The organism is Pseudomonas sp. S2_B07 (assembly GCF_054668435.1).
This window is the reverse complement of record NZ_CP162769.1, coordinates 3,527,307-3,583,296: the sequence shown is the minus strand read 5'-3', so window position 1 is coordinate 3,583,296 and position 55,990 is coordinate 3,527,307. Positions and strand designations below refer to the sequence as shown.

54 protein-coding genes and 1 pseudogene (2 of these 55 only partly in view) are annotated in these 55,990 nt (G+C 59.5%); 26 read left to right on the top strand and 29 right to left on the bottom strand.

Annotated elements, in window-relative coordinates:
* The 4 genes from AB4N43_RS16485 to glyQ form a co-directional block, all read right to left on the bottom strand.
* Positions 1 to 279: the 5' portion of a lysophospholipid acyltransferase family protein gene (locus AB4N43_RS16485; protein WP_194940518.1), read on the bottom strand. 501 nt of this gene lie to the left of the window's left edge; only the first 279 of its 780 coding nucleotides appear in the window; it begins with the start codon at positions 277 to 279; the stop codon falls past the left edge of the window.
* A gap of 78 nt (positions 280 to 357) precedes the next feature.
* On the bottom strand, positions 358 to 897 hold the full coding sequence (gmhB, locus tag AB4N43_RS16480; protein ID WP_172825962.1) for a D-glycero-beta-D-manno-heptose 1,7-bisphosphate 7-phosphatase: 540 nt from the start codon (positions 895 to 897) through the stop codon (positions 358 to 360).
* 4 nt (positions 898 to 901) lie between these two features.
* Complete coding sequence (glyS, locus tag AB4N43_RS16475; RefSeq protein ID WP_027926198.1) at positions 902 to 2,956, bottom strand: glycine--tRNA ligase subunit beta; 2,055 nt, start codon at positions 2,954 to 2,956, stop codon at positions 902 to 904.
* Positions 2,953 to 3,906 carry a glycine--tRNA ligase subunit alpha gene (glyQ, locus tag AB4N43_RS16470; protein ID WP_003213601.1) on the bottom strand — a complete coding sequence of 318 codons (954 nt, stop codon included), beginning with the start codon at positions 3,904 to 3,906 and terminating at the stop codon, positions 2,953 to 2,955. The genes glyS and glyQ overlap by 4 nt, the downstream gene beginning before the upstream one ends.
* 81 nt (positions 3,907 to 3,987) lie before the next feature.
* Here glyQ and tag point away from each other — a divergent pair, with 81 nt between their 5' ends.
* The 3 genes from tag (at position 3,988) to AB4N43_RS16455 (ending at position 5,785) form a co-directional block, all read left to right on the top strand.
* Positions 3,988 to 4,545, top strand: a complete 558-nt coding sequence (gene tag / locus AB4N43_RS16465) for a DNA-3-methyladenine glycosylase I (protein WP_460151724.1) — start codon at positions 3,988 to 3,990, stop codon at positions 4,543 to 4,545.
* A gap of 40 nt (positions 4,546 to 4,585) precedes the next feature.
* Entirely contained in the window at positions 4,586 to 5,473 is an 888-nt protein-coding gene (locus tag AB4N43_RS16460; protein ID WP_027926196.1) for a lysophospholipid acyltransferase, read from the top strand.
* A gap of 72 nt (positions 5,474 to 5,545) precedes the next feature.
* Positions 5,546 to 5,785: a pilus assembly protein PilZ gene (locus AB4N43_RS16455; RefSeq protein ID WP_027926195.1), complete on the top strand. Its 240-nt coding sequence runs from the start codon at positions 5,546 to 5,548 to the stop codon at positions 5,783 to 5,785.
* Here the strand turns inward: AB4N43_RS16455 and AB4N43_RS16450 are convergent, their stop codons facing one another.
* The 5 genes from AB4N43_RS16450 to def form a co-directional block, all read right to left on the bottom strand.
* The gene (locus AB4N43_RS16450; protein ID WP_172825961.1) at positions 5,786 to 6,103 is read right to left on the bottom strand and encodes a tetratricopeptide repeat protein; all 318 of its coding nucleotides are present in this window, start codon (positions 6,101 to 6,103) and stop codon (positions 5,786 to 5,788) included.
* Positions 6,104 to 6,154: 51 nt separating this feature from the next.
* Positions 6,155 to 7,528 carry a Trk system potassium transporter TrkA gene (trkA, locus tag AB4N43_RS16445; RefSeq protein ID WP_027926193.1) on the bottom strand — a complete coding sequence of 458 codons (1,374 nt, stop codon included), beginning with the start codon at positions 7,526 to 7,528 and terminating at the stop codon, positions 6,155 to 6,157.
* A 22-nt stretch (positions 7,529 to 7,550) separates the two neighbouring features.
* Entirely contained in the window at positions 7,551 to 8,861 is a 1,311-nt protein-coding gene (rsmB, locus tag AB4N43_RS16440) for a 16S rRNA (cytosine(967)-C(5))-methyltransferase RsmB (RefSeq protein ID WP_460151723.1), read from the bottom strand.
* Positions 8,858 to 9,817, bottom strand: a complete 960-nt coding sequence (gene fmt / locus AB4N43_RS16435; protein WP_027926191.1) for a methionyl-tRNA formyltransferase — start codon at positions 9,815 to 9,817, stop codon at positions 8,858 to 8,860. Before fmt ends, rsmB begins: the two co-directional genes overlap by 4 nt.
* Before the next feature lie 71 nt (positions 9,818 to 9,888).
* Positions 9,889 to 10,395 (bottom strand): peptide deformylase, encoded by a 507-nt coding sequence (def, locus tag AB4N43_RS16430; RefSeq protein WP_027926190.1) that lies wholly within the window; start codon positions 10,393 to 10,395, stop codon positions 9,889 to 9,891.
* 168 nt (positions 10,396 to 10,563) lie between these two features.
* Here def and AB4N43_RS16425 point away from each other — a divergent pair, with 168 nt between their 5' ends.
* From AB4N43_RS16425 to AB4N43_RS16415, 3 genes are all read left to right on the top strand, one after another.
* Entirely contained in the window at positions 10,564 to 11,589 is a 1,026-nt protein-coding gene (locus tag AB4N43_RS16425) for a LysM peptidoglycan-binding domain-containing protein (protein ID WP_027926189.1), read from the top strand.
* Between the two features lie 80 nt (positions 11,590 to 11,669).
* Positions 11,670 to 12,770 (top strand): DNA-processing protein DprA, encoded by a 1,101-nt coding sequence (dprA, locus tag AB4N43_RS16420; protein WP_027926188.1) that lies wholly within the window; start codon positions 11,670 to 11,672, stop codon positions 12,768 to 12,770.
* Between the two features lie 54 nt (positions 12,771 to 12,824).
* On the top strand, positions 12,825 to 13,382 hold the full coding sequence (locus tag AB4N43_RS16415) for an L-threonylcarbamoyladenylate synthase type 1 TsaC (RefSeq protein ID WP_027926187.1): 558 nt from the start codon (positions 12,825 to 12,827) through the stop codon (positions 13,380 to 13,382).
* A gap of 88 nt (positions 13,383 to 13,470) precedes the next feature.
* On the opposite strand, the gene AB4N43_RS16410 is transcribed toward AB4N43_RS16415, so the two are convergent.
* Positions 13,471 to 14,448 (bottom strand): NADPH:quinone reductase, encoded by a 978-nt coding sequence (locus AB4N43_RS16410; protein ID WP_460151722.1) that lies wholly within the window; start codon positions 14,446 to 14,448, stop codon positions 13,471 to 13,473.
* 156 nt (positions 14,449 to 14,604) lie between these two features.
* Between AB4N43_RS16410 and hemF the strand changes: the two genes are divergently transcribed.
* Together hemF and aroE are read left to right on the top strand one after the other, a co-directional pair.
* Positions 14,605 to 15,519: an oxygen-dependent coproporphyrinogen oxidase gene (gene hemF, locus AB4N43_RS16405; RefSeq protein WP_027926185.1), complete on the top strand. Its 915-nt coding sequence runs from the start codon at positions 14,605 to 14,607 to the stop codon at positions 15,517 to 15,519.
* A gap of 13 nt (positions 15,520 to 15,532) precedes the next feature.
* Positions 15,533 to 16,354 carry a shikimate dehydrogenase gene (gene aroE / locus AB4N43_RS16400; RefSeq protein ID WP_460151721.1) on the top strand — a complete coding sequence of 274 codons (822 nt, stop codon included), beginning with the start codon at positions 15,533 to 15,535 and terminating at the stop codon, positions 16,352 to 16,354.
* A 114-nt stretch (positions 16,355 to 16,468) separates the two neighbouring features.
* On the opposite strand, the gene AB4N43_RS16395 is transcribed toward aroE, so the two are convergent.
* The 3 genes from AB4N43_RS16395 to betC form a co-directional block, all read right to left on the bottom strand.
* Positions 16,469 to 18,037 carry a SulP family inorganic anion transporter gene (locus AB4N43_RS16395; protein WP_460151720.1) on the bottom strand — a complete coding sequence of 523 codons (1,569 nt, stop codon included), beginning with the start codon at positions 18,035 to 18,037 and terminating at the stop codon, positions 16,469 to 16,471.
* Between the two features lie 155 nt (positions 18,038 to 18,192).
* On the bottom strand, positions 18,193 to 19,113 hold the full coding sequence (choX, locus tag AB4N43_RS16390; RefSeq protein WP_027926182.1) for a choline ABC transporter substrate-binding protein: 921 nt from the start codon (positions 19,111 to 19,113) through the stop codon (positions 18,193 to 18,195).
* 16 nt (positions 19,114 to 19,129) lie between these two features.
* Positions 19,130 to 20,644 carry a choline-sulfatase gene (gene betC, locus AB4N43_RS16385; protein WP_027926181.1) on the bottom strand — a complete coding sequence of 505 codons (1,515 nt, stop codon included), beginning with the start codon at positions 20,642 to 20,644 and terminating at the stop codon, positions 19,130 to 19,132.
* Positions 20,645 to 20,758: 114 nt separating this feature from the next.
* Here betC and AB4N43_RS16380 point away from each other — a divergent pair, with 114 nt between their 5' ends.
* Positions 20,759 to 21,709: a choline sulfate utilization transcriptional regulator gene (locus tag AB4N43_RS16380; protein ID WP_027926180.1), complete on the top strand. Its 951-nt coding sequence runs from the start codon at positions 20,759 to 20,761 to the stop codon at positions 21,707 to 21,709.
* Here AB4N43_RS16380 and AB4N43_RS16375 read toward each other — a convergent pair.
* The gene (locus AB4N43_RS16375; RefSeq protein ID WP_460151719.1) at positions 21,696 to 22,367 is read right to left on the bottom strand and encodes an NAD(P)-dependent oxidoreductase; all 672 of its coding nucleotides are present in this window, start codon (positions 22,365 to 22,367) and stop codon (positions 21,696 to 21,698) included. The genes AB4N43_RS16380 and AB4N43_RS16375 overlap by 14 nt on opposite strands.
* Before the next feature lie 84 nt (positions 22,368 to 22,451).
* Between AB4N43_RS16375 and AB4N43_RS16370 the strand changes: the two genes are divergently transcribed.
* Positions 22,452 to 22,778: a DOPA 4,5-dioxygenase family protein gene (locus AB4N43_RS16370; protein WP_027926178.1), complete on the top strand. Its 327-nt coding sequence runs from the start codon at positions 22,452 to 22,454 to the stop codon at positions 22,776 to 22,778.
* Here AB4N43_RS16370 and AB4N43_RS16365 read toward each other — a convergent pair whose 3' ends face one another.
* The gene (locus tag AB4N43_RS16365; protein ID WP_027926177.1) at positions 22,779 to 23,180 is read right to left on the bottom strand and encodes a GFA family protein; all 402 of its coding nucleotides are present in this window, start codon (positions 23,178 to 23,180) and stop codon (positions 22,779 to 22,781) included.
* Between the two features lie 418 nt (positions 23,181 to 23,598).
* On the opposite strand from AB4N43_RS16365, the gene AB4N43_RS16360 reads away from it, so the two are divergent.
* Both AB4N43_RS16360 and AB4N43_RS16355 read left to right on the top strand, forming a co-directional pair.
* Positions 23,599 to 24,906 carry a CitMHS family transporter gene (locus AB4N43_RS16360; RefSeq protein WP_027926176.1) on the top strand — a complete coding sequence of 436 codons (1,308 nt, stop codon included), beginning with the start codon at positions 23,599 to 23,601 and terminating at the stop codon, positions 24,904 to 24,906.
* Positions 24,907 to 24,990: 84 nt separating this feature from the next.
* Entirely contained in the window at positions 24,991 to 25,758 is a 768-nt protein-coding gene (locus AB4N43_RS16355) for a TerC family protein (protein ID WP_027926175.1), read from the top strand.
* Between the two features lie 136 nt (positions 25,759 to 25,894).
* Here the strand turns inward: AB4N43_RS16355 and AB4N43_RS16350 are convergent, their stop codons facing one another.
* Positions 25,895 to 26,182 carry a DUF6124 family protein gene (locus AB4N43_RS16350; RefSeq protein WP_027926174.1) on the bottom strand — a complete coding sequence of 96 codons (288 nt, stop codon included), beginning with the start codon at positions 26,180 to 26,182 and terminating at the stop codon, positions 25,895 to 25,897.
* Positions 26,183 to 26,660: 478 nt separating this feature from the next.
* Between AB4N43_RS16350 and AB4N43_RS16345 the strand changes: the two are divergent.
* From AB4N43_RS16345 to AB4N43_RS16295, 11 genes and pseudogenes are all read left to right on the top strand, one after another.
* Positions 26,661 to 27,157, top strand: a pseudogene (locus AB4N43_RS16345) (PAAR domain-containing protein).
* A gap of 18 nt (positions 27,158 to 27,175) precedes the next feature.
* Positions 27,176 to 28,336 carry a DUF2515 family protein gene (locus AB4N43_RS16340; protein WP_027926173.1) on the top strand — a complete coding sequence of 387 codons (1,161 nt, stop codon included), beginning with the start codon at positions 27,176 to 27,178 and terminating at the stop codon, positions 28,334 to 28,336.
* A complete protein-coding gene (locus AB4N43_RS16335) occupies positions 28,333 to 28,986 on the top strand; it encodes a hypothetical protein (protein WP_324188018.1) in 654 nt (217 codons plus the stop codon). Before AB4N43_RS16340 ends, AB4N43_RS16335 begins: the two co-directional genes overlap by 4 nt.
* A 50-nt stretch (positions 28,987 to 29,036) precedes the next feature.
* The gene (locus AB4N43_RS16330; RefSeq protein WP_194940526.1) at positions 29,037 to 29,492 is read left to right on the top strand and encodes a hypothetical protein; all 456 of its coding nucleotides are present in this window, start codon (positions 29,037 to 29,039) and stop codon (positions 29,490 to 29,492) included.
* Between the two features lie 366 nt (positions 29,493 to 29,858).
* A complete protein-coding gene (locus AB4N43_RS16325) occupies positions 29,859 to 31,517 on the top strand; it encodes a Na/Pi cotransporter family protein (RefSeq protein WP_027926171.1) in 1,659 nt (552 codons plus the stop codon).
* A gap of 164 nt (positions 31,518 to 31,681) precedes the next feature.
* A complete protein-coding gene (locus AB4N43_RS16320; RefSeq protein ID WP_027926170.1) occupies positions 31,682 to 33,070 on the top strand; it encodes a M16 family metallopeptidase in 1,389 nt (462 codons plus the stop codon).
* 124 nt (positions 33,071 to 33,194) lie between these two features.
* On the top strand, positions 33,195 to 34,223 hold the full coding sequence (locus AB4N43_RS16315) for a DUF5924 family protein (protein WP_027926169.1): 1,029 nt from the start codon (positions 33,195 to 33,197) through the stop codon (positions 34,221 to 34,223).
* A 55-nt stretch (positions 34,224 to 34,278) separates the two neighbouring features.
* Positions 34,279 to 35,427 carry an ABC transporter permease gene (locus AB4N43_RS16310; RefSeq protein WP_027926168.1) on the top strand — a complete coding sequence of 383 codons (1,149 nt, stop codon included), beginning with the start codon at positions 34,279 to 34,281 and terminating at the stop codon, positions 35,425 to 35,427.
* A complete protein-coding gene (locus tag AB4N43_RS16305; protein ID WP_027926167.1) occupies positions 35,424 to 36,227 on the top strand; it encodes an ABC transporter ATP-binding protein in 804 nt (267 codons plus the stop codon). Before AB4N43_RS16310 ends, AB4N43_RS16305 begins: the two co-directional genes overlap by 4 nt.
* A 1-nt stretch (position 36,228) precedes the next feature.
* Positions 36,229 to 37,167, top strand: coding sequence for an MlaD family protein (locus AB4N43_RS16300; protein ID WP_027926166.1), 939 nt, complete (start codon positions 36,229 to 36,231; stop codon positions 37,165 to 37,167).
* Positions 37,164 to 37,790 carry an ABC-type transport auxiliary lipoprotein family protein gene (locus tag AB4N43_RS16295; protein WP_027926165.1) on the top strand — a complete coding sequence of 209 codons (627 nt, stop codon included), beginning with the start codon at positions 37,164 to 37,166 and terminating at the stop codon, positions 37,788 to 37,790. Before AB4N43_RS16300 ends, AB4N43_RS16295 begins: the two co-directional genes overlap by 4 nt.
* A gap of 119 nt (positions 37,791 to 37,909) precedes the next feature.
* Here the strand turns inward: AB4N43_RS16295 and AB4N43_RS16290 are convergent, their stop codons facing one another.
* From AB4N43_RS16290 to AB4N43_RS16270, 5 genes are all read right to left on the bottom strand, one after another.
* Complete coding sequence (locus AB4N43_RS16290; protein WP_027926164.1) at positions 37,910 to 39,139, bottom strand: nucleoside recognition domain-containing protein; 1,230 nt, start codon at positions 39,137 to 39,139, stop codon at positions 37,910 to 37,912.
* Positions 39,140 to 39,342: 203 nt separating this feature from the next.
* On the bottom strand, positions 39,343 to 40,674 hold the full coding sequence (gene gltP, locus AB4N43_RS16285; RefSeq protein ID WP_027926163.1) for a glutamate/aspartate:proton symporter GltP: 1,332 nt from the start codon (positions 40,672 to 40,674) through the stop codon (positions 39,343 to 39,345).
* Between the two features lie 706 nt (positions 40,675 to 41,380).
* Positions 41,381 to 41,845, bottom strand: a complete 465-nt coding sequence (locus tag AB4N43_RS16280) for an inhibitor of vertebrate lysozyme family protein (protein ID WP_059181887.1) — start codon at positions 41,843 to 41,845, stop codon at positions 41,381 to 41,383.
* A gap of 2 nt (positions 41,846 to 41,847) precedes the next feature.
* A complete protein-coding gene (locus AB4N43_RS16275) occupies positions 41,848 to 42,012 on the bottom strand; it encodes a DUF1328 domain-containing protein (RefSeq protein WP_003177151.1) in 165 nt (54 codons plus the stop codon).
* Positions 42,013 to 42,095: 83 nt separating this feature from the next.
* On the bottom strand, positions 42,096 to 42,383 hold the full coding sequence (locus AB4N43_RS16270) for a hypothetical protein (RefSeq protein WP_027926161.1): 288 nt from the start codon (positions 42,381 to 42,383) through the stop codon (positions 42,096 to 42,098).
* Between the two features lie 439 nt (positions 42,384 to 42,822).
* Between AB4N43_RS16270 and algB the strand changes: the two genes are divergently transcribed.
* Positions 42,823 to 44,169, top strand: a complete 1,347-nt coding sequence (gene algB, locus AB4N43_RS16265) for a sigma-54-dependent response regulator transcription factor AlgB (RefSeq protein ID WP_027926160.1) — start codon at positions 42,823 to 42,825, stop codon at positions 44,167 to 44,169.
* 10 nt (positions 44,170 to 44,179) lie between these two features.
* Positions 44,180 to 45,970 carry an ATP-binding protein gene (locus tag AB4N43_RS16260; protein WP_027926159.1) on the top strand — a complete coding sequence of 597 codons (1,791 nt, stop codon included), beginning with the start codon at positions 44,180 to 44,182 and terminating at the stop codon, positions 45,968 to 45,970.
* A 7-nt stretch (positions 45,971 to 45,977) separates the two neighbouring features.
* Here the strand turns inward: AB4N43_RS16260 and AB4N43_RS16255 are convergent, their stop codons facing one another.
* The 7 genes from AB4N43_RS16255 to AB4N43_RS16225 all read right to left on the bottom strand — a co-directional run bounded on the left by AB4N43_RS16255 (position 45,978) and on the right by AB4N43_RS16225 (position 53,249).
* Complete coding sequence (locus AB4N43_RS16255) at positions 45,978 to 47,591, bottom strand: EAL domain-containing protein (protein WP_027926158.1); 1,614 nt, start codon at positions 47,589 to 47,591, stop codon at positions 45,978 to 45,980.
* 75 nt (positions 47,592 to 47,666) lie between these two features.
* The gene (locus AB4N43_RS16250) at positions 47,667 to 48,446 is read right to left on the bottom strand and encodes an N-acetylmuramoyl-L-alanine amidase (RefSeq protein ID WP_460151716.1); all 780 of its coding nucleotides are present in this window, start codon (positions 48,444 to 48,446) and stop codon (positions 47,667 to 47,669) included.
* Positions 48,447 to 48,548: 102 nt separating this feature from the next.
* Positions 48,549 to 50,570, bottom strand: coding sequence for a GGDEF domain-containing protein (locus AB4N43_RS16245; RefSeq protein ID WP_194940529.1), 2,022 nt, complete (start codon positions 50,568 to 50,570; stop codon positions 48,549 to 48,551).
* On the bottom strand, positions 50,567 to 51,445 hold the full coding sequence (locus AB4N43_RS16240; protein WP_027926155.1) for an endonuclease/exonuclease/phosphatase family protein: 879 nt from the start codon (positions 51,443 to 51,445) through the stop codon (positions 50,567 to 50,569). The genes AB4N43_RS16245 and AB4N43_RS16240 overlap by 4 nt, the downstream gene beginning before the upstream one ends.
* Positions 51,446 to 51,458: 13 nt before the next feature.
* Positions 51,459 to 52,100, bottom strand: coding sequence for a thiol:disulfide interchange protein DsbA/DsbL (locus AB4N43_RS16235; protein ID WP_027926154.1), 642 nt, complete (start codon positions 52,098 to 52,100; stop codon positions 51,459 to 51,461).
* A gap of 200 nt (positions 52,101 to 52,300) precedes the next feature.
* On the bottom strand, positions 52,301 to 52,912 hold the full coding sequence (locus tag AB4N43_RS16230; protein ID WP_310262969.1) for a c-type cytochrome: 612 nt from the start codon (positions 52,910 to 52,912) through the stop codon (positions 52,301 to 52,303).
* A 46-nt stretch (positions 52,913 to 52,958) separates the two neighbouring features.
* Positions 52,959 to 53,249, bottom strand: a complete 291-nt coding sequence (locus AB4N43_RS16225; RefSeq protein WP_027926152.1) for a c-type cytochrome — start codon at positions 53,247 to 53,249, stop codon at positions 52,959 to 52,961.
* Between the two features lie 191 nt (positions 53,250 to 53,440).
* Here AB4N43_RS16225 and yihA point away from each other — a divergent pair, with 191 nt between their 5' ends.
* The gene (yihA, locus tag AB4N43_RS16220; RefSeq protein WP_027926151.1) at positions 53,441 to 54,082 is read left to right on the top strand and encodes a ribosome biogenesis GTP-binding protein YihA/YsxC; all 642 of its coding nucleotides are present in this window, start codon (positions 53,441 to 53,443) and stop codon (positions 54,080 to 54,082) included.
* Positions 54,083 to 54,382: 300 nt separating this feature from the next.
* Here yihA and polA read toward each other — a convergent pair whose 3' ends face one another.
* Positions 54,383 to 55,990, bottom strand: partial view of a DNA polymerase I gene (gene polA / locus AB4N43_RS16215; protein ID WP_059181883.1) — the 3' portion only. It continues 1,164 nt past the right edge of the window; 1,608 of the gene's 2,772 nt are visible here — the last part of the coding sequence; its start codon lies off the right edge, out of view; its stop codon occupies positions 54,383 to 54,385.

Genomic DNA, 55,990 nt, shown 5'->3' with positions numbered 1-55,990 from the left:
AGCAGAGAGAAAGAACGTCTCCCAGGTGCTCTGGTGGTTCGATTGAATCACGCAGGGCTGGTCAGGCACGTTCTCGGCGCCCTTCACTTCGTAGCTGATGCCCAGGAACACTTTGCTCAGCCACAAGGCGCAGCGGCACCAGTACACATTAATGAAGCGATATCGCGCCTTGAACGGCAGAAACGGCGCGATGAAAAAGCTCAGGCTGCACCAAAGCAAAGAGCTGGTGCCCAGCAACAGATAAAAGAGGAACGTTCTGATGGCCTGCAGTATCGACATGGTGACGTTTACCGTGCGGGCTCTGCCCGTCTATAAGCGCACTCCCGATCAGTCCTTAATCGGAACAATCGAAGCACTTTAATTGTGGATAAGTTCTGCGGCAATCGCCGCCAGATCGTCAAAAATCAAGGTGCCTACCGGTAGGGTCTTGCCGAAAGTCTTTTCGCCTTTCCCGGTCTTTACCAAAACTGGCTGAGAATCGACGGCTTTGGCGGCTTCCAGGTCACCAAGGCTGTCGCCGACGAACCAGAGATTGGTCAGCGACACGTTGTAATGCTCGGCGATGGCTTTCAGCATCCCGGGTTTCGGCTTGCGGCAATCGCAGCCGTCGTTCGGCCCGTGCGGGCAATAGACGATCAGGCCGACTTCACCGCCCTGCTCCGCCACCAGCGCGCGCAAGCGCTCGTGCATGGCGTCCAGAGTGGCGATGTCGTAATAGCCGCGAGCGATGCCCGACTGGTTGGTAGCGACCGCTACCGTCCAGCCGGCCTTGCTCAACTGCGCGATGGCTTCGATCGAACCGGGGAGTGGAATCCACTCCTCCACCGACTTGATGTAAGCGTCGGAGTCGTAATTGATCACCCCGTCGCGATCGAGAATCAGCAGTTTCAACAGCAACCCCTTAGCTCAGCAGCGAAATATCAGCGACGCCGAGGAACAGCCCACGCAGACGCGCCAGCAACGCATAACGGTTGGCGCGGACCTTGGCATCTTCCGCGTTGACCATTACCGCTTCGAAGAACGCATCCACCGGCTCGCGCAAGGCGGCCAGGCGTGCCAGCGATTCGCTGTACTGACGCGCAGCAGCCATCGGCTGGACAGCCTGGTCTGCCTGCTGGATCGCCGAATACAGGGAAAACTCGTTGGCATTGTCGAAGTACTTGGCTTCAACCACCGTTGGAACGGAGCCTTCGACCTTGCTCAGCAAGTTCGATACGCGCTTGTTCACCGCAGCCAGGGCCGCGGCTTCCGGCAATTTGCGGAAAGCTTCTACCGCTTGTACACGTTGGTCGAAGTCCAGTGCCGAACCCGGCTTCAGGGCACGCACCGACAGGTAAGTCGCAACGTCTACACCCTCGTCTTCGTAACGGGCACGCAGACGGTCGAAGACGAACTCCAGCACCGCGTCGTTGAGGCCGGCGGCCTTGATCTTGGCACCGAACGCATTCACGGCGAAAGCCACGGCGTCGTTCAGGTCCAGATCGAGTTTCTTGTCGATCAGGATACGCAGCACGCCGAGTGCAGCACGGCGCAAGGCGTACGGGTCTTTGCTACCCGTTGGTAGCATGCCGATACCGAAAATACCCACCAGCGTGTCGAGCTTGTCGGCGATGGCCACGGCCGCACCGGTCAGGGTGGTCGGCAGTTCAGCACCGGCACCGCGCGGCATGTACTGCTCGTTCAGCGCCAGGGCGACTTCTTCCGGCTCGCCGTCGTTGAGGGCGTAGTAGTAACCGGCGACACCTTGCATCTCCGGGAACTCACCGACCATCTCGGTCGCCAGGTCGCACTTGGACAACAGGCCGGCACGGGAAGCCCATGCAGCGTTGCCGCCAATGCGTTGCGCGATGAACGCAGCGAGTTTGGAAACGCGCTCGGCCTTGTCGTAGACGCTGCCGAGTTTTTCCTGGAACACCACGTTTTGCAGGCGCAGGTTGAAGTCTTCGAGTTTCTGCTTCTTGTCTTGCTTGAAGAAGAACTCGGCGTCGGTCAGGCGTGGGCGAACCACTTTCTCGTTACCGGCGATGATCTGCTGCGGATCTTTGCTTTCGATGTTGGCCACGGTAATGAAACGGGGCAGCAACTTGCCATCGGCATCCAGCAGGCAGAAATACTTCTGGTTGTCCTGCATGGTGGTGATCAGTGCTTCTTGCGGCACATCGAGGAAACGCTCTTCGAACGAGCACACCAGCGGCACTGGCCATTCGACCAGCGCGGTCACTTCGTCGAGCAGCGCCGGCGGAACAATCGCCGTGCCTTCCTGGCGGGTAGCCAGTTCTTCGGTGCGCTTGCTGATGATGTCGCGACGTTCGTTGGCATCGGCCAGGACGTACGCGGCACGCAAGTCGGCGAGGTAATTGGCCGGCGAGGTGATGCGTACGTTTTGCGGGTGATGGAAGCGGTGACCACGGGAATCACGGCCAGCCTTCTGGGCGAGGATGGTGCAATCGATGACTTCGTCACCGAGCAGCATCACCAGCCACTGGGTCGGACGAACGAATTCTTCCTTGCGAGCGCCCCAACGCATGCGTTTCGGGATCGGCAGGTCGTTCAGCGAATCTTCGACGATGGTCGGCAGCAGGCTCGCAGTCGGCTTGCCGGCGATGCTTTGGCTGTAACGCAGTTTTGGACCGCTCTGATCGATTTCGCTCAGCTCGACACCGCACTTCTTGGCAAAACCCAGTGCTGCCTGGGTCGGGTTGCCTTCGGCATCGAACGCCGCCTGACGTGGCGGGCCATCGAGGTTGATGCTGCGATCCGGTTGCTGGGTGGCCAGCGAGGTGATCAGCACGGCCAGGCGACGCGGCGCGGCATAGACCGTTTTGGTCTCGTAGTTCAGGCCGGCAGCTTGCAGGCCCTTGTCGATACCGGCGAGGAACGCCTCGGCCAGGGTGTTCAGGGCTTTGGGTGGCAGTTCTTCAGTGCCCAGTTCAACCAGAAAATCCAGAGCACTCATTGTGCAGCCTCCAGCTTGGCCAGTACTTCATCACGCAGGTCCGGGGTCGCCATCGGGAAGCCCAGCTTGGCGCGAGCCAGCAGGTAGGCTTGCGCAACGGAACGCGCCAGGGTGCGTACACGCAGAATGTATTGCTGACGCGCAGTCACCGAAATTGCCCGGCGCGCATCCAGCAGGTTGAAGGTATGGGAAGCCTTCAACACCATTTCGTAGCTCGGCAACGGCAGCGGCTGGTCGAGTTCGATCAGGCGCTTGGCTTCGCTTTCATAGAAGTCGAACAGTTCGAACAGCTTCTCGACGTTGGCGTGTTCGAAGTTGTAGGTCGACTGCTCCACTTCGTTCTGGTGGAACACGTCGCCATAGGTCACTTTGCCGAACGGACCGTCAGCCCAGACCAGGTCGTAGACCGAGTCTACGCCTTGCAGGTACATGGCCAGACGCTCCAGACCGTAGGTGATCTCGCCGGTCACCGGGTAGCATTCGATGCCGCCCGCTTGCTGGAAGTAAGTGAACTGCGTCACTTCCATGCCGTTGAGCCAGACTTCCCAACCCAGACCCCAGGCGCCCAGGGTCGGCGATTCCCAGTTGTCTTCGACGAAGCGAATGTCGTGGACCAACGGGTCCAGGCCGACGTGCTTGAGGGAGCCCAGGTACAGTTCCTGGAAGTTGTCCGGGTTCGGCTTCAATACCACCTGGAACTGGTAGTAGTGCTGCAGACGGTTCGGGTTTTCGCCGTAGCGGCCGTCAGTCGGGCGACGACTGGGCTGCACATAAGCGGCGTTCCAGGTTTCCGGGCCAATGGCCCGCAGGAATGTGGCAGTGTGGAAAGTGCCGGCGCCTACTTCCATATCGTAGGGCTGAAGTACCACACAACCTTGCTCGGCCCAGTATTGCTGGAGCGCGAGGATCAAGTCTTGGAAGGTACGCACGGCTGGCGTAGGCTGGCTCACGAAATTCACCTGTTTCTTGGGCTGCGATTTAAAGAGCGGGAGTATACCCGATTCATTGCTGCGCACGCCCCCTGGAGCCTTATGCCACGCTGCTTTTGGTGTTCCGAAGATCCGCTGTACATGGCTTATCACGACCAGGAGTGGGGCACGCCGCTACGCGATGCGCAGGGATTGTTCGAGTTGCTTTTGCTCGAAGGGTTCCAGGCCGGCCTCTCATGGATCACGGTCTTGCGTAAACGTGAGCGTTATCGCGAGGTGCTGTTCGGCTTCGACGTACAGCGCGTGGCGCAAATGAGCGACGCGGAAATCGATGAATTGATGCTCGATCCTGGCATCATCCGCAACCGCCTCAAACTCAATGCCGCCCGGCGCAATGCCCAGGCCTGGCTGGCGCTGGAGGACCCGGTGGCGTTTCTCTGGTCCTTCGTTGGCGGCATGCCGGTGATCAATCATTTCAAGGATCGCACCGAAGTCCCGGCGGTCACGCCAGTGGCGGTAGAGATGAGCAAAGGCCTGAAAAAGGCCGGTTTCACGTTCGTCGGGCCGACCATTTGCTACGCGCTGATGCAGGCCTCGGGCATGGTCATGGACCACACCCAGGATTGCGATCGCTACGCGACCTTGGCGAACGGCGGTTAGAATAGCCGCCTCGCGCACAGCACATAATCAGGAGTGACCTGTGGATAAGTTTAAAGGCGCCTTGCTGGTAGGCGCTCTGCGGCTGTTTGCCCTGCTCCCGTGGCGGGCCGTGCAGGCCGTGGGCTCGGCGATTGGCTGGGTCATGTGGAAAACCCCGAACCGTTCCCGCGACGTGGTGCGGATCAACCTCGCCAAGTGTTTCCCCGAGATGGACCCGGCCGAGCGTGAGCGTCTGGTCGGCCAGAGCCTGAAAGACATCGGCAAGTCCCTGACCGAAAGCGCCTGCGCGTGGATCTGGCCGGCCCAGCGTTCCATTGACCTGGTGCGCGAAGTCGAAGGCCTCGACGTCTTGAAGGACGCCCTCGCCTCTGGGAAAGGGGTCGTGGGTATCACCAGCCACCTGGGCAATTGGGAAGTGCTGAACCACTTCTATTGCAGCCAGTGCAAACCGATCATTTTCTACCGGCCACCGAAGTTGAAGGCTGTGGATGATTTGCTGCGCAAACAGCGGGTGCAATTGGGCAACCGGGTGGCCGCTTCCACCAAGGAAGGCATCCTCAGCGTCATCAAGGAAGTGCGCAAAGGTGGTGCAGTGGGCATTCCCGCTGACCCGGAACCGGCCGAATCCGCCGGAATCTTCGTGCCCTTCTTCGCCACCCAGGCCCTGACCAGTAAGTTTGTGCCGAACATGCTCGCCGGCGGCAAAGCGGTCGGCGTGTTCCTGCATGCCCTGCGCTTGCCGGACGGTTCGGGGTACAAAGTGATCCTGGAAGCGGCGCCTGAGGCCATGTACAGCACGGATACCGAGACGTCCTGCGCGGCCATGAGCCAAGTGGTCGAGCGTTATGTGCGGGCGTACCCCAGCCAATACATGTGGAGCATGAAGCGCTTCAAGAAGCGTCCACCGGGTGAAGAACGCTGGTATTGAGTACGTTGGCATGATCTGTGGATAATTCTGGGGCCAGGGTTATCCACAGCTGTTCATTAAAGGGCGCAGCAGATGTCCGAACACCGCAAATCGTTTCGCATCAAGATCAGCCATGAAAGCTTCGGCGAATGCCTGGGCCAGACCCGCCACCTGTCGACCACGGGTGTCTATGTCAAGCATCCGCGCCTGTCGTCGTTACCCAAAGGCGCGGTGGTGTATGGGCAGGTGCAAGACTTACCCACAGGTGCGCCGCGTGTGCGCATGGAAGTGATTCAGGTCGATGCCGACGGGATAGGCCTGCGCTACCTCTGATCAGTGAGCGTTGCGCTCGAGTTTCTTCAGAAACACCGTCATTTCCTTCTCTGCCTGCTTGTCGCCATGGGCGCGGGCGGCTTCCAGACCTTGTTCCCATGCCTGCCGGGCTGCCGCGAAATCTTCCTGCGCCAGATGGGCCTTGCCCAACAGCTTCCAGGCCGCTGAATACTTCGGATCGAATTCGACACAGCGCTGGAAATGCTCGGCCGCCTTGGCGTTTTCCCCAAGGTCCAGATAACCCTTGCCCAGGCCGAAGCGCAGCAATGAGTTATCCACACCCTTGGCGAGCATTTTTTCCAGGGATTCGAGCATCAGTGTTTTCCCTCAGTCAGCGATTGTTCCCACGCAGAGTGTGGGAATGATCGGTTAGAAAAAGCTCAATCCCACATGAAACAGCTTCTCCACATCCCGAATATGCTTTTTATCCACAAGGAACAAAATCACATGGTCCCCCGTTTCGATCACCGTGTCGTCATGCGCAATGATCACTTCCTCGTCACGAATAATCGCGCCAATCGTCGTTCCCGGTGGCAGACCAATGTTCTCGATCGCCTTGCCAATCACCTTGCTCGACTTCGCATCACCATGGGCAATCGCCTCAATGGCTTCTGCCGCGCCCCGGCGCAATGAGTGCACGCTGACGATATCGCCACGGCGCACGTGGGCCAGCAAGGTGCCGATGGTCGCCAGTTGCGGGCTGATGGCGATGTCGATGTCGCCGCCCTGAATCAGATCCACGTACGCCGGGTTGTTGATGATCGTCATCACCTTCTTCGCGCCCAGGCGCTTGGCCAGCAGCGAGGACATGATGTTGGCTTCGTCATCGTTGGTCAGGGCCAGGAAAATATCGGCGTCGGCGATGTTCTCTTCCATCAGCAAATCGCGGTCGGACGCACTGCCCTGCAACACCACGGTACTGTCGAGGGTGTCCGAGAGATGACGACAGCGGGCCGGGTTCATCTCGATGATCTTCACCTGATAACGGCTTTCGATGGCCTCGGCCAGACGCTCACCGATCTGCCCGCCACCGGCAATGACGATGCGTTTGTAGGTTTCATCCAGCCGGCGCATTTCGCTCATTACCGCGCGGATATTGTCCTTGGCGGCGATGAAAAACACTTCGTCGTCGGCCTCGATGACGGTGTCACCCTGGGGCAAAATCGGCCGGTCACGGCGGAAGATCGCGGCAACGCGGGTTTCGACATTCGGCATGTGTTCGCGCAATTGCCGCAGCTGCTGACCCACCAGCGGTCCGCCGTAATACGCCTTCACCGCGACCAGTTGCGCTTTGCCTTCGGCAAAGTCGATCACCTGCAAGGCGCCCGGATGCTGGATCAGGCGCTTGATGTAGTTGGTCACCACTTGTTCCGGGCTGATCAGCACATCCACCGGGATCGCGTCGTTATCGAACAATTCGGAGCGCGTGAGGTACGCCGCTTCGCGCACGCGAGCGATTTTGGTCGGTGTGTGGAACAGCGTGTGGGCGACCTGACAGGCCACCATGTTGGTTTCGTCGCTGTTGGTCACCGCCACCAGCATGTCGGCGTCGTCCGCGCCGGCCTGGCGCAGCACTGTCGGCAGTGAGCCGCGACCATGCACAGTGCGGATGTCCAGCCGATCACCGAGGTCGCGCAGGCGATCGCCGTCGGTGTCGACCACGGTGATGTCGTTGGCTTCGCTGGCCAAGTGCTCCGCCAGCGAACCGCCGACCTGCCCTGCACCGAGGATGATGATTTTCATCCAGTCACTCCATTAAAACCGTTTAACCGCGCGCGGCGGCAATCTTGATCAGCTTGGCGTAGTAGAACCCGTCGTGCCCGCCTTCCTGGGCCAGCAATTGGCGACCGTGAGGTTGCTTGATGCCGGCCGCCGTGGCGAGGTCCAGCTCACGGGCGCCCGGCGTGCGGGCGAGGAAAGCTTCGATGACTTCGGTGTTTTCGGTCGGCAGCGTCGAGCAGGTGGCGTAAAGCAGGATGCCGCCGACTTCCAGGGTTATCCACAGGGCGTCGAGCAATTCGCCTTGCAGCACGGCGAGGGCGGCGATGTCGTCGGGTTGGCGGGTCAGCTTGATGTCCGGGTGACGACGGATGACCCCAGTCGCCGAGCACGGCGCATCCAGCAGGATGCGCTGGAACGGTTTGCCGTCCCACCAGGCCTGGGTGTCGCGACCATCGGCGGCGATCAGCTCGGCACTGAGGCCCAGACGCGCCAGGTTTTCGCGCACCCGCACCAGACGTTTGGCTTCCAGGTCCACCGCGACGACGCCGGCCAGTTTTGGCTCGGCTTCGAGGATGTGGCAGGTCTTGCCGCCCGGTGCGCAGCAGGCGTCCAGCACCCGTTGGCCTGGCGCCAGATCGAGGAGTTCGGCGGCCAGTTGCGCCGCCTCGTCCTGCACGCTGATCCAGCCGTCGGCGAAGCCCGGCAGGCTGCGCACGTCGGCGGCGGCTTCGAGGATGATGCCGTCCTGACTGTAGACGCACGGCGTCGCGGCGATCCCGGCTTCGGTCAGCAAACCAAGGTAGGCGTCGCGAGTGTGATGGCGACGGTTGACCCGCAGAATCATCGGCGGGTGCGCGTTGTTCGCCGCGCAAATGGCTTCCCATTGTTCAGGCCAGAATGCCTTCAGGGATTTTTGCAGCCAGCGCGGGTGCGCGGTACGCACCACCGGGTCGTGTTCCAGCTCGGCCAGCAGTGCTTCGCTTTCCCGTTGGGCACGGCGCAACACGGCGTTGAGCAAGGCTTTGGCCCAAGGCTTCTTTAGCTTGTCCGCGCAACCGACCGTTTCACCGATGGCGGCGTGGGCCGGAACGCGGGTGTAGAGCAGTTGATAAAGGCCGACCAGCAACAGCGCTTCGACGTCCGCATCGGCAGCCTTGAAGGGCTTTTGCAGCAGTTTGGCCGCCAGCGCCGACAAACGTGGCTGCCAGCGCGCGGTGCCGAACGCCAGGTCCTGAGTGAAGCCACGATCGCGGTCTTCAACCTTGTCCATTTGTGTCGGCAGAGAACTGTTGAGCGAGGCTTTTCCGTTCAGAACAGCGGCGAGTGCCTTGGCGGCGGCCAGACGCGGGTTCATTGAGCGTCCGCCGCTTGACCTAGCACAGTGCCGACGGCGAATTTCTCTTTGCGGCTGTTGAACAGATCGCTAAAGTTCAGCGCCTTGCCGCCGGGCAATTGCAGGCGGGTCAGGCACAGCGCTTGCTCACCGCAAGCGACGAGCAAGCCGTCCTTGCTGGCGCTGAGGATTTCGCCTGGTGCGCCCTTCCCTTCAGCGAGGCTCGCGGCCAGCACTTTCAGCGCTTCTCCGTTCAACGTGCTGTGGGTAATCGGCCATGGATTGAAGGCGCGAACCAGCCGTTCCAGCTCAACCGCCGGGCGAGTCCAGTCGATGCGCGCTTCGTCCTTGTTCAATTTGTGAGCATAAGTGGCGAGGCTGTCGTCCTGCACTTCGCCGTCGAGCGTACCCGCGGCAAGGCCGGCAATCGCCTGAATCACCGCCGGTGGGCCCATCTCGGCCAGACGATCATGCAGGCTGCCGCCGGTGTCGTCAGCGCTGATTGGCGTGGTGACTTTGAGCAGCATCGGCCCGGTGTCCAGGCCCAGTTCCATGCGCATCACGGTCACGCCGCTTTCGCTGTCGCCCGCTTCGACGGCGCGCTGGATCGGCGCCGCCCCGCGCCAGCGTGGCAGCAGGGACGCGTGGCTGTTGATGCAGCCCAGGCGCGGAATATCCAGCACCACTTGCGGCAGGATCAGGCCGTAGGCGACTACCACCAGCAAGTCTGGCTTGAGCGCGGCGAGTTCGGCCTGAGCGTCTTCGTTGCGCAGGGTCGGCGGTTGCAACACCGGGATGTTGTTTTCCAACGCCAACTGCTTGACCGGGCTCGGCATCAGCTTTTGCCCACGGCCCGCCGGACGGTCCGGCTGGGTGTAGACCGCGACGATCTCGTAAGGGCTGTCGAGCAGGGCCTTGAGGTGTTCGGCGGCGAATTCCGGGGTGCCGGCAAAAACGATGCGCAGTGGCTCAGTCATGTAAAACTCTCAATTACAAAGCAGTCGCAAAAGAAAAAGGCTTGCCGCAGCAAGCCTTTGAAAGGAGGGCATCAAGCGTTCTGGCGATGGAGCTTTTCCAGTTTCTTCTTGATTCGGTCGCGTTTGAGACTGGACAGGTAGTCGACGAACAATTTGCCATTCAGGTGGTCGCATTCATGCTGAATGCACACGGCGAGCAGGCCTTCGGCGATCAGTTCGTAAGGCTGGCCGTCGCGATCCAGGGCCTTGATCTTGACCTTCTGCGGGCGATCGACGTTTTCGTAGAAACCCGGCACCGAGAGGCAGCCTTCCTGGTATTGCTCCATCTCGTCGGTCAGGGTCTCGAACTCGGGATTGATGAACACCCGTGGTTCGCTGCGGTCTTCGGAGAGGTCCATCACCACGATACGTTTGTGCACGTTGACCTGGGTCGCGGCGAGGCCGATGCCTGGCGCTTCATACATTGTTTCAAACATGTCATCGACCAACTGACGCACTTCGTCGTCCACTACGGCCACAGGTTTGGCGATAGTGCGCAGGCGCGAGTCGGGGAATTCGAGGATGTCTAAAATGGCCATAAGCTTGATTGCTGCACATGTGAGGAAAGTCGGGTCGATGGCCTGGCGGGTCCGAAGATGCAGGCTACCGTTGTAAAACGTAGCTCCCTTTTCTAAGTAAAGCACGGGGAGCGAGCCACGAAGGCTCTGGCGTTTTACGCGAACGCACATAATAAAGGGATTCACCGCATGAGGAAATCACTACTCGCCTTGCTCCTTCTGGCTTCGGCCGGTGTGGCGCACGGGCAAGTGCAACTCAAGGAAGGTTTTCCACAGCAATACACCGTGGTTGCGGGGGACACACTCTGGGACATCTCCGGTAAATACCTGCGCCAGCCATGGCAATGGCCAGAGCTGTGGCAGGCCAATCCGCAAATCGAAAACCCCAATCTCATCTATCCCGGCGATTCGCTGGCGCTGGTCTATGTCAACGGCCAGCCGCGCCTGACCCTCAATCGCGGTGCATCGCGCGGCACAATCAAGCTTTCGCCTCGCGTACGCAGTTCGCCGGTGGCCGAAGCCATCCCGAGCATTCCGCTGCGTTCGATCAATAGCTTTTTGCTGAGTAACCGCATCGTCGACAAGGTCGAGGATTTCAACGAGGCGCCTTACATCGTCGCCGGCGATGCCGAACGCGTGCTCAGCGGCACCGGAGACCGCATCTTCGCCCGCGGTCATTTCGATCCGGATCAGCCGGTTTACGGGATCTTCCGTCAGGGCAAGGTTTACACCGACCCCGAGACCAAGGAGTTTTTGGGGATCAACGCCGACGACATCGGTGGCGGCGAAATTGTTGCCACTGAAGGCGATGTCGCCACTCTCGCCTTACAGCGCACGACCCAGGAAGTGCGCCTCGGCGACCGCTTGTTCAGCGGCGAAGAACGCTCGATCAACTCGACCTTCATGCCCAGCGCGCCGAGAACCCCGGTCAACGGGCTGATCATCGATGTGCCGCGCGGCGTGACACAGATTGGCGCGCTGGATGTGGTCACGCTGAACAAGGGGCAGCGTGATGGCCTCGTCGAAGGCAACGTGCTCGTGGTGATGAAAACCGGTGAAACCGTGCGCGACCGGATCACTGGCCAGCCGCTGAAGATCCCCGATGAGCGGGCCGGATTGCTGATGGTTTTCCGCACCTACGACAAGCTCAGCTACGGGCTGGTGCTCAACGCTTCGCGCTCGTTGGCCGTGATGGACAAGGTGCGAAATCCGTAAGCAGGCTCCACAAGTTACCAACAGAGTTATCCACAGCTTATTCCCGTTTGAACGGGGCCCATAACGATCAAGGATGATCCATGTCGCTGCCTGCCGTTACACCGGTTTCCCCCGCGGAACTGGAAGCTCGTTTACGTTTGCACCGTTTACCGGAACTCGGCCCGGCGCGTTTCAAGAAGCTGCTTGAAGCGTTCGGTTCGGCCTCCAAGGCCATCAGCGCGCCGGCCAGTGCCTGGCGTTCGCTGGGCTTGCCGTTGGCGTGCGCCGAGGCTCGCCGGGCCAATGATGTGCGCGATGGCGCCAGCCACGCATTGGCCTGGCTAGAGCGTCCGGGCCAGCATTTACTGATGTGGGACCAGCCTGACTACCCGGCGTTGCTGGCGCAAATCAGCGACGCGCCGCCGCTGTTGTTCGTGGCGGGTAATCCGGGAATTCTGGAAAAACCGCAACTGGCGATGGTTGGCAGTCGCCGCGCTTCACGGCCGGGCATGGACACCGCTGCCGCATTTTCCCGCAGCCTGGCGGGCGCCGGTTTCGTCATCACCAGCGGTCTGGCGCTGGGCATTGATGCGGCCGCGCATCAAGCCGCACTGGACGTGGGCGGGCGAACGGTCGGTGTACTTGGCACGGGACTTGAAAAGTTTTATCCACAGCGCAATCGACGACTGGCCGACGCCATGATTGCATCGGGCAGTGCGGTGCTTTCGGAGTTCCCGCTGGACGCCGGCCCCACCGCCAGCAACTTCCCCCGGCGCAATCGAATCATCAGCGGTTTGTCGCTTGGTGTGCTGGTGGTTGAAGCCAGCGTGGCGAGTGGTTCGCTGATCACCGCGAGGCTGGCGGCGGAGCAAGGTCGGGAGGTGTATGCGATTCCTGGATCGATCCATCATCCCGGCGCCAAAGGCTGTCATCAGTTGATCCGGGACGGCGCGATGCTGGTGGAAACCATCGAACATATCCTCGAAGCCTTGCGCGGCTGGCAACAGTTGCCGTTGTACGGCGAGGCTCCTTCGGTGACCCATCCGTTGCTCATGCTGTTGCACGCGGCCCCGCACACCAGCGAAGCGTTGTCCGTCACCAGCGGCTGGGCCTTGCCCAAAGTGCTGGCGGCGCTGACCGAGCTGGAAATGGAGGGCCGCGCCGTTTGCGAAAGTGGTCGCTGGTTTGCGCGGGTGAGCTAGGTTTTATAAGGAAGATCGGTAAACTGCGCAGAGCCTTATTCCGGAGAGTTTTTCATGGTCAACAGTTGGCGTGTGCAACAAGCCGCGCAAGCCGTTCGCGCAGGGGCGGTGATTGCCTATCCAACCGAAGCGGTCTGGGGGCTGGGTTGCGACCCATGGGACGAAGAAGCGGTTGAGCGTCTGTTGATGCTCAAGGGTCGGTCTGTGGGCAAGGGGTTGATTCTGGTTGCCGACAATATCCGGCAGTTCGACTTTCTCTTCGAAGACTTCCCGGAACTGTGGATGGACCGCATGGCCAGCACGTGGCCGGGACCGAACACCTGGCTGGTGCCGCATCAGAACCTGTTGCCGCAGTGGATCACCGGGGTGCATGAAACCGTGGCATTGCGGGTCAGCGATCATCCGCTGGTGCGGGATTTGTGCGCAATTGTCGGGCCGCTGGTGTCGACCTCGGCCAATCCGCAGGGACGGCCGGCGGCGCGCACGCGGATTCGCGTGGAGCAGTATTTCCGTGGACAGCTGGATTTGGTGTTGGGCGGGAACCTGGGGGGGCGCAAGAATCCGAGCGTCATTCGGGATCTGGCGACCGGCCACGTTGTGCGTCAGGGCTGATACCGCGTTATCGTTCATCGCGGGTAAACCCGGCTCCCACAGATTTCGGTTATCCCTGTGGGAGCCGGGCTTGCCCGCGATGAGGCCCTCAAGGCAACAGAACAGTCGAGCCGGTAGTCCGTCGTGCCGACAACTCGGTCTGCGCCTTCGCCGCATCCGCCAGCGGATACGTGTGACTGATGTCCACGTGCAGCTTTCCGCTGATGATCATCTCAAACAACTCATCCGCCATCCGCTGCAGGTTCTCGGCATTGTTGGCGTAAGTCCCGAGCGTCGGCCGGGTTACGTACAGCGAACCCTTCGCCGCCAGTATCCCCAGGTTCACCCCGTCCACCGCACCTGACGCATTGCCAAAGCTCACCACCAACCCGCGAGACGCTGCGCTATCGAGCGACGTCAGCCACGTGTCTTTGCCCACGCCGTCGTACACCACCGGCACCTTCTTCCCGTCGGTCAATTCCAGTACACGTTGTGCGACGTTTTCATGGCTGTAGTCGATGGTCGCCCAGGCACCGTTGGCCTTGGCCAGTGCGGCTTTCTCCGGCGAGCTGACCGTGCCGATCAACTTCACGCCCAGCGCCCTCGCCCATTGGCAGGCCAGCGAACCGACCCCCCCGGCGGCGGCGTGGAACAGCACGGTTTCGCCACCCTTGAGTTCATAGGTCTGACGCAACAGGTACTGCACGGTCAGGCCCTTGAGCATCACCCCAGCCGCCGTTTCGAAGCTGATCGCCTCCGGCAGCAGCACCAGATTGGCCTCGGGCAAGACGTGAACGTCGCTGTAAGCGCCCAACGGGCCGCTGCCGTAAGCCACGCGGTCACCGACCTTGAAGCGGGTCACTTCGCTGCCCACCGCTTCGACGATGCCCGCGCCTTCCGATCCCAGACCCGATGGCAGGGCAGGGGGTGGATAGAGGCCGCTGCGGTAATAGGTGTCGATGAAGTTCAGGCCGATGGCCTTGTTGGCGACGCGGACCTGCTGCGGACCGGGCTCGGCGGGTTGGAATTCGACGTACTCGAGCACTTCGGGGCCGCCATGGGCGCGGAACTGGATTCGCTTTGCCATCAGAACTCTCCTTAGGTCATTTGCCAAGCGCCCTATCGGACTCCTAACCCTGATCTTCGTCAACTGCGGTGGAGCAAGGTGCAGTGTTATCCTACGCAGCAATTTGCCGCCGGCCATTGATGCGCCGCGCCGCTTTGCCCGATTCAAGGTGATGACATGACAACCCGCACCGAGGCCGTAAAAGCCTACCTGCTCGACCTGCAAGACCGTATTTGCTCGGCCCTCGAAGCTGAGGACGGCGGCACACGCTTCGTCGAAGACGCCTGGATCCGGCCTGCCGGTGGTGGCGGTCGCACGCGAGTGATCGAAAATGGCGCGGTGATCGAAAAGGGCGGCGTCAACTTTTCCCACGTCTTTGGCAGCGGTCTCCCACCGTCCGCCAGCGCCCATCGGCCAGAATTGGCCGGCCGGGGCTTCGAAGCCCTCGGCGTGTCGCTGGTGATTCACCCGCACAACCCGCATGTGCCGACGTCCCACGCCAATGTGCGCTTTTTCATCGCTGAAAAAGAAGGTGAAGATCCGGTCTGGTGGTTCGGCGGCGGTTTCGACCTGACCCCTTATTACGGCAACGAAGCAGACTGCGTGCACTGGCACCGCGTTGCCGAGCAGGCGTGTGCGCCGTTCGGGCCGGACGTCTATTCGCGCTACAAAGCCTGGTGCGACAGCTATTTCCACATCAAGCATCGCCACGAGCCGCGCGGCATCGGTGGCCTGTTCTTTGATGATTTGAACGAGTGGGACTTTGACACCAGCTTCGCGTTCATGCGCGCCATCGGCGACGCGTACATCGACGCGTACCTGCCAATCGTGCAGCGCCGCAAGCACGATGCGTTCACCGCCAAGCAGCGTGAATTCCAGGAATTCCGTCGTGGCCGTTACGTCGAATTCAACCTGGTCTACGACCGTGGCACCTTGTTCGGCCTGCAATCGGGCGGGCGTACCGAGTCGATTCTGATGTCGCTGCCGCCGCAAGTGCGCTGGAGCTACGACTGGAAAGCCGAACCGGGCAGCGAAGAAGCGCGCTTGACCGAGTATTTCCTGCAAGACCGCGATTGGTTGGCCGAGGCCTGAACGAGGAGTTCTGATGGACCGTTACGTCGTATTCGGTAACCCGATTGGCCACAGCAAGTCACCGCTGATCCACCGTTTGTTCGCCGAGCAAACCGCGCAGCAACTGGACTACAGCACCTCGCTGGCGCCGCTCGACGACTTTTCTGACTTCGCCCGGGCGTTTTTCCGCGAAGGTCGTGGTGCCAATGTGACGGTGCCGTTCAAGGAAGACGCCTTTCGCCTGGCCGACAGCCTGACGGAACGTGCGCAACGAGCTGGCGCGGTGAACACCTTGAGCAAACTCGCCGACGGCAGCCTGCTGGGGGATAACACCGACGGCGCCGGGCTGGTGCGCGATTTGACGGTCAACGCCGGTTTCAGCCTCAAGGGCAAACGCATTCTGCTGCTCGGCGCGGGCGGCGCGGTGCGTGGTGCACTGGAACCTTTGCTGGCCGAGCAGCCGGCGTCGGTGATCATCGCCAACCGCACGGTGGAAAAAGCCGAGTTGCTGGCGGAATTGTTCGCGGACCTGGGGCCGGTGTCGGCCAGCGGTTTCGATTGGTTGAAGGAATCGGTGGACCTGATCATCAACGCGACGTCGGCGAGCCTGTCCGGTGATGTGCCGCCGATTGCCGGCAGCTTGATCGAGCCGGGCAAGACCGTTTGCTACGACATGATGTATGGCAAGGAGCCGACTTCGTTCTGCCGTTGGGCCACGGAACAGGGCGCGGCGGTGTCGATGGATGGTTTGGGCATGCTCGTGGAGCAAGCGGCAGAAGCCTTCTTCCTGTGGCGCGGCGTGCGCCCGGACACAGCGCCGGTACTGGCCGAACTGCGCCGTCAGCTGACACTGTAATCAGTGTAGGAGTGAGCCTGCTCGCGATGGTGGAGTGTCAGGCGCCATCAATGTTTGAATGTACCGGCCACATCGCGAGCAGGCTCTCCTACAAGGGATCGCCGCGAAGTCGGATCAATCCTCAAACCGGATCGGGCACTTCTCCGCCCCTTCCAGCTTCCTCAACTCCTCCACCACCTGCGGCCGCGCGCTGCGCAGCGTCAGGCTGCGATCCTGCTTCAGCAGTCGCCGCGCTTCCTGATGCAACATCTCTACCCCTGAATAATCGATGAAGTTGATCTGCTGCGCCTCGATCACCACGCGCGCACCGTGCAGGCGTTGCAGGCGCACTTGCAGGTAATGGCTGGCGCCGAAGAAGATCGAACCGCCCACCCTCAGAATGTCTTCATCCCCTTCGTATGAATGCTGCACCCGCGGTTGCGAGGTGCGCTTGAGGTAGAAGAACAATGAAGCGAGCACCCCGGCATAAATCGCCGTCTGCAACTCCAGCAGCAACGTGGCGACACAGGTCAGCGCCATCACCACGAATTCCGCGTGGCTGACGCGCAACAGCGCCCGTATGCCGCGATGGTCGACCAGCCCCCAGGCGATCAGCAGAATGCTGCCGGCCATGGCCGGGATCGGGATGTGAGCGATTAAGCCTGCACCGAAGATCGCGAACAGTGCGACCCACACGGCCGAGAACACCCCGGCCATTGGTGAGCAGGCACCGGCTTCATAACTCAAACCCGAACGTGTGAAGGATCCGGCTGACAGCGAGCCGGAAAAAAGCGCGCCGACGATGTTCGACAGGCCTTGGGCGCGGACTTCCTGATTGGCGTCGAGCAATTGCTGCGAGCGGGCCGACAACGAGCGGGCAATCGACAGGCTGGTCACCAATCCCAGCATGCCCACCGCCACCGCGCTTGGCAGCAGGCGCAGGATCAAGTCCAGATCCAGCGGCACCGGGCTGAACGGCGGCAAGCGCCCGACAAAGGCGCTGACCAACTTCACATGGCCGAACATCGATGGCCACAGCCACACCAGCAGCCCGCCGAGGACCAGCGTGATCAACAAGGTCGGCCAGCGAGGCAGCATCATCTTCAACACTACGCCGACGACGACCGTCGCCAGTCCCAGTACCAACGACGGTTTATCCAAAGCACCGAGGTGTTTGAACAGCGTCAGGAAGCTGTCCAGCGCCGTGGCCTGGCTGGGCAAATCCAGCCCCAGCAAGTTCGGCAACTGCCCGATGGCAATCACCACCGCCGCACCGAGGGTGAAACCCAGCACCACCGAATGCGAGACAAAATTCACCAGGGCACCGAACCGCAGCATGCCGAGCAGCCATTGGAAAATACCGGCCAGGAGTGTCAGCAGCAGGATCAGCGTGATGTAGTCCTGTGACGCGGGGACGGCCAGCGGACTGACGCTGGCGAACAGGACAATGGAGATCGCCGCTGTAGGACCGCAGATCAAATGCCACGACGAACCCCACAGGCACGCGATCAACACCGGGATGATCGCGGCGTACAAACCGTATTCCGGTGGGAGACCGGCGATCAGTGCGTAGGCAATGGACTGCGGCAACGCGAGAATCGCCCCGCTGAGGCCGACGATCAGGTCGCGCCCGACGCTGGCGCGGGTTTGCCGGGGCAACCAACTGAGGAAGGGAAAGAGTGAGTGACGGCTGGGGAAGGCCATGGGTCCTCTCGGGTGGGGTTTTGGCGCAAGGGTAGCAGGACGCAAGCCTAATGTTCCCTTTGTGGGAGCGAGCCTGCTCGCGAATGCGGAGTGTCAGTCGACATAATTGTCGGATCTGACGGGCGCTTCGCGAGCAGGCTCGCTCCCACATGGGTTTAGAGTTTGGCTTTCACTGCCGGCAACGCGTCCTTGCCATCCGCTGTCTTCACGCCCTCCAGCCACTTGTCCAGCACCGCCGGATTGGCCTTGATCCACGCCTTGGCCGCGTCCGCATTGCTGACTTTCTTGTTCACCACCTCGGCCATGATGCTGTTCTCCATGTCCTGGGTGAAGCTCAGGTTGGTCAGCAGTTTGCCCACGTTCGGGCAGGCTTCGGCGTAGCCCTTGCGGGTCAGGGTGTGCACGCTGCCGGTGTCACCGAAGTACTTCTCACCACCCTTCAGGTAATGCATTTTGAGTTGCACATTCATCGGGTGCGGGGTCCAGCCGAGGAAGGTCACGAATTTCTGTTTCTTCACCGCGCGAGACACTTCGGCCAACATCGCCTGCTCGCTGGACTCGATCAGTTTCCATTGGCCCATGTCGAAATCGTTTTTCTTGATGATTTCCTGCAACGAGATGTTCGCTGGTGCGCCCGAGCCAATGCCGTAGATCTTCTTGTCGAACTTGTCGGCAAATTTGTTCAGGTCGGCAAAGTTATGCACACCCGCGTCCCAAACATAATCGGGAACGGCGAGGGTGAACTCGGTGCCATCGAGGTTCTTCGCCAACTGTGTGACATCGCCGGTGGCCACGAACTTGTCGTAGAAGCCCTGCTGCGCCGGCATCCAGTTACCCAGGAACACGTCGACCTGGCCATCCTTCAACCCGCCGAAGGTAATCGGCACCGCGAGGGTGTCGACCTTGGCCTTGTAGCCCATGCCGTCCAGCAGAAACCCGGTGATGGCGTTGGTCGCGGCGATGTCGCTCCAGCCAGGGTCGGCCATTTTCACCGTCTCGCAGCTTTGATCGGCAAAGGCCGATGCGCTGCCCAGAGCCAAAAGCCCGACCGTCAGTACTGTGGATAACTTTTGCATGGACTTCCCCTTAACATTATTGGTTTTGGCAGGGTTGTGGATAACGTGCTTTGCGCTCCAGATCATCGAGGTCGATATGGTTGCGCATGTACTGCTGACTGGCGTCCACCAGCGGCTGGTGATCCCAGCTCTTCAGCTTGCCGATGGTCAACGCCTCGGCAACGAAACGACGGCGCCGCTGGCTGGCGAGCACTTGTTGGTGAATCTCCGGAATGTTCCATTTGGCGCGTGCTTCGGCTAGAAATTCTTCGAAAAGCTGCAGATGTTGCGGCGATTGACTGAGTTCTTCCAGTTCTCGCGGGTCGTTGTGTACGTCGAAGAGTAGGCAGGGATCATCTTCGCTGTAGATGAATTTGTAAGCGCCGCGACGGATCATCATCAACGGGCTGATAGTGCCTTCGGCCATGTATTCGCCGAACACTTCGTCATGACCGCCCTGCCCTTGCAGGTGCGAAACGAGCGAGCGACCGTCCAGTGGCAAACCTGGCTCCAGCGAGCCACCGGCCAGTTCCACGAAGGTCGGCAAAAGGTCGGCGGTGGACACGGCGGCGCTGACCCGCCCAGCCCCGAACTGCCCCGGCGCACTTATCAACAGGGGCACACGGGCGGCCATTTCGTACCAGTGCATTTTGTACCAGAGTCCGCGCTCGCCGAGCATGTCGCCATGGTCGCCGGAAAATACGATGATGGTGTCGTCAATCAGACCGGTTTCCTCAAGTGTTTGCAGGAGTTTGCCGACGTTGCTGTCGATATAGCTGCATGCACCGAAGTAGGCACGGCGGGCATCGCGAATCTTATCCACAGGCAGCGGTTTATCCCACAGGTCATAGACCTTCAATAAGCGCTGGGAGTGCGGATCGAGTGCGGTCTGCGCCGGGGTTTCAGGCAACGGAATGTCGGCATCGTCGTACATGTCCCAGAAAGCCTTGGGGATCGTGTACGGATCGTGCGGGTGAGTCATCGAAACGGTCAGGCAAAACGGCTGGTCGCCGTCCTCGCGGATGTGATCGAACAAGTATTGCTGGGCCTTGAACACCACCTCCTCGTCGAAATCCAGCTGATTGGTGCGCACGCACGGCCCGGCTTGCAGCACCGACGACATGTTGTGATACCAGGTCGGACGCACATCCGGCTCATCCCAATTCACGGCCCAGCCGTAGTCGGCCGGGTAGATGTCGCTGGTCAGGCGTTCTTCGTAGCCATGGAGTTGGTCCGGGCCGCAAAAGTGCATCTTGCCGGACAGCGCAGTGCGGTAGCCGAGGCGACGCAGGTAGTGGGCGTAGGTCGGTACGTCAGCGGGGAAATCGGCCGCGTTATCGTAAGCGCCGATCTTGCTCGGCAATTGACCGCTGACCAGGGTAAAGCGCGACGGCGCGCATAGGGGGCTGTTGCAATAAGCAGCGTCGAACACCACACCTTCGGCGGCGAGGCGGCTCAGATTCGGCAGTTTGATCGGCGAAGGACCGTAGAACGGCAACATTGGCGCGGCCATTTGATCGGCCATGATGAAAAGAATGTTCTTGCGCTTCATGTGATCGCGGCATTCCATAGTGAATATTTATGCGAGAGTGCTGCGACCGAGCATGTTACCCATGCACTTTGCGGTAAAGCCCATGCCAGGCAATGACTAGGATTAGCCCAGCTTATGTATGACGCCCTTGGTGATTTGTCGCTCGACTTGCTTCGTGCCTTTGAAGCAGCCGCCCGTCATCGCAGCTTTACCGCGGCGGCGGTTGAGCTTGGCACTACGCAGCCGGCGGTCAGTCAGCAGATCAAGCGATTGGAGGAGCAACTCGCGACGCGGTTGTTTGACCGCATTTATCGCGGTATTGAATTGACAGAAGCCGGGACTATTCTTTTTGAGCAAGTTCAGCTCGGTTTGCAGAATATCGACGCGGGATTGAGCGCGATCAGCGCACAGCAGCAACATGAGGTGCTGCAAGTCGCGACCGATTTCGCATTCGCCGCTTACTGGCTGATGCCGCGTCTGCACCGTTTTCACAAAGCCAATCCACAGGTGGACGTCAGCCTGGTCACCAGTGAACGCAGCCACAACATGCTGCGCACCGATATTGATGTGGCGGTGTTGTTTGGCGACGGACGCTTCAAGCAGGGTGAAAGCCATTGGCTGTTCAGCGAAGAAGTGTTTCCAGTGTGCAGCCCGCTGTTGCTCAAGGATCGTTCCCTGCCCTTGTCTGCACAGTCGTTGCTGGAGTTTCCGCTGCTTCATTTAAGGGGTGAAAACAGCAGTAACTGGTTCGACTGGAGCGGTGTGTTTCGCGAGTTGGGGATAACGTCGGCACCCGCACCGGGGCAGTTACGCTTCGACAATTACACGCTATTGATTCAAGCGGCGATTGGCGGACAAGGCGTAGCGATTGGCTGGCGGCACCTTGTGGATAACTTGCTGGCGCAGGATTTGTTGTGTCGGCCGATTGCCGAGACGGTAATTTCCAGGCTGGGCTATTACGTGGTCCTGCCCCAGCGAAAACGGCGTGGAGCGTTGATTCAACAGTTTGTGGACTGGTTGATGGAGGAACAGGCCAGTAGCGCGCAATCGCTTAATGGCCTGCCATTGCCCTCTATTGCTGTTTAGTGTCAGCCGCGATGAAGTTCACGTGCTCGCTAACATGCAGGTTCAGATGCAGTTCATCGGCAATCCCTACGGCCACGCGGTTCAACCGTTGAAGGGGTTCTGCCAAGCCCGGTTCGAGGCTGTCGCTGACATGGCTGAAGTGCTCGATCGTCAGACCGGGCACACCGCGCGGCGCATTGACCAGCGTCCAGCGCAAAGCACTGTTTTGCAGCGCTTCGCGGATTTCTTCGGCGGCGTGGCGTTGCAATCGATCTTCTATTTCCGGATCGTCCAGCAATTCAAAATCACCTACCAGAAACAGCCGCGTAATGCCTGCTGCCTGCATGCCATCGATCAACGCATCCACGGCAAGCACTTGCTCGACCGGACCCGGCACGATGGTTTTTTCGACGTATTCGCTGTTGAACGGCAATCCTGGCGCATCCAGTAAACAGATCACGGCTGAGCACCCCGCCACGCTTTGTTTAACGCGCTCGGCTTCAAACAGGTCGCCGGTTTTTGTGCGCAGGCCCGGGCGTGGCGCCAACGCCGTCAGGTCGTCCAGAATGGCGATCACTTCATGTTGGCGCCGCAGCATTTCAGCCATCAGCGCACTGCCCAGGCTACTCATGGCACCATAAAGCACCACTTTTACCACCGGGGTTTCGGCATTTTTCATTGCTGAAGTTCCTTGTTTCCTGCGTATATGGCGTGTGACCTGTAGGAAACGGTGAGGGTTCGACCGGGTTTCAGGGGGATTCAGATGCAGCAGATCAAGGGTTATCACGCCCATGTGTATTTCGACGCCAGCACCATCGATCAGGCTCGGACACTGTGCGAACAGGCGGCGCAGTTGTTCTCGCTAAAAATGGGCCGCGTACACGAACGCCCGGTCGGCCCGCACCCGGACTGGAGCTGCCAACTGGCGTTCGGGCCCGAACTCATTGGTGACGTGCTGCCGTGGCTGGCGCTCAACCGCAACGGGTTGGTGGTGTTCCTGCACCCGGACACCGGTAATGACTTGCTCGATCACACCGAGCACGCGATCTGGATGGGCGCGATCCGGGCCCTGGATCTGTCTATTTTTTGATCAGATCGTTTCTTCTGCTTCGCCGGGCAAGTGTTCGTCCAGGTGCAGCCAGGGCAAGCGGCTGTCGGTCCATATATGCCGCTCGGCCGGTGCCAGCTCTGGATGGTCGAAGGTGGCGACGGTGACGTCGATGCTCTCGGGGCTGAGAGGGTTCATGAACGTCAGTTGCGCCCCACAGTTCGGGCAGAAATTGCGCACGCCGGTTGAAGAAGACAGGTACTGCGCGGGTGTTCCTTTCAGCCATTGAAAGGCTGACGCGGGCACGGTGATCCAGGTGGTGACGATCCCGCCGCTGACCCGTCGGCAAATCGAACAATGACAGTGGGCGATGTCGTGCAACGGCCCGTTGAATTGATAGCGCAGATGTCCGCAGTGGCAGCCGCCGGTGTGAATGTTGGTCATCCTGTTTGCTCCTGTTGCCTATGTGCTGACCCCTTCGCGAGCAGACTCGCTCCCACAGTGGGGTCTCAGTGGCCACAGATCTATGGTGGGAGCGAGCCTGCTCGCGAAGGCCGCAACTCGGTCCATCTGGATAAACCGGTCCGACGACCGGTCGCCCATCCGCGCAATGCTTTTACCGGCGAAAGCTGGCTGAAAGCTTCCCCGATTAGGATCGCCCCCACTGCCGGCAACAGACCGGTTGGCCAATGAGTGTTTTATCGCTCGCACGGCCCATTTAACAACAACAATGGTGATCCTGATGTCCTTTGCTACCCGCCGCTTCGCTGTCACTCCGCCCGTACGCCTCGTGCTTCCCGTTCTGCGCTGACCCAACCGGTTCGCCCATTTCCCCTAGCCGCGCTACGCCTGGAGTATTCCCATGCTGACTTTCCTTGGCTTTGCCATGGTCATCACGTTCATGTTCCTGATCATGACCAAGCGCCTGTCCGCGCTGATCGCCTTGATCATCATCCCGATCGTCTTTGCCCTGTTCGGCGGTTTTGCGCCGAAGATCGGTCCGATGATGCTCGAAGGCATCACCAAGCTTGCGCCGACCGGCGTGATGCTGATGTTCGCCATTCTGTATTTCGCCCTGATGATCGACTCCGGCCTGTTTGACCCGGCCGTGCGCAAGATCCTCAAACTGGTCAAGGGCGACCCGCTGAAAGTTTCGGTCGGCACCGCCGTACTGGCGCTCGTCGTTTCCCTCGATGGGGACGGCGCGACCACTTATATGATCTGCGTGGCCGCCATGCTGCCGCTCTACAGCCGCATCGGCATGAGCCCGCGGATCATGGCCGGCCTGATCATCCTCGCCGGTGGCGTGATGAACATGACCCCATGGGGTGGCCCGACCGCTCGTGCGGCCAGCGCCCTGCATGTCGACCCGTCGGACATTTTCGTGCCGATGATTCCGGCAATGCTGGCGGGCGTGGTGGCGATCCTGGCGATTGCCTACTTCTACGGTAAGCGCGAGCGTGCGCGCCTGGGTGAATTGCACCTGGCCGGCGATGAAATCGACCACAGTGAAATCAGCGTTTCGCAGTTCCCGGACGCCCGTCGTCCGAAACTGATCTGGTTCAACGGTTTGCTGACCCTCGCGCTGATGTGCACCCTGATCGCCGGCCTGTTGCCGCTGCCGGTGCTGTTCATGGTGGCGTTCAGTATCGCGATGATCGTCAACTATCCTTGCCTGCAAATGCAGAAGGACCGCGTTGCGGCTCACGCCGGTAGCGTGTTGTCGGTGGTCGGTCTGATCTTCGCGGCGGGTATCTTCACCGGTATCCTGTCCGGTACCGGCATGGTCGACGCGATGTCCAAAAGCCTGCTGGGGGTCATCCCGGATTTCCTCGGGCCGTACCTGGCCGTGATCACTGCGCTGGTGAGCATGCCGTTTACGTTTTTCATGTCGAACGACGCATTTTATTACGGCGTGTTACCAGTGCTTGCCGAAGCCGCCAGTCATTACGGTATAACCGCAGTGGAAATGGCACGTGCCTCGATCGTCGGTCAGCCCGTCCACTTGCTGAGCCCGCTGGTACCATCGACCTATTTGTTGGTGGCCCTGGCCGGTATCGAATTCGGTGACCATCAGCGCTTTACCCTGAAATGGGCCGTGCTGGTGTGCATGTGCATACTGGTTGCAGCGTTGCTGATGGGGATTTTTCCGCTGTTCAGCACTCTATAACCAAAGACTCATCACGACGGGTCCGGTCTTCGCGGTTTGAAGCCCGGGCCTTTCGTGGTTTAACACTCGCTCAAAGGAATACACATGGAATGGCTGACCAACCCTGAAATCTGGGTTGCCTTCTTTACACTGACCGCCCTGGAAATCGTCCTGGGTATCGATAACATCATCATGATTTCGATCCTGGTCAGCCGCATGCCCAAGCACATGCAGGCGCGCACCCGGATTTTCGGTCTGGCCCTGGCCATGATCACGCGGATCCTGTTGCTGCTGTCGATCACCTGGGTCATGCGCCTCACGGCCGACCTGTTCGAGGTGTTCGGCCAGGGTATTTCCGGGCGAGACCTGATCCTGTTCTTCGGTGGTCTGTTCCTGCTGTGGAAGAGCTCGCAAGAGATGTACCACGCGCTGGAAGGTGAAGACGAAACCAACGAAGAGCCGAGCGGCAAGGGCGGCAACTTCCTCTACACCATCATCCAGATCGCGATCATTGACATCGTGTTCTCGCTGGATTCGGTGATCACCGCCGTCGGCATGGTCTCCCATGTTCCGGTCATGGTCGCCGCGATCGTCGTGGCTGTGCTGGTGATGATGTGGGCGTCCGGCACCATCAGCGAGTTCATCGACAAGCACCCGTCGCTGAAGATGCTGGCGCTGTCGTTCCTGCTGATCGTCGGTACCGTGCTGATTGCCGAATCCCTGGACGTACACGTGCCAAAAGGCTACGTCTACTTCGCCATGGCGTTCTCGCTGGCGGTTGAAGCGATCAACATCAAGATGCGCACTGCCATCGCGAAAAAGAAGAAACAGCAAGATCCGGTGAAACTGCGCAAGGACATTCCGGGCCAATAACCCAAACGTCAGCGCAATACCCTGTGGGAGCGAGCTTGCTCGCGATAGCGGTCTTTCAGTCAACAGCACTGTTGAATGTGAAGGCCCCATCGCGAGCAAGCTCGCTCCCACATTTTTTTTGTGCAGGGTTCAGGGACTAGTGGGTAGCGGGCGGATCGAGGTTATCCAGCACTCGATTCACCGCCAATTCTCCTAGCATGATGACCTGCTGAATCCCCAGCAACGTATGGCGTTGCGGGCCCCCCAGAAACCCGGCGAGATCACTCGCCATGACGCTGGCTGACGCCAACGATTCGCAGGCATGCGCTAGCAGGGTTTCGTTATCAATCTTGGGGTCTATAAGGAAGATGGTGCTGGGTTTGCGCGGCGGGAAGTCGTGGGGGACCGGATCGCTGTCCGGTGGGTTGGGCGTTACCTTGAACATAAATAGAACTCCAGTACTGGTTACGTGGAGCCCTCACACTCGCTACCAAACGAAGGTGGTGGCCATACACAGGTTGGTAGACCGGAGTACTGGAACCGGCGCCCCCGAAGGGACCCTGCGCATGGCCACCATAAAGCTGCGAACTGAGAAAGCGTCCGCAGAAAGTGGCTATGCGCCAGAACTCCGGGCTACCAAACCCGATCACTGTTTTCAGCGACCGGGAAACGATAGAGGCCTGGTTCAAGGCGCACAAGCCGGCGGATTCTGTAGTAACCGTAGGCAACGACGCAAGGCGTTGTAGCCTCTGAGAAGTAACTCGGAGTATTTTTAAACAGGGCTCCCCGCGCTCGAACATTTAAGCATTTTCCTACAGCCATCGCGCGTGGTGCTTGATACGGTCGCACTCCAAGGTTGACGCACAGCCCCTTGGTGGTTAGCGTCCCGCACTCGCCTCAAACGACAATGACAAGGAGTGCATATGTCTGGAAAACCGGCTGCACGCGTCACGGACCCGACCACTTGCCCGATTCCGGGCCATGGCACCAACCCCATCGCCAGCGGCTCCCCCGATGTGTTTTTTAATGGCCTCGCCGCTGCGAGAGTCAGCGACACCTGCACCTGCGGCCAGGCACTCAGCGGCGGCTTCTCCTCCACGGTGTTCATCAACGGCCTGAACGCCATGACCCTCGATGGCACCACGAGCACGGCGGCGTAATAGTCGGCGGCTCCGGCAACGTAATCATCGGCAGCACCCATACCCCGGCGCCGTTCATTCCGCCCCTCCCGATCATTGGCCAGCCCGTCGTGGAATTCAAAGCCGTCAGCGCTGGCAATGGCGAACCGATAGCCGAACGAGGCTACGAAATCGAAACCGCCGAAGGCCGCATCGTCAAAGGCCAGACCAACGCCTTGGGCATGACCCAAAGTGTCGCCACGCTAAAACCCGATCTCGCCGTCGTCCGCTGGACCGTCTAAGCCTCAAGGAAGAATCAATTGACCGGACAATGCATCGCCCCAGACGACCTGGACATGAAAAAACTCTGGAACAGCACCTGCGAACTGCCTGCCTGCAAGCGCGAAACCACCACAGGCGGTCCCAACCCCAAGACCCGCGTCGAAGTGCCGTTGCTGACCTGCAACTGCCTGTGGCGCCGGTTTCAGAAAGAAGCCGAAGAATGGGTCGCTCCGGGTGGCGTACTGATCGCCGACCCACAATCACGTAACCGCAAGATCAACGCCGCATATGCGCAGTTGTGGCTGGCGGATAACCGGTTTCAATGGGCGGGGTTGGCGGCGTTTGCGTCGAAGCAGGTGGGGTGTGGGTTGTTGCACGCGGCCAAGTTGCAAAAAGGTATTGCCGCAGAAAAGAAAGCCCACCAAAGATTGCGTCAGGCCCCATCAGAAACCTTATTTGAAGGGCTTGGGTTCAAGCTAAGCCGAACTGATCCTGATATTCAGTCTGAAGTAGACAAAGCTAGGTCAGAGAATCCGGTACCCACGACGGACATCACGCTCGGCGACAATTCTCGGTCGTTGGTTCAACAACAACTCGACTATGTGTACGAAATGTTGGCGTTGGGAAACACTGCGCTATTTCTGGATGTTTATCCTCTCCATCGGTTTTTCATGGTTCGGGGGTATAAGGAAATGGAGAAATGCCTGAGAAGTCGGATAGAAATCGCAAAAGACGTGATGTGGTCCATCGGTGATAGCGTCCGTTTCGGCGTTGCCCATAAAGAAATTTTTGATACCTTTGAAGCAATCGAAGCGGGAAACATCGCCGACAGCGTTAACTACATGGCTGCGCACGAGCAGATCAATATTCTGCAACCGGCGATGTATGACGATGTGCACTTCGCCTCGCTCATCCGTGGTACGCATGCCTCTGACATCGTTTCCGTCGTTACTGGTCTGCTTTCCGGCGTTCCAGAGGGGATACAGCTCACCTTGGCCAGTCAGTGCAAAGCTCCCGACAGTCGAAGCGTCACTTTCAGCAGCAACCCGTTGGCAAATCTGGCGGACAAGGATCAAAGGATGACATTCGTGCTTCGGGCCGCAGCACAGTTCAATGCCTTGCTAAATAATCCCGCGACTAAAAGACAGCTGCAACGCTCTATAACCGACATCGCAAGTGGAAATGGAGTGCACCAGTGACTGAATCAAAGCAGCGCTGGTTGATTTTTATTGTTTTCATTCTTCTGGTGTCGGGAAGCCTGGTGTATGCCCGTTTGAGCACCAAAACCTTATCCGTCCATATCGGAAAGCCCTACGAACAGGTCATTAAAGACTCAACTTTCCCTGTCGAAGAAAAAACGGCTATCTATCCAGGTGACCCTAATAACGCGAAAGATCCTCGTAGACCTGGTTCCACGTGGATCAGCAGCCCGACTGTCATTGAGTTTGATGATCCAGCTTATGGATTCAAACTTCCTCCGACGGTGTTTGGTGCCGTTACTTATGGAGGGCAGAAAGTATCGACTGTAACCACATCACCCATGTTGGAAACGATGCCATTCACGGCCGCTGTGGATCGATTGGTGGATGTACAAAACACCCTCAAGTCCGGAGGGTGGATGCTTGAGCCTTTGGAAAATAACGACTGGTTCAGTGTCGACTCTGCTGCAGAGCGTGAGCGATTGCAGGTGAAGCTCTTCGATCAGCCAGTGGGCATCGATTTGTATGTACCGGGAAAATACAGTCTGCTGCTATTGATCAAGTGTTATGGAAGCTGTGGTACGCGTGATTCGGTGGCGGCTAAATATCTGATCGATATTAGTGTGGGCCGGGATCGAAGCGGGACATGAGCAATCGCTGTAAGAGGCGCGTTACATGCTGGAGGGTGTAGCGTTTTTTCATGTTGTTTTTTTTGCCTGACGTCTTTTCACTACCCAATGGATTTTTGGTTATTCACATCGGTAAGCTATACGAAAGCGTCGTGAGGGGTTCGACGTTTCCTGTATTGCGTAAAACTGCCATTTATCCCAGTGAGCCACCTCACCCGAGCTCAACCTGGATTAGCACCCCAGTCATTATCACCTTTGATGACAAGCAGCATGGATTCACGTTGCCAGCTACCAGGTTTGGCGCGATTGGGTGGTCCGATTTCAAAGCGATTACCCTGACTACGTCGCCGATGCTTGAAACCTTGCCATTTGAGCAAGCGGTATTACTCCTTGATGAATTACAACAAAAGTTCAAGCAAGTCGGATGGACTCCAGAACCTGTTGAAGTTAACGATTGGCTAAAAATAGAAACAAAAGAGGAAAAAATCGACTTCAGGCCAAACTCTTCGATCAACTGGACGGTGTAATCCTGTTGATCCCGCACAAGTACAGCTTGATCCTTCATATCAAATGCTATGCCCGCTGCGATAAGCGAAACACCGAAACAGCCAAGTATCTGATCGACGTAGGACTGGGTGAGGATCATTTCAGTGACTGAGCCCCCTGAGCGGAGGTCAGCCCACATTGGGATGAATGCAATACCGCCATCGCGAGCAGGCTCGCCCCCACAAGGGTGACACTATTTTCATGACAGTTTTGTTTCATTCACGTCTTTAGCTGTGCAATGCTGGCGCCCAGACCGTTAGCCAACTACAGCTTAAGTACAGAACGTAGAAGAACGCGCGGTACCGTCAATTTGCCCCTCTGGGGCGCGACCATCACAGGGGGCCTTTATGCTCACCCTGCTCAATTTGTTATCGGCTGTGGCCTTGTTGATCTGGGGCACGCACATCGTCCGAACCGGCATCCTGCGGGTTTACGGCACCAACCTGCGCCATGTGATCGGCCAGAACATGTCCAAGCGCTGGCTGGCGTTTATCGCCGGGATCGTGGTGACGGCGATGGTGCAGAGCAGTAACGCCACCGCCATGCTTGTCACTTCGTTTGTCGGGCAAGGCCTGATGGCGTTGACCCCTGCGCTGGTGACCATGCTGGGGGCCGACGTCGGTACAGCACTGATGGCGCGGGTGCTGACCCTGGACCTTTCCTGGCTGTCGCCGCTGCTGATTTTTGTCGGGGTGATTTTCTTCCTGTCGCGCAAACAGACCCGGCTCGGGCAGATGGGCCGCGTGGCCATAGGCCTTGGATTGATCATTCTGGCGCTGCAATTGATCGTCGAAGCGGCTGCGCCGATCACCCACGCCAAAGGGGTGAAGGTGATCTTTGCCTCGTTGACCGGCGACATTCTGGTCGACGCCCTCGTCGGCGCATTGTTCGCGATGATCTCCTACTCGAGCCTGGCCGCGGTGCTGCTGACGGCGACGCTGGCCGGGGCCAAGGTCATCAGTTTGCCGGTGGCCATCGGTCTGGTGATCGGCGCCAATATCGGCAGCGGTGTTCTCGCGTTTCTCAGCACCAGCATGCAGAACTCCGCCGGGCGCCAAGTGGCCTTGGGCAGCTTGTTGTACAAACTGATTGGCCTGGTGTTGATCATTCCGGTGCTTAACCCATTGGTGCACTGGCTCGATGGCCTGGACTTCAGTCCTCAGGAAACGGTCATCGGCTTCCACCTGCTCTACAACACCGTCCGCTGCTTGATTCTGACGCCGACTGTCGCAGGGATGGCCAGGCTATGCACCTGGCTGTTGCCAGAGCGGCCGGTCGTCAACGGAATGGCCAAACCCCGGCACCTCGACCCGACCGCGCTGGACACGCCGAGCCTGGCGCTGGCCAATGCGGCGCGGGAAACCCTGCGCATGGGCGATCTGATCGACAACATGCTCGAAGCGATGCTCGATGTGCTGCGCGGCAAGCAAACCGCCGTGACCCAGGAAATGCGCCGCCTGACCGATGATGTCGAAGCGCTCTACAGCGCAATCAAACTCTACCTGGCGCAAATGCCCCGTGAAGACCTCAGCGACCAGGACAGCCGGCGCTGGGCTGAAATCATTGAATTGGCGATCAACCTGAAACTCGCCAGCGACCTGATCGAACGTATGTTGCGCAAGGTTCAGCAGCAGAAAACCTCGCAGCGCCGGTCTTTTTCCGAGGTGGGGCTGGAGGAATTGGCCGGGCTGCACAGCCAGCTAATCTCCAATCTGCGACTGGGGTTGTCCGTATTCCTGAGCTCCGATAAGGAAAGTGCCCGTCAGTTGTTGCGCGAAAAACGTCGTTTTCGCGCACAGGAAAGGCGTCTGGCCCATGCCCATGTCAGCCGCTTGCAACGTAAGATTGTGCAAAGTATCGAGACCAGTTCGCTGCACCTGGAGCTGATTGCCGACATGAAACGTTTGAATTCGCTGTTTTGCAGCAGCGCGTATGTGGTGCTGGAAACGTCCGACACGGGGGCATTGTCGGTCGACGATTTCGCGGACATCACGCATTCGCCTTGAACGTCTGGCAGTGTGATCAGTCAGTTACATGGGTTCCGGCTTAAAAGCATCGCGAGCAGGCTCGCTCCCACACTGGAGCTTCGGTGAAACTGTGGGAGCGAGCCTGCTCGCGATGGCTGCCGGAAAGCGACACGGATCTCCAATCAGCCGTATGGAAACCTGTTATGCGTTGTCTGTTGTTCGCCTGTTTGTTGCTGGGTTCACTTCCTTCGTTTGCCCTGGATCGTTTTCAGGTCGAGGGCTATACGCTGCCCAATGGCCTGCAATTGCTGCTCAAACCGGGCGCTGACCGCGGGCATGTGGCGATTCGCCTGGTGGTCGGCGTAGGCCTGGATGATTTCAATTGCGCCGACAAAGAACTGCCCCATCTGCTCGAACACTTGTTGTTCAGCGGTATCGACGCCACCGGCGAAGGGGGGCTGGAGGAGCGCATGCAGGCGCTGGGGGGTGAGTGGAACGCTTACACCAGCAACGCCGACACCACGTTCGTCATCGAAGCCCCGGCGAAAAACCAGCGCAAGGTCCTCGACCTGTTGCTGGCGCTGCTGACCCAGACCCGCATCGACGACAACGCCATCAACGCCGCCAAGCAAGTGGTCGAGCGCGAAGACGGCGGTCATTACACTCACCTGCAACGTTGGCTGGATCGCCAGGACCTTGGCCATACAGCCAGTAATCAATTGGCGGTGGAACTGGGCCTCAAATGCCCACAGCGCGCTGAAGTCGATCACCTGACCCGTGAACAACTGGAGAAGGTGCGCAAGCTCTGGTACGCGCCTAACAACATGACGCTGATCATGGTCGGCGACCTCGACCGGTTGCTGCCGGCCTATCTGGAACGGGCCTGGGGGGAGCTGGTGGCAGTCGACCCGAGCGAGCACTTGCCCCTGCCGGAAATTCGTTCCAGTGCCGCCCATGAACGCACGCTGAGCAGTGGTTTCGTCGGCGATGGTGCCAAGTTGCACTGGCTGGTGCCGGAGCCGGTGCTTGAGGATGAGCACGACGAGACGTTCGACCTGCTCAAGGACTATCTGGACTGGGCGCTGTATCGCCAGATGCGTCTGGTCCATAGCTTGTCCTATGGGCCTTCGGCGGAACGCGAGTTGTTCGGCGGTGTGGGCTTTATGAGCCTGAACGCCGACCTTGAGCGCGATGATGTGCCTCAGGCTGAACGGGTCCTTGAGGCGTTGAAGGCGCAGTTGCTCAAGGACGGTCTCGACGCCGACACCTTCAACCGTCTCAAGCAGGCGGCCATCGCCCGTCAGGCCTGGGCCGTGCAAGGCAATAGCGCGCTGGCGGATTATTACTGGAGTGCCCTTGGCGACTATGAGGACGGGCGCTTCGCTGATCCGGCGAGGGAACTGCAAGGGGTGACGCTGGAGGAAGCGAACAAGGCGTTGCGTGAGTTGCTGCTGCAGCCCGGGTATTTGCGGATCGAGAAGCCGCTGATGGGTGATGACCAGTTGATGTGGGTAATTGCCGGGGTGTTGGGGCTGCTGGTGTTCGGCTTATTGGGCTGGCGCTTGTACAGAAGGACACCGCCCACCGTGTAGCCGCTGCCGAAGGCTGCGTTCGGCAGCTGCTACAAGGGCTCCGGGTCGACCGCGGGCCTCGCCACGTCGCCCGCCGGCGGGTAACCTGTCGAGGATATTTCCTACGACGAATGTGAACCGCCGAATGCCGATCCTGACCCAATACGTCCAGCGCATCCTGGAATTGATGAAGCGCTATCCTGGGGTCATCGCGCTCGGTGGTTTCATCTCCGGTGTCGGCAGCTTCATCCTGGTGGATCGCCAACAAGGCCTGGCGACCTGGATCACCATCATCATGGTGCTCAGTTGGGTCTGGCTGATGCTGGAAAACAGCCTCACCCAGCTGTTCACCAAAATCTTCAAACGCGAGATTCCCCAGCCGCTGCTGCGTTACGCCACGCAGATGATCCACCAGGAAAGCCTGTTCTTCGTCCTGCCGTTCTTTTTCATCACCACCACCTGGAACAGCGGCCAATTATTCTTCACCGGGCTGTTGAGCATCGCCGCGCTGATTTCCATCATCGACCCGCTCTACTACAAATGGCTGGCGCCCCGGCGCTGGGCGTTCCTGGCGCTGCATACCCTGACGCTGTTCGCGGCGTTGCTGACCGCCCTGCCCGTCATCATGCACCTCACCACGTCCCAGAGTTTCAAACTGGCGCTGGGGATCGCCGTGCTGCTGTCGTTCCCGAGCCTGGCGTCGATCTTCCCGATCCGCACCGTGCGCAACGCTTTGGCGATCCTCAGTATCACCCTGGGCATCGGCGCCCTCGGTTGGGTGCTGCGTTCGTGGGTGCCGCCGGCGACCCTGTGGATGACCGACGTGGCAATCAGCACGCAAATGCAGGACCGCACCCCCGGCGAAAGCCTGGATGAAGTGACTGCCGAGCAGATTCGTGGTGGCGGGCTGTATGCCTACACCGCGATCAACGCCCCGCGCGGTCTGGATGAGCGCATCTATCACGTGTGGCAGTTCAACGGTAAAGAGGTCGACCGCATCCCGCTGGATATCCATGGTGGACGCAAGGAAGGCTACCGCGCCTGGACCCACAAACAGAACTTCCCGGGTAACCCGGCGGGCAAATGGCAGGTCCGGGTGTTGACCGAAGATGGCCAGGTTATCGGCGTGCTGCGCTTCATCGTCACGGACAGCACACCGACCAAAGAAAAGTAGCTCGGTTCATGCTATTACGTAGCTCTGTGTAATTAACCGAACAAGCACGGAGCTTATGACCAGCAGCACAATGGCCGGTAATGCCCAATTGGACGACTCTCACTCCCCTGCTCAACTGCGGGTTACGGGTGACTGGACGCTTGCCCATTACGCCGATCTCAAGACCTTGTGCGAAAAGCTTCGCGGCCAGTACGACGACAACACCCACATCGATCTCAACAGTCTCGGTGCCCTCGACACCGCCGGTGCCTCGCTTCTGGTCGAGCTGCTGGGGACCGAGCGCCTCGGCCGGTCCGCCGAACACCCCGATTGCACCCTGTCCACCGCCGATCGCGCCCTGCTGCAGACCATCTACCGCTCAATGACCGATTTCTGTGTGCCCATCAAGGAACCGGAAATCAGCGTCAGTATTCAATTGCTGACCCGCATTGGCCGTGCCGTGGACGCGGTCTGGCAGGACACCCTGCAACTGTTGGGTTTCGTCGGACTGATTATCGAAACCATCGCCCGCAGCCTGTTTCAGCCCAAGCGTTGGCGCATCACGCCCATGGTCGCGCACATCGAACAAACCGGTCTCGACGCCGCGCCCATCGTCGCCCTGCTGACCTTTTTGGTGGGCGCAGTGGTGGCGTTTCTCGGGGCGACGGTGTTAGCCCGTTTCGGCGCCACGGTGTTCACCGTGGACCTGGTGGCCTTTTCCTTCCTGCGCGAATTCGCGGTGCTGTTGACGGCGATTCTGATGGCCGGGCGCACCGCCAGTGCGTTCACCGCGCAGATCGGCTCGATGAAGGCCAACGAAGAAATCGACGCCATCCGCACCCTGGGCCTCGACCCGATGGAGTTGCTGGTGGTGCCGCGTGTTTTGGCATTGCTGGTCGCCTTACCGATGCTGACCTTTCTGGCGATGCTCTCGGGGATCATTGGCGGCGGCGTGGTCTGTGCGGTGTCGCTGGATATTTCGCCAGCGATGTTCCTCTCGCTGCTGCAATCGGACATCGGTGTTCAGCATTTTCTGGTGGGGATCGTCAAAGCACCTATTTTCGCGTTTTTGATCGCCTCGATTGGCTGTCTTGAAGGGTTCAAAGTCAGCGGCAGCGCCGAGTCGGTCGGAGCGCACACTACGTCCAGCGTGGTCCAGTCGATTTTTGTGGTGATCGTGCTCGACGCGGTGGCCGCTCTGTTTTTCATGGAGATGGGCTGGTGAGTCGTTTACCCCGAGCGCCTTCCGAGGCGGTGATCGAAGTCCGCGGGCTATGCAATCGCTTTGGCAGTCAAAGCGTGCACGAAAACCTCGACCTCGATTTGTACAAAGGTGAAATTCTCGCCGTGGTCGGCGGTTCCGGCAGCGGCAAATCGGTGCTCCTTCGCAGCATTGTCGGCCTGCGTCGGCCTAACGATGGGGACGTGAAGGTGTTCGGTAAAAACCTGGCGACCTTGTCCGAGCTGGAGCGCTCGAAGGTTGAACGGCGTTTTGGTGTGCTGTTCCAGCAAGGTGCCCTGTTCTCTTCGCTGACCGTGACCGAAAACGTTGCCCTGCCCTTGATCGAACACGCCGGCCTGAGCCGTGAAGACGCCGAGCACCTGGCGGCGGTCAAACTGGCGCTGGCCGGGCTGCCGCTGTCGGCTGCCGACAAGTACCCCGCTTCGCTGTCCGGCGGCATGATCAAGCGGGCGGCGCTGGCCCGCGCGCTGGCGCTGGACCCGGACATCCTGTTTCTCGACGAACCCACGGCCGGCCTCGACCCGATTGGCGCGGCGGCATTCGATCAATTGATCCTGACCCTGCGCGATGCGCTGGGCCTGAGTGTGTTTCTGGTAACCCACGACCTCGACACGCTCTACACCATCACCGACCGGGTGGCGGTGCTGGCGCAGAAGAAAGTGCTGGTGGCGGACGCCATCGACAAGGTCTCGGAAACCGATGACGCGTGGATTCACGAATACTTCCATGGCCCTCGCGGCCGCGCGGCGTTGACGGCCGCTCAACAGTTGAACGAGGTCTGACATGGAAACCCGAGCCCATCATGTATTGATCGGCCTGTTCACCGTGATTGTGGTGGCAGGCGCCCTGCTCTTCGGCTTGTGGCTGGCCAAGTCCAGCGTCGACACCGAGTTCAAGGATTACGAAGTGGTCTTCAATGAGGCGGTCAGCGGCCTGTCCAAAGGCAGTTCGGTGCAGTACAGCGGGATCAAGGTCGGCGACGTGGTGACATTGCGCCTGGACCCTAAAGACCCGCGCCGGGTGTTGGCGCGGATTCGTCTGGGTGGTGACACTCCGGTCAAGGAAGACACCCAGGCCAAACTGGCACTGACCGGCGTCACCGGGACTTCGATCATCCAGCTCAGCGGCGGCACTCCGCAGAGCCCGGCGCTCAAGGGCAAGGACGGCAACCTGCCGACCATCGTCGCCTCGCCCTCGCCCATCGCGCGCCTGCTCAATGACAGCAACGACCTGATGTCCGGGGTGAACACGCTGATGCAGAATGCCAACCTGTTGTTCTCCACGGAAAACGTCGAGCGCATCAGCAACACGTTGGAGCACCTGGAGCAAACCACCGGGGCGATTGCCGATCAGCGCGGCGATATCCGTCAGGCGATGCAGCAACTGGCGTCGGTGGGCAAGCAGGCCAACAACATGCTGGAACAGACCACGGCGTTGATGCGCAATGCCAACGGCCTGCTCAATGACCATGGCAAGGACGCGTTGGGCAGCGCCGAGCAGGCAATGAAATCGCTGCAGCAGAGCACCGCGACGATCAACAAGTTGCTCGCCACCAATCAGGATTCGCTCAACAGCGGCATGCAGGGCCTCAATGGCCTGGCCCCGGCGGTGCGCGAGCTGCGTGAAACCCTGACCTCGTTGCGCGCCATCTCTCAACGCCTCGAGGAAAACCCCAGCGGTTACCTGCTGGGCAGTGACAAGAGCAAGGAATTCACGCCATGAAGCTGACTCGTATCGCCCTCCTCGCCGGCTTCACGCTGATCAGTTCGTGCTCGATCCTGCCCAAGCCCGAGCCGTTCGATGTTTATCGATTGCCGTCGGCCCAGAGCTCCGCGTCGGCCGGTCATGGCACGCCGCAACGCTGGTCGCTGCGCCTGACCAAACTCCAGGCCAGCAACGCACTGGACGGCCCGAACATCGCGGTAATCCCCCAAGGCGATGTGATCAGCAGCTACAAGGGCTCACGTTGGAGCGATCCGGCGCCGGTACTGCTGCGCAATCGTCTGCTGGATGGCTTTCAGCGTGACGGCCGGGTGCCGCTGTTGAGCACCGACGACAGCATTTTCCAGGCGGACCTTGAGCTGGGCGGGCATTTGCAGGCGTTTCAGACTGAGTATCAGGGCACGACCGCCACTGTTGTCGTAAGCCTGGATGCCTTGCTGGTGCGCGGTTATGACCAGCGCATCCTCGCCAGCCGCCGCTTCGAAGTGCGCCAGCCACTGAGCGATGTGAACGTGCCCGCAGTGGTTGCGGGGTTTGGCCAGGCGAGCGACCAATTGACGGTGCAGGTGGTGAACTGGGCGGTTGAGCAAGGGCAGAAGGTCGAGCTGCCCGCGAGACCTTAAGGCCAATACAAACCCAATGTAGGAGTGAGCCTGCTCGCGATAGCGGTGTATCAGTCGCAATAAATACCGACTGTTACATCACTATCGCGAGCAGGCTCACTTCTACAGGGGGATATCGGTCAGCCGAAGAACCAGTAGCACACCCCGATGGCGCCCAGTACGCCGGCCAGTTCTGCCAGCAACGCACACCCCACCGCATGCCGCGCGCGCTGGATGCCCACCGCACCAAAGTACACCGCCAACACATAGAACGTGGTCTCGGTGCTGCCCTGAACCGTGGCCGCCACCAGCGCCGGGAAGCTGTCTACCCCGGAGGTTTTCATGGTTTCGATCAGCATCGCCCGCGCGGCGCTGCCGGAGAACGGTTTGACCATCGCCGTCGGCAATGCGTCGACGAAGCGCGTGTCCCAACCGGCCCACTCCACCAGGTGCCGAATTCCGTCCAGACCAAAGTCCAGCGCGCCGGACGCCCGCAGCACACCCACCGCACAGAGCATCGCCACCAGGTACGGCAGCAGGTTCTTGGCCACGTCGAAGCCTTCTTTGGCGCCTTCGACGAACGCTTCGTAGACCTTTACTTTGCGCAGTGCGCCGATGATCAGAAACAGCATGATCAGCCCGAACAGCGTCAGGTTGCCGAGGATCGATGACAGGCCGGCCAGCGCGGTGGCTGAGAGCGTCGCCAGCAGCGCCATGAAGCCACCGAGGGCGAGGGCACCGGGAATCAGGTACGCCAGCACCACCGGGTCCCAGATGCGCAGGCGCTGCATGAATGCGACCGACAGGAAGCCGACGACAGTCGAGCAACTGGTGGCGAGCAGAATTGGCAGGAACACCAGCGTCGGGTCCGGCGCGCCTTGCTGGGCGCGGTACATGAAAATCGTCACCGGCAGCAGGGTCAGGGAGGAGGCGTTGAGCACCAGGAACAGGATCTGCGCGTTGCTGGCCACGGTGGCGCTGGGGTTGAGCTCCTGCAGGGCTTTCATCGCCTTGAGGCCGATCGGTGTGGCGGCGTTGTCCAGGCCCAGGCCGTTGGCGGCGAAGTTCAGGGTGATCAGGCCGAGGGCCGGGTGACCAGGCGGCACTTCCGGCATCAGGCGCAGGAACAGTGGGCCCAGGGCTTTGGCCAGCCATTCGACGATTCCGGCTTTCTCGGCGATGCGCAGAAAGCCCAGCCACAAGGTCAGGGTGCCGAACAGCAGGACCATGACTTCGACCGACAGTTTGGCCATGGCGAAAATACTCTCCACCATCGCCGCGAAGATCCCGGCGTTGCCACCGATCAGCCATTGCGCCAGCGCCGAAACGGCCGCCACGATGAAGAAGCCAAGCCACAGGCCATTAAGCATCAGTCAAATCCCCCCGGAATATGCGGCGAATGATAGCGGGGTAGCCAGAAACGACAAACCCCGGATTTCTCCGGGGTTTGTTTGTTCGGCTTACACCGGACCTTTGTAGAAGTGAGCCTGCTCGCGATGGGGCGGCACATCCAACATCTCTGTTGTTTGATACACCGCTATCGCGAGCAGGCTCACTCCTGCAAGGTTTTGCGTCAGTTCTTGGAAACCTCGCCAGCCGGGAGTTTTTCCTTGCTGCGCCAGTGCGGCAGGGAGTTCCAGTAGCGCTGACCCTTGGCGTCGTCGTACATGCCTTCCCAGCGCGAGATGACCAGCACGGCCAGCGCGTTACCGATCACGTTCAATGCGGTACGGGCCATGTCCATGATGCGGTCGACACCGGCGATGAATGCCAGGCCTTCCAACGGAATACCGACGCTGCCCAACGTGGCCAGCAGCACCACGAAGGACACGCCCGGTACGCCGGCGATGCCTTTGGAGGTGACCATCAGGGTCAGCACCAGCAGCAATTGCTGGCTGATCGACAGGTCGATGCCGTACAGCTGGGCAATGAAGATTGCCGCGATGCTCTGGTACAGGGTCGAACCGTCGAGGTTGAACGAGTACCCGGTCGGCACCACGAAGCTGCAAATGGCTTTCGGCGCGCCGTAGGCTTCCATCTTCTCGATCACGCGCGGCAGCACGGTTTCGGAGCTGGCAGTGGAGTAGGCCAGTACCAGCTCATCCTTGAAGATGCGCATCAGCTTGATCACCGAGAAGCCGAACAGGCGGGCGATCAGGCCCAGCACCACGAAGGCGAAGAACGCGATGGCGAAGTACACCAGCACGACCAGTTTGGCCAGCGGCAGCAGGGAAGCGAAGCCGAAGTTGGCCACGGTCACCGCGATCAGTGCGAATACGCCGATCGGGGCGTAGTTCATGATCATGTGGGTGACTTTGAACATGCTTTCCGAGACGCCCTGGAACATCTTCACCAGCGGCTCGCGCAGGTCCGATTGCAGGCTCGACAAACCGAGGCCGAACAACACGGAGAAGAAGATGATCGGCAGCATCTCGCCGCGGGCCATGGCCGCGAAGATGTTCGACGGGATCAGGTTGAGGATGGTTTCGATGAACGCGTGTTCATGCTGAACCTCGGCGGCAGTGGCCTGGTACTTGGAAATATCCACGGTACCCAGGGTGCTCATGTCGATGCCGGTGCCTGGATGGACCACGTTGGCCAACACCAGACCGACCAGAATGGCGATGGTGGTGACGATCTCGAAGTAGATGATGGTCTTCAGGCCGATGCGCCCGAGTTTCTTGGCGTCACCGACGCCAGCGATGCCGACGACCAGCGAAGAGATCACGATCGGGATCACGATCATCTTGATCAGACGGATAAAGATATCGCCTGCTGGTTGCAGGACGTTGCTGATCCACCAGGCTTTTTCGGCACTGAAATGGTTGAGCAGCGCACCGATTGCAATCCCCAATACCAGACCGATGAGGATCTGCCAGGCGAGGCTAAGCTTTGCCTTCTTCATATCATTACCCTTACTTGCGTTTGACTCAGGCAGACGCAGTCACTGGTTCGCTTGTGGCGAAAAGTGCGTGCATCTGCCCCCGTATAAGGAGCCCCGGAGCGCTTGTTAGTGGCTCTCTGGCAGGCGAAAAAAGGCGCAACTATTCCGATGCAAGGAAGCGACGTCTAATGCCGTAAACGCCTACCCTATGCCGAATCGGCATGAGCTTTTTCAAATGAAACTGGCGTCCCAACCGGTTCGAATACGCCATTTCGGCAGCCATAAGTGCCGTGAACCGGCCATCTCAGAGGAGGTTGGTTGTTTTTTGAGCGGGGGATTCAGGGTTAAAACTTCAGGAAAAACTTACGTTTAGCTGTAAAAAATCGCAGTCATTTGCAGACAGATTTCTCGATATACGGTCGCGAAGAAATACCGCGAAATGTTTTTGCGGGGTTTGTAGCGGAAATGGCATAAAGATAAATGAGCGATGCGCTCTGGATCGCTGCTTTTTTGCGAATGAAGCTCTCCGCAAATTCGTCGAGTCCCGATGACCCGGCGAATTTGCGTCGCAGCTTTTGCCTGACCCGGCCCTTGCGCAGGTACTCCCTGTACCCGTAGGTCACTCCGCCCCTGCAACAGTCAGAACGTCCCGGCCCCATGGTCATGCGTCTACCTTCCTCGGGTAGCGCAGTAGAGAGAAGCAGGGTGCTTCTTTCATATGACAAATTCAGTACCAGTTCGGATCTTTTTTCAGCTGTTCCATCAACAGGTCCTGCATGCCCTGGTCCGGTTTGCCGAGGAAGCGGTAACTGGCATGTCGCGTGGGCGACTTGTCGGCCGGCAGTCCTGCGGGCACTTCGACCAGCATGGCGTAGGCATCTTCCTTGTCGAAACTGAAAGCCACGATCAAGCGTTCCTTCAGGCAGGTGGGCTGTGATTCACACAGCGGCCCAACCAGATACTTGTGGCCATCTTCCTCAACAGCATTCATTTGTTCGGCATCGCCAGACAGGTTCATCACCCATTCCGGCAGGCGTTCTTCCTTCTTCACCACGCCTTGCCATGTTTCACGGTACTGCGGGTCGGTGGTGAGTAACCCGTTGGCCCGCATTTGGCCGTCATTGGCCGCCATTGCCATGGCACTACCGCCCAAAAGCAGGGCGGCTGCCAGTGTCTTGTACAAAACGCTCATGTTCAGCCTCGACCGCGACGGCCAAAGAAGAAGGAAGCAATAAACATCACCAGGAACACGACAAAGAGAATCTTGGCGATACCCGTGGCGGTGCCCGCGATACCACCGAAGCCCAGTACTGCAGCGATGATGGCAATGATCAAGAAGGTGATTGCCCAGCTCAACATGGTGATTCTCCTTACGCTTCATTATTTAGAGGTGTCGCTTTTGGTGCTTGTCCCGGCGCAGACCGCACGCCAAGTTCGATTACCTAAAACACCCAGCGCTCCTGACGAGGCATCTCGTCCAGTGGCTGCGCCTGGTCGACGTCCATCATCCGCATGGGGGTGAGGTCGGCCTGACTGCTGCTGGCGGCGCTGAAGTGGGTTTGGGCTGCAGGTTGAATCGAAACGTGCGGTGCCTCTGGCTGCTGGCTCTGCTCCCAACGCATGAACTGTTGGCCGGCGATCAGCGTGATCAGCAAGGCCAGAACAGCAAATAAGCCTTGCTGGATATGCAGTGGCGAGATTCGCAGTTGGGCGGCACGGTAGCGATTCATCCTGAAGCTCCTCCCACTTTGGTGGTGATCTTGTTGGTGGGCATAGAGATAAATGCCCTGATTACTCAGACCATTGCAGCCTGCATGCCAGCTTTTTTGCGCGAATAAAACTGAATAAAATCAACAAGTTAACAAGTTTATGAAAATCGTTTGCGACGCATCCTGCACGATGACCCCTCCAGGGTCGTGCGAAATGCACGATAGATTCGCAGGCACTTTGAATATTTTTGAATTGCGCGACGGGCGCAGATGTCAGAAAGGGAAGCGGGTAACCGCCAAAAATGCGGTGTTTTGATAAAAAGCCATGAAAATCAGCGAATTAGTCAGACAGGCCTTAGATAGCTACCCTGCCGGTGCTGGAATGGATCAGAATCGACCATGCAACTTGCCCGATTTATCCGGGACTAACCAAGATCAATCATTAAAGGAGCGCAGGAACATGGAATCAGCCACGGTGCATCAAGGCCGCATTCTGTTGGTAGACGATGAGTCCGCTATCCTGCGAACCTTCCGCTATTGCCTCGAAGACGAGGGCTATAGCGTCTCAACCGCGAACAGCGCCGCTCAGGCTGATGCCTTGTTGCAGCGTCAGGTGTTCGACCTGTGCTTTCTGGATCTGCGCCTGGGTGAGGACAATGGCCTGGATGTGCTGGCTCAGATGCGTATTCAGGCGCCGTGGATGCGTGTGGTGATCGTCACCGCGCACTCGGCCGTGGACACGGCGGTCGATGCGATTCAGGCGGGCGCCGCCGATTACCTGGTCAAACCCTGCAGCCCTGATCAATTGCGTCTGGCCACCGCCAAGCAACTGGAAGTGCGGCAACTGTCCGCCCGCCTGGAAGCCCTTGAAGGTGAAGTGCGTAAACCCAAGGATGGCCTGGACTCCCACAGCCCGGCGATGAAAGTCGTGCTCGAAACCGCCCGCCAGGTGGCCGGGACCGATGCCAACATCCTTATCCTGGGTGAGTCCGGCACCGGTAAAGGTGAACTGTCCCAGGCGATTCACGGCTGGAGCAAGCGTCAGAAGAAGTCCTGTGTCACGATCAACTGCCCGTCCCTGACCGCCGAACTCATGGAAAGCGAACTGTTCGGTCACAGCCGTGGGGCCTTTACCGGTGCCAGCGAAAGTACATTGGGGCGGGTCAACCAGGCCGACGGCGGCACGCTGTTTCTCGACGAGATCGGCGATTTTCCGCTGACTTTGCAACCCAAGTTGCTGCGATTCATTCAAGACAAGGAATACGAGCGGGTAGGGGACCCGGTGACCCGCCGCGCCGATGTGCGCATTCTGGCGGCGACTAACCTGAACCTTGAAGACATGGTGCGCGACGGCCGCTTCCGCGAAGACTTGCTCTATCGCCTGAACGTCATCACGTTGCACCTGCCGCCGCTGCGCGAGCGCCGTGAAGACATCCTGAACCTGGCCGACCGTTTCCTCGCTCGCTTCGTCAAGGAGTATGCGCGCCCGGCCCGAGCCTTCAGCGATGAGGCCCGCGAGGCACTGCTAGGTTATCGCTGGCCCGGCAATATTCGCGAACTGCGTAACGTGGTGGAGCGGGCGAGCATTATTTGTCCACAAGAACGGGTCGAAATCAGCCATTTGGGCATGGCCGAAACCCCGGTCAATAATGCGCCGCGCATTGGCGCGGCGTTGAGTCTGGACGAACTTGAGAAAGCTCACATCGGTGCAGTCCTCGCCACGGCGGATACACTGGATCAAGCGGCCAAGACCCTGGGCATTGATGCCTCGACCCTGTACCGCAAACGCAAGCAATACAACTTGTGAGCTGCCACCGATGAAATTGGCGATGAAGCTGCGTACTCGGCTGTTTCTGAGTATTTCTGCACTGATCACTGTGGCACTGCTCGGGCTCTTGCTCGGACTGGTCAGCGTGATGCAGATGGCCGGGTCCCAGGAAGCGCTCGTTCGCAACAACTTCGTCACGCTCGATCTGGGATTGAAACTACGCCAGACCCTGGGCGATCAACTGATGATCATGGTCAACGAAAAACCGGATCCAGCCGGGTTCGAGGCGTCCAGGCAACACTACTTGCAGTTGCTCGATGAGGGCATTGCCCTTGAGCAAAACGGCAATGGCGGTCAATACGGGTTCAAACAGGCCAAGGTTGATTATCTGGAGTTTGTTCAGGCCTACGGCCAGGCCACTGAGCCCACCAAGGTTCTGAGTGGCAGCGAAGCCCTCACGGAAAAATTCAACACCTTGCGCAACGGTCTTCTCGCAGAGCACAAGCGGGCGCTGGATGACATCAACAGCACCGAACGCCAGTCCCGGGAGCGCGCGTTACTGGTGGCGGGCTTGCTGGGTCTGGTGGGATTGGCGGTGTTGATCATCGGGTTCGTGACGGCACACGCGATTGCCCGGCGCTTTGGCGAACCGATCGAAGCCTTGGCGCAGGCCGCCGATCATATTGGCCAGGGCAATTTCGAGGTGACCCTGCCGGTGTCGTCTGCTGTGGAATTGAACCTGCTGACCAAGCGCTTCGGGATCATGGCTGAGGCATTGCGTGAGCATCAGGCCACCAACATCGATGAACTGCTCGCCGGTCAGCAACGTCTGCAAGCCGTGCTCGACAGCATCGATGACGGCTTGTTGATGATCGATCGCGACGGTCATCTCGAGCACCTCAATCCGGTGGCTCAGCGCCAGTTGGGTTGGGACACCGATCGCCTTGGCCAAGGGCTGGGCGCGGCCCTTGAACGTCCCGAGCTGGATGAACAGCTGCAACTGGTGCTGCGCGGCGGCACGCTGGAGCGTGCGCCGGAAGACCTGAGTATCGAGGTCGATGGTGAATCGAGGTTGCTGACTTACAGCCTGACGCCGGTCAGCCATACCCAAGGGCACATTCTCGGCGCGGTCATGGTGTTGCATGACGTGACCGAACAGCGGGCGTTCGAACGGGTGCGCAGCGAGTTTGTCCTGCGCGCGTCCCATGAATTGCGAACGCCGGTGACCGGCATGCACATGGCGTTCGGTCTGTTCCGTGAGCGGGCGAAATTTCCACAGGACTCTCGCGAAGCCGACCTGCTGGATACGGTCAATGAAGAAATGCAGCGCCTGATGCAGTTGATCAACGACCTGCTGAACTTCTCTCGCTACCAGAACGGCTTGCAGAAACTGACCCTGGCCCCATGCTCCATCGAGGAACTGTTGGCGCAGGCCCATGCCCGCTTTGCCGAGGCGGCGACTGAGCAGGGCATCGAATTGCGCATAGAGGTGCAAGGGCCGTTGCCCCGATTGCAGGCCGACCAACCGCAGCTGGACCGGGTGCTCGACAACCTGATCGACAACGCTTTGCGCCATACCGCACGGGAAGGCCTGATCCGATTGCAGGCCCGGCGCCATGGCGAGCGGGTGATTATCAGTGTCGAGGATAACGGCGAAGGCATTGCCTATGGCCAGCAAGGGCGAATTTTCGAGCCTTTTGTCCAGGTCGGCCGCAAGAAGGGCGGCGCCGGGCTTGGCCTGGCGCTGTGCAAGGAAATCGTGCAACTGCATGGTGGGCGCATGGGCGTCTATTCGCGGCCGGGGCAGGGTACGCAGTTCTACATGGCGCTGGCGGTGTAAGGCGCTTTCACGCCTCGTCATCCAGGCGCCGGCCTTTCATTCGCCGGCCGCGGGTAATCAGTTCGATGAACTGCACGGAGCTCAAGGCATGAGCGAACAACCAGCCTTGACCGAATTTCACGCCTTCGCTGCTTAGAAACGCCGCCTGCGCTTCATGCTCGATGCCCTCGGCAATCACTTTGAGTTGCAGCGCTTGCGCCATGTGGATGATGTGCGGTGCCACGCCACTGCTGGCGGCGTCATGACCCAGTGCGTCGATGAATGCCTTGTCGATCTTCAGGCAGTCCACGGGCAGGGTTTGCAGGTAGGCGAGGCTGCAATAGCCGGTGCCAAAGTCATCGATCAGCACTTGATGCCCGACATCGCGCAACGCTTGCAGGTTTTCCCTGGCCACCACCACATCGATCAATCCCCGTTCGGTCACCTCGAAGGCGATCTGCTTGGCCGCGACACGGTGCAACGTCAGCAGGCGGGCCATCACCTGGCCGATTCGGGGCACCATCACATCACACGCTGCCAGGTTGACCGAGATGTACAGTTGCGGGTTGGCGCGCAGCAGTTGTCCCAATTGTTCGAGCAGGCGCTGCAGGACGAAATCGGTCATCTGGCGGATCTGGCCGGTATTTTCCGCCATTGGAATAAACAGGTCCGGGCTGGTCAGCGTGCCATCAGGCCTTCGCCAGCGCAGCAACGCCTCGGCACCGACGCAGTTGCGGCTGTCGAGATCGAAGATCGGTTGATACAACACCTGCAGCTCACCCCGGCGTATGGCGCCATGCAATTCGGCATCCAGCGACTGACGCTGGCGCACCAGCAGAAACACCAGGAAGCCGACAATGATCCCGAGTACCAGGCTGGCGGGAAGGAGCCACCACCACACCGCCGGCACGTGGATGCCTGTGCGTGGTGTGATCAATACCAATTGGTATTCAGGGTTGTTGGTCGGCATGCGGTAAATCAGGCGGGTTTGCGTGACTTGCAATGCGTCGCGGCTTTTGGGAGCCCAGGATTCCGTCGGTGGCCAGACTTGGGCAGCACCCAATACGGGAATGGCGCGAGTGCCGTGGTCCAGCACCACCAGCAGGCTGCTTCCGGGCGTCAGGTCGACCATGTCCGTCAAATGCCCGCGAGACGTCGCCACCCGAAAGTTGCCTCTGCCGAGCATCAGCGCGGCACGGTTTTCATCGGGTTCGGTGGTGGTGTTCAGCCAGTAGCTGTAGGTGGGGCCCCGGATGTCGGGAGGGCGCAGCAGCGAAAGCCCTTCCTGGCGAGGACGGTTGGAGCACAGGCGGGATGAATCAATGTAGGCCGCTTCGTAGACGAAGCGGTAGTTGAAGCTGACCTGTTGCAAAGTGGCGATCATCTCTGCATCGCAGCCTCGAAGCGGCTGGGCTTCCAGGTCATCGAGGCTTTCGCGCAGTTGCCCGAACAATTGCTCCAGGCGGGCAAGGAAGCGCTCACCCTGAGCATTCATTTCTTCGCTTTCATTCTGTTCAACCTGATGCATCGCCACAAACAGGCTGCCGGCCATCAAGATAGTTGCGCTGAGGGCAGCAGCCAGTATCGCCAGAAACCATGGGCGATAAAACCAGCTACGGAGTGTCTCTCGTGCGGCAGCCATTATTGATATCCGAAGAATTACCAATGAGTTATAGCTGCTGATTGGGAAAAAGCTCTTACCTTCGGACGGGCGCCATTATTTTGTCTGATTCAGGACCTGCAGGATCGCAGCGGATTCGGCGTCAGGCGTGCCGTCGAAGCGGGAAGGGCGGAAATGCATCTGAAAAGCCGCCAACACATGACGCGTCGCTACGTCCAGTTCACCGGTTTGTGGTGTGGCATAACCCAGCCTGGCCAGTTGCCCCTGGAACCAGCTGATGCTTGGCAGTTGTATCGCGAACTGGGCTTGCTGGCGCGCCACGGCCTGCTCGTTGGGCCAGACACCCAGGCCTTCGGCAGCCAGGCGTTTCCAGGGGAACAGCGGACCGGGATCGAGTTTGCGCAGCGGCGCGATATCGCTATGGCCGATGATGGCGTGGGGATTGATGTTGTAACGCTTGCTGATGTCCTTGAGCAGGACGATCAACGAGTTGATCTGGTCTTCGCTGTAGGGATACCAGAGGCGCCCGGTGGGGGTGTCTTTGAAGCCCGGGTTGACGATCTCGATACCGATGGAGCTGGAGTTTAGCCAGGTCCGGCCTTGCCATTCGCTTTCGCCCGCGTGCCAGGCGCGAAAATTCTCGTCCATCAGCTTATAGATAGTGGCGCCCTTGTCGTCGCCGATCAGGTAGTGACTGCTGACTTCGCCGTGGGTCAGCAGTTGAAGCGAGCGCTCCAGCGAGGCATTGGTGTAATGCACCACCACGAACTGGATGCGGCTGTCGTAGTTGGCCGAAGGGTGGCTGGTGTCGATACGCGGGCCGCTGGAACAAGCGGCCAACAGCAACAGCAACACAATGAGAGCGAGATATTTCATGGCAGTAGACGTACACACAAGACAGTAATGCAACAGTGTAACGTACTGCCTTGCGTGCCGACGGCAAAAGCACGGTTTTAAACAAAATGGAACAATTGGACGTCAGCCAGTCTCCACCCGATTACGTCCGGCGTTTTTGGCGCGATACAGTGCTTGATCAGCTCTTTTCAGCGCCACATCGCTATGTTCGCCAGGCTTGAGCGTCGTCAGGCCCATGGAAATAGTGATGGTGACCCGCTCACCTTTGAAGTGGAAAGGGCAGGCTTCGATCGCGGCGCGCAAAGTTTCCAGCAGCTTTGCACCGACTGCCGGCGCTGTACCGGGCATCAGGAGTACAAATTCCTCACCGCCAAATCGTGCGATGAAATCCGTCCCGCGCAGGCGCTTGCGCAACACGTTGGCGATGATCTTCAGCACCTTGTCGCCTGCCAGGTGGCCGTAGTTGTCGTTGATGCTTTTGAAGTGATCGAGATCCAGCATGGCCAGCAACAGGGTATTGCCGTGCTGTTGCCACTGACCGATTTCGTGATCCAGGCGTTCGCTCCAGGCGGCGCGATTGGGCAGGCCGGTGAGCGGATCAATCAGGGCTTTTTGGCGTTGCTCTTCTAGGTGCTCACGATAGCCTTGCGCTTCTTGCTCCATGTGCGCCACCCGTTCAGCCAGGCTGTGCAGCCGCGTCGCCACTTCCTGTTCGCGCTCGTCGCGCTGCTTCTGGTGGCGATCCATGGTGCCGAGCAGGCCTTCAAGATGGTTTTCCAGGACCCGCTTCAGGTCGTCCAGGTCTGCCGCTTCCTGCATGCTGCTGTGCAAGCCGTCGACTTGTTCGCGGATCTGCGTGTCCATCTGGCGCGCCGCAGAACGGTTGTCGGCGTGCCCTTCGCTGGCCGCCTGCAAATTACTCTGGAAAGACTCCAGGCGTTCGTTGAGTTGTTGTAAATAGACTTCGAATTCGTGCTGGCCGCTGTCGTTGATCGCCAGCATCAACGTTGCCAGATCGTCGAGGATCGGGATCAGTTCGTACCAATTCAGGCCATGTTGAAGGCGGTCGCGCATCGCTTCGGCTTGCGGACGGTAGCGTTCCGGCAGCGTCAGGTCGTCGAGCAGTCCCAGCAGGGTGTCTTCGATGTGCCTGGCGACGGAGCTATAGGACGGCTCCGGTGAATCGGGCAAGGCGTAGAAGATGTCCTCGTGTTCGGTTTGTTCCGGATCGTCAGTCGTCAATGCCCGGGTCAGTTCATCGGGATTGATGGCTGGTTGAACCTGAATGGCTGGCGCTGGAAGGGGAAGGGCGGGCTCTTCCAGTCGTTCACTGTTCGAGGGTGTTGGCGATTCAGGCGCGGGCGCGATGTCGGGCTGAAGAACAGGCGGGACAAACGCGACCACCTCCGCAGCGGGCTCCGGTGCGGGAGTCTCTTGAGGCTCCGGGGTAGTCACCGTGGGGTGGACGCTGTGCACCGCTGGCGGTGCGACTGGCGGCAGGTCCTCCTCATCTGCATCATCGGCGTCACCGGCGTGCGCCATCTCGACAACCCGCTCTTCAGCCTGCACAGCCGGTGCGTGAACGGCAGGTGCGACGACTTGCGGCACTTCTTCATCCGCTTCGTGGCTACCGAACAATCTCTGCAGAAAACCGGGCCGGTCAGGTTCGGCGGGGTTCTCCAATTGCCTCAAGGCTTTGCCTTGCAGGCCACTCAGTTCGCTGAGCAGAAGTGGCATCTCGCGGGCCTGACTGACTCGTCCATCGAGCTTTTTGGCGAAGCTCTTGAGCGGTCGGCTGACTTCCCGGGGCAGCGGCAGCGATTGCAGTTGCGCGACCAGCGCGGTCAGTGCGGCGCTGGTCTGGTTGACTCGGGTTTCCCGGCGCTGCTCGGAATCGAGCACGGCTTTTTCGAGTCGCGGCAGCAGGGCGGCCAAGCCGGCGTCCATGTCATCGGTGCGCACGACTTCGCGCATCTCTTTCATGCATTGGTCGACAGCGCGGTCAGTGCCCTCCGCCGCCAGCGTGCTGCGCACCAGCCCACGGCGCAGCAGGTCGAGCCGAGCATCCCAGCGACGCTCAAGCTTTTCCTGTTGTTCGATGCTTTTGAGGTATTTCTCTTTCCAGCGCTGTGTTTCGTCGCTCATTCATGGGATCCGCGAAGGGCAGGACTCAACGCGGGCAATGCATCAGCCGTGAGCGAACCCGGCAGACGAATCTCTACCGCGACCGGCAGGTGATCGGAAATGGGCTGTGCCAGCACTTCGACCTTTTCGAGGGTCAGTGTCGGGCTTAGCAGAATGTGGTCAAGGCAGCGTTGCGGGCGCCAGCTGGGAAAGGTCGCTTCCAGTTGCGGCGCGAGCAGGCCGAGGTCACGCAACGGGGAGTTTTGCAGCAGGTCACTGGCATGGGTGTTCATGTCGCCCATCAGCACCTGGTGTTTATAGCCGCCGATCAATTCGCGGATGTAGGCCAGTTGCAGGCTGCGCACGCGAGCGCCGAGCGCCAGATGCATCATGACCACCACCAGCGCCTCCGGACCTTCGCCAAAGCGCACCAGAATGGCCCCGCGACCCTTGGGCCCCGGCAGCGGGTGGTCTTCAATCGCCCACGGGCGCAAGCGGCTGAGCACACCATTGCTGTGCTGGCCGAGTCGTCCGAGGTTGCGGTTGAGTTGTTGATACCAGTAGGGGAAGGCACCGAGCTGCGCCAGGTGCTCGACTTGATTGACGTAGCCTGAGCGCAGGCTGCCGCCATCGGCTTCTTGCAGGGCGACCAGGTCGAAGTCGCCCAGCAGGTTGCCGATTTTTTGCAGATTGTCGGCACGCCCGGTGTGCGGCAACAAATGTTGCCAGCCCCGGGTCAGGTAGTGCCGATACCGCTCGGTACTGATGCCGACCTGAATATTAAAACTGAGCAAGCGCAGACGACTGTCTGCGGGCAGGCCCGTGGACTCCAGGTGATGTTCGTTGACCCGTGGATCATGCAGGCCAACAACGCGTTCAGTTCCCCAGCGGCGCATGGCAGTGCTTCGCTTAGTTGGCGGCAGCCTTGTTAGCCGCTCGCTCTTTGTTGACGAGTTTGTCGGCCAATTCCAGCGCTTTATCGGCACCGCCGGCAGAACCCACGTCAAAACGGTATTTACCGTTGACGATCATGGTTGGTACGCCAGAAATTTCATACTTCTTGGCCAGCTCTTTGGCCTGGACGATTTTGCCCTTGATGGCGAAGGAGTTGAAGGTGGCCAGGAACTTGTCTTTATCGACGCCCTTAGTGGCCAGGAACTCGGCCATTTCTTCTGGAGTGACCAGTTTCTTGTGTTCTTTCTGGATCGCTTCGAAAACGGCGGCGTGAACCTTGTGCTCGACGCCCATGGCTTCCAGGGTCAGGAACATCTGGCCGTGTGCGTCCCAAGGGCCGCCGAACATGGCCGGAATGCGCACGAAGTTGACGTCGGAAGGCAGCTTCTCGACCCAAGGATTGATCACGGGCTCAAAAGCGTAGCAATGCGGGCAGCCATACCAGAACAGCTCCACGACTTCGATCTTGCCAGGCACGGCAACCGGAACCGGATTGGTCAGTTCGACATAAGGGGCGGCGGGTGCTTCGGCGGCTTGGGCAGTCATGCCGAACAGGCTGGCAGCGACGAGTGCGGCGCTGATGATCAGATTACGCATGCTTTACTCCTGGACAATTTGGGTCGCCTCGCGCGACCTGTTTTCAGACAGGTCCTGGCGGGCTTGAGTTCTGTAGTGTAACGGCAGCGGCCACAAAAAAGGGCGGCCAAAGCCACCCTTTTTATACTTGCTGCGACGGATTAATCGAGCGTTAACGTTGCAGGAGATGTTCATCGCTCGCAACGCTCGATCAACCGGACTTAGTGCAGGCCTTGAATGTAGCTGGACACGGCGGCGATATCTTCGTCGCTCAGTCGTTTGGCGATGGTTTGCATGGTTTTGGCATCGCCATCGTTGGTGCGTCCGCCTTCTTCCTTGCGGAAATCGGTCAGCTGCTTGGCGACATATTGAGCGTGCTGGCCGCCCAGGTGAGGGAAGCCGGCAGCAACGTTGCCTGCGCCATTTGGCGAGTGGCAACCGGTGCAGGCTGGCAAGCCTTTGGTCAGATCACCGCCACGGAACAGTGCCTCACCGCGAGCCACGATTTTAGGGTCGGCGGCGCCCACACTGCCGTTCTGCTTGGCGAAGTAGGCTGCGATATCAGCCAGGTCCTGGTCACTCAGGTTGGTCAGCAGGCCGGTCATTTCCAGAACGGTGCGCTTGCCCGACTTGATGTCGTGCAATTGCTTGGTCAGGTAGCGTTCACCCTGACCCGCCAGCTTCGGAAAGTTAGGCGCCATGCTGTTGCCATCCGGGCCATGACAGGCGCCACATACTGCGGCTTTCGCCTGACCAGCAGTCGCATCACCTGCAGCATGGGCAATGCCGGAGATCCCCACGGTCAACAGCAGACTCACGATCAATTTGTTCATCAGCTAATCCAACTACGGCTAAGGGTTAAAGAGTTATGGACCGGGATCACTCGCTCATCCAGTGGATGATGGCCTGGTAATCCTCGGCACTGCAGTCCATGCACAAACCACGCGGCGGCATCGCCTTGAAACCCTGGGTCACGTGTTGCACCAGCGTCTCCATACCTTTCGCCAACCTCGGCGTCCAAGCTTCCTGATCGCCCTTTTGAGGCGCCATGGGTAGTTGGCCGGAATGACAGGCACCACAAACACGGTTGTACACAGCTTCCGGATCCTGTGTAGCCTGAGCGCTGTAAAGCGGTATCAAGACACCGGCAGCTAGCAGCCATTTCGTCATAAAACGACCTTTTCAGGGTTGAGAGCGTTCTGCGTTCTAATGCGCAATCAAGGTCAATCGCTCTCGTGAACTTCATCCTACGCTGGGACAAAGCGCACACAAAATCTGCGGCATTATATACTGGCGTCACTGAAACGGAAACGACACCGCTTGCCGCGTCCATTCCCGGCGCCGCCCACATCGGAAATCCCATGCAACTCAAGAATCCCATCCTCGGCCTGTGCCAACAGTCCACCTTCATGCTCAGCGCTGCCAAAGTCGACCAATGCCCGGACGATGAAGGCTTTGAAGTGGCCTTCGCGGGCCGTTCCAACGCCGGCAAGTCCAGTGCGCTGAACACCCTGACGCACGCCAGTCTTGCGCGAACCTCGAAAACTCCGGGGCGCACGCAGCTCTTGAACTTCTTCAAGCTAGACGATGATCGTCGTCTGGTCGACCTTCCGGGGTACGGTTACGCAAAAGTACCCATTCCGTTGAAGCTGCACTGGCAGCGTCACCTGGAAGCGTACCTGGGCGGTCGCGAGAGTTTGAAAGGTCTGATCTTGATGATGGACATCCGTCATCCAATGACCGACTTCGACCTGCTGATGCTCGATTGGGCCGTCGCCGCCGGTATGCCGATGCATATTTTGCTGACCAAAGCCGACAAGCTGACGTACGGCGCAGCGAAAAACGTCCTGCTGAAGGTTCAGGCCGATATCCGCAAGGGCTGGGGGGATGCGGTCAGTATCCAGTTGTTCTCGGCGCCAAAACGCCTGGGTCTGGAAGACGCCTACACTGTACTGGCGGGCTGGATGGAGCTGGCGGACAAGGGTTCCGAGGCCGCCGAGTAAGGCGTTGAGGCAAATCGCGGGCAAAAAAAACCCCGGACTTCTATGGGGAGGGGGAAGTTCCGGGGTCCAAGTTCCGGACCGCTAGGGCGGGGTCCAGATATCTGCCAACACTTAACACAACATAGGAGCATCGAAGGGCTTCACCAGCCATTCAGTAACTCTGAGTGGCGGTTGACGGGATTAGTTCCGAGGAAGTTCCAAATCCATTGGAAATAAGCCCAAGCATTTTTCGACATAATGCTGCTCCCTGATTTTCTGCCGCGGCACTATGCCGCAGCAGAAAACGACTGTTCAGACGGCTCAGTGAGCCTCATCCCAGTTATTCCCGACCCCAACCTCCACCAGAAGCGGTACGTCCAGCTTCGCCGCATCACTCATGTGGATACGAATTTCTTCGCGAACCTGATCGACCAGATCCTCACGCACCTCAAGCACCAATTCATCGTGCACCTGCAGGATGACTTTGGCGTCGAGACCTGACGAGGTCAGCCAGTTATCCACCGCCACCATGGCTTTCTTGATGATGTCCGCCGCCGTGCCTTGCATCGGGGCGTTGATCGCCGTGCGCTCGGCACCTTTGCGCAGGGCCGGGTTTTTCGCGTTGATTTCCGGCAGGTACAAGCGACGACCGAAGATCGTTTCAACGAAACCTTGCTCGGCCGCCTGGGCGCGCGTGCGCTCCATGTATTGCAGCACGCCCGGATAGCGGGCGAAATAACGGTCGATGTAGGCCTGAGACTGTTTGCGATCCACGCCGATCTGCTTGGCCAGGCCAAACGCGCTCATGCCGTAGATCAAGCCGAAGTTGATCGCCTTGGCGCTGCGGCGCTGATCGGTGGTGACGTCCGCCAGTTCCACGCCGAAAACTTCAGCGGCGGTGGCCTTGTGCACGTCCAGATCATTGCGGAACGCATGCAACAAACCTTCGTCCTTGGCCAGGTGGGCCATGATCCGCAGTTCGATCTGCGAGTAGTCCGCCGCCAGCAATTTGTAGCCTGTGGGGGCAACAAACGCCTGACGAATGCGCCGGCCTTCGGCGGTGCGGATCGGAATGTTCTGCAGGTTCGGATCACTGGACGACAAACGCCCGGTCGCCGCGACAGCCTGATGGTAGGAGGTGTGAATCCGCCCTGTGCGCGGATTGATCTGTTCCGGCAGCCGATCGGTGTAGGTGCTTTTCAGCTTGCTCATCGAGCGGTACTGCATCAGCACTTTAGGCAGCGGGAAATCCTGTTCGGCCAATTCCGCCAGCACGGCTTCGGCGGTGGAGGCCTGGCCCTTGGCCGTTTTGCTGAGCACCGGCAGTCCGAGTTTTTCGTACAGGATCACGCCCAATTGCTTGGGTGAGCCGAGGTTGAATTCTTCGCCAGCGATGGCGAACGCCTCACGCTCGAGCGCGACCATCTTCTCGCCCAGTTCCACGCTCTGAATGCCCAGCAGATTGGCGTCGACCAGCGCACCCTGGCGCTCGATCCGCGCCAGGACCGGTACCAGCGGCATTTCGATTTCGCTCAGGACTTTGCTCAGGCTCGGGATGGCATTGAGTTTTTCCTGCAGGGTTTGGTGCAGGCGCAGGGTCACGTCGGCGTCTTCGGCGGCGTAAGGCCCGGCCAGTTCCAGAGAGATCTGGTCAAAAGTCAGCTGCTTGGCGCCCTTGCCGGCGATGTCCTGGAAGCTGGTGGTGGTGTGATTCAGGTACTTGAGCGCCAGGCTGTCCATGTCGTGACGGGTTGCCGTGGAATCCAGCACGTAGGATTCGAGCATGGTGTCGAAAGCGATGCCCTGCACGGTGATGCCGCAGCTCTGGTCACCGCCGATGGCGCAGTTGGCCAGGATATTCATGTCGAACTTGGCGTGCTGGCCAACCTTGAGCTTGTTCGGGTCTTCCAGAATCGGCTTCAGCGCACG

Excerpts from the sequence above, each read along its gene's own strand:
- hemF (WP_027926185.1), top strand. The coding sequence starts at position 14,605 with ATGACAACCCGCACCGAGGCCGTAAAAGCCTACCTGCTCGACCTGCAA.
- AB4N43_RS16370 (WP_027926178.1), top strand. The coding sequence starts at position 22,452 with ATGCAGCAGATCAAGGGTTATCACGCCCATGTGTATTTCGACGCCAGC.
- rsmB (WP_460151723.1), bottom strand. The coding sequence starts at position 8,861 with ATGAACCCGCGTCTGGCCGCCGCCAAGGCACTCGCCGCTGTTCTGAAC.
- AB4N43_RS16410 (WP_460151722.1), bottom strand. The coding sequence starts at position 14,448 with ATGGCAAAGCGAATCCAGTTCCGCGCCCATGGCGGCCCCGAAGTGCTC.
- algB (WP_027926160.1), top strand. The coding sequence starts at position 42,823 with ATGGAATCAGCCACGGTGCATCAAGGCCGCATTCTGTTGGTAGACGAT.
- AB4N43_RS16395 (WP_460151720.1), bottom strand. The coding sequence starts at position 18,037 with ATGGCCTTCCCCAGCCGTCACTCACTCTTTCCCTTCCTCAGTTGGTTG.
- AB4N43_RS16300 (WP_027926166.1), top strand. The coding sequence starts at position 36,229 with ATGGAAACCCGAGCCCATCATGTATTGATCGGCCTGTTCACCGTGATT.
- AB4N43_RS16455 (WP_027926195.1), top strand. The coding sequence starts at position 5,546 with ATGTCCGAACACCGCAAATCGTTTCGCATCAAGATCAGCCATGAAAGC.
- yihA (WP_027926151.1), top strand. The coding sequence starts at position 53,441 with ATGCAACTCAAGAATCCCATCCTCGGCCTGTGCCAACAGTCCACCTTC.
- AB4N43_RS16380 (WP_027926180.1), top strand. The coding sequence starts at position 20,759 with ATGTATGACGCCCTTGGTGATTTGTCGCTCGACTTGCTTCGTGCCTTT.
- AB4N43_RS16260 (WP_027926159.1), top strand. The coding sequence starts at position 44,180 with ATGAAATTGGCGATGAAGCTGCGTACTCGGCTGTTTCTGAGTATTTCT.
- AB4N43_RS16325 (WP_027926171.1), top strand. The coding sequence starts at position 29,859 with ATGCTCACCCTGCTCAATTTGTTATCGGCTGTGGCCTTGTTGATCTGG.
- AB4N43_RS16275 (WP_003177151.1), bottom strand. The coding sequence starts at position 42,012 with ATGTTGAGCTGGGCAATCACCTTCTTGATCATTGCCATCATCGCTGCA.
- AB4N43_RS16355 (WP_027926175.1), top strand. The coding sequence starts at position 24,991 with ATGGAATGGCTGACCAACCCTGAAATCTGGGTTGCCTTCTTTACACTG.
- AB4N43_RS16415 (WP_027926187.1), top strand. The coding sequence starts at position 12,825 with ATGGTCAACAGTTGGCGTGTGCAACAAGCCGCGCAAGCCGTTCGCGCA.
- AB4N43_RS16280 (WP_059181887.1), bottom strand. The coding sequence starts at position 41,845 with ATGAGCGTTTTGTACAAGACACTGGCAGCCGCCCTGCTTTTGGGCGGT.
- AB4N43_RS16360 (WP_027926176.1), top strand. The coding sequence starts at position 23,599 with ATGCTGACTTTCCTTGGCTTTGCCATGGTCATCACGTTCATGTTCCTG.
- AB4N43_RS16295 (WP_027926165.1), top strand. The coding sequence starts at position 37,164 with ATGAAGCTGACTCGTATCGCCCTCCTCGCCGGCTTCACGCTGATCAGT.
- AB4N43_RS16315 (WP_027926169.1), top strand. The coding sequence starts at position 33,195 with ATGCCGATCCTGACCCAATACGTCCAGCGCATCCTGGAATTGATGAAG.
- AB4N43_RS16270 (WP_027926161.1), bottom strand. The coding sequence starts at position 42,383 with ATGAATCGCTACCGTGCCGCCCAACTGCGAATCTCGCCACTGCATATC.
- AB4N43_RS16290 (WP_027926164.1), bottom strand. The coding sequence starts at position 39,139 with ATGCTTAATGGCCTGTGGCTTGGCTTCTTCATCGTGGCGGCCGTTTCG.
- AB4N43_RS16240 (WP_027926155.1), bottom strand. The coding sequence starts at position 51,445 with ATGCGCCGCTGGGGAACTGAACGCGTTGTTGGCCTGCATGATCCACGG.
- AB4N43_RS16245 (WP_194940529.1), bottom strand. The coding sequence starts at position 50,570 with ATGAGCGACGAAACACAGCGCTGGAAAGAGAAATACCTCAAAAGCATC.
- AB4N43_RS16250 (WP_460151716.1), bottom strand. The coding sequence starts at position 48,446 with ATGAAATATCTCGCTCTCATTGTGTTGCTGTTGCTGTTGGCCGCTTGT.
- aroE (WP_460151721.1), top strand. The coding sequence starts at position 15,533 with ATGGACCGTTACGTCGTATTCGGTAACCCGATTGGCCACAGCAAGTCA.
- AB4N43_RS16235 (WP_027926154.1), bottom strand. The coding sequence starts at position 52,100 with ATGCGTAATCTGATCATCAGCGCCGCACTCGTCGCTGCCAGCCTGTTC.
- AB4N43_RS16255 (WP_027926158.1), bottom strand. The coding sequence starts at position 47,591 with ATGGCTGCCGCACGAGAGACACTCCGTAGCTGGTTTTATCGCCCATGG.
- betC (WP_027926181.1), bottom strand. The coding sequence starts at position 20,644 with ATGAAGCGCAAGAACATTCTTTTCATCATGGCCGATCAAATGGCCGCG.
- AB4N43_RS16310 (WP_027926168.1), top strand. The coding sequence starts at position 34,279 with ATGACCAGCAGCACAATGGCCGGTAATGCCCAATTGGACGACTCTCAC.
- def (WP_027926190.1), bottom strand. The coding sequence starts at position 10,395 with ATGGCCATTTTAGACATCCTCGAATTCCCCGACTCGCGCCTGCGCACT.
- AB4N43_RS16230 (WP_310262969.1), bottom strand. The coding sequence starts at position 52,912 with ATGAACAAATTGATCGTGAGTCTGCTGTTGACCGTGGGGATCTCCGGC.
- tag (WP_460151724.1), top strand. The coding sequence starts at position 3,988 with ATGCCACGCTGCTTTTGGTGTTCCGAAGATCCGCTGTACATGGCTTAT.
- AB4N43_RS16365 (WP_027926177.1), bottom strand. The coding sequence starts at position 23,180 with ATGACCAACATTCACACCGGCGGCTGCCACTGCGGACATCTGCGCTAT.
- dprA (WP_027926188.1), top strand. The coding sequence starts at position 11,670 with ATGTCGCTGCCTGCCGTTACACCGGTTTCCCCCGCGGAACTGGAAGCT.
- AB4N43_RS16375 (WP_460151719.1), bottom strand. The coding sequence starts at position 22,367 with ATGAAAAATGCCGAAACCCCGGTGGTAAAAGTGGTGCTTTATGGTGCC.
- fmt (WP_027926191.1), bottom strand. The coding sequence starts at position 9,817 with ATGACTGAGCCACTGCGCATCGTTTTTGCCGGCACCCCGGAATTCGCC.
- AB4N43_RS16350 (WP_027926174.1), bottom strand. The coding sequence starts at position 26,182 with ATGTTCAAGGTAACGCCCAACCCACCGGACAGCGATCCGGTCCCCCAC.
- AB4N43_RS16330 (WP_194940526.1), top strand. The coding sequence starts at position 29,037 with ATGTTGTTTTTTTTGCCTGACGTCTTTTCACTACCCAATGGATTTTTG.
- gltP (WP_027926163.1), bottom strand. The coding sequence starts at position 40,674 with ATGAAGAAGGCAAAGCTTAGCCTCGCCTGGCAGATCCTCATCGGTCTG.
- glyS (WP_027926198.1), bottom strand. The coding sequence starts at position 2,956 with ATGAGTGCTCTGGATTTTCTGGTTGAACTGGGCACTGAAGAACTGCCA.
- AB4N43_RS16320 (WP_027926170.1), top strand. The coding sequence starts at position 31,682 with ATGCGTTGTCTGTTGTTCGCCTGTTTGTTGCTGGGTTCACTTCCTTCG.
- trkA (WP_027926193.1), bottom strand. The coding sequence starts at position 7,528 with ATGAAAATCATCATCCTCGGTGCAGGGCAGGTCGGCGGTTCGCTGGCG.
- AB4N43_RS16425 (WP_027926189.1), top strand. The coding sequence starts at position 10,564 with ATGAGGAAATCACTACTCGCCTTGCTCCTTCTGGCTTCGGCCGGTGTG.
- AB4N43_RS16225 (WP_027926152.1), bottom strand. The coding sequence starts at position 53,249 with ATGACGAAATGGCTGCTAGCTGCCGGTGTCTTGATACCGCTTTACAGC.
- choX (WP_027926182.1), bottom strand. The coding sequence starts at position 19,113 with ATGCAAAAGTTATCCACAGTACTGACGGTCGGGCTTTTGGCTCTGGGC.